36 protein-coding genes, 1 tRNA gene and 17 pseudogenes (1 of these 54 running past the window's edge) are annotated in these 57,671 nt (G+C 43.6%); 21 read left to right on the forward strand and 33 right to left on the reverse strand.

The window, feature by feature from the left end:
- Positions 1 to 55: 55 nt before the first annotated feature.
- Positions 56 to 558: pseudogene (locus tag TT12_RS17225) on the forward strand (IclR family transcriptional regulator).
- 79 nt (positions 559 to 637) lie between these two features.
- Here TT12_RS17225 and mmsB read toward each other — a convergent pair.
- From mmsB to TT12_RS09420, 10 genes and pseudogenes are all read right to left on the reverse strand, one after another.
- The gene (mmsB, locus tag TT12_RS09385) at positions 638 to 1,582 is read right to left on the reverse strand and encodes a 3-hydroxyisobutyrate dehydrogenase (protein ID WP_045454265.1); all 945 of its coding nucleotides are present in this window, start codon (positions 1,580 to 1,582) and stop codon (positions 638 to 640) included.
- Positions 1,583 to 1,705: 123 nt separating this feature from the next.
- Positions 1,706 to 2,961: pseudogene (locus tag TT12_RS09390) on the reverse strand (enoyl-CoA hydratase/isomerase family protein).
- Positions 2,962 to 3,008: 47 nt separating this feature from the next.
- A complete protein-coding gene (locus TT12_RS18410; protein WP_279378855.1) occupies positions 3,009 to 3,311 on the reverse strand; it encodes an enoyl-CoA hydratase-related protein in 303 nt (100 codons plus the stop codon).
- Positions 3,308 to 3,514, reverse strand: a complete 207-nt coding sequence (locus tag TT12_RS18415; protein ID WP_279378856.1) for an enoyl-CoA hydratase-related protein — start codon at positions 3,512 to 3,514, stop codon at positions 3,308 to 3,310. The genes TT12_RS18410 and TT12_RS18415 overlap by 4 nt, the downstream gene beginning before the upstream one ends.
- Positions 3,493 to 3,789 carry an enoyl-CoA hydratase/isomerase family protein gene (locus TT12_RS18420; protein WP_279378857.1) on the reverse strand — a complete coding sequence of 99 codons (297 nt, stop codon included), beginning with the start codon at positions 3,787 to 3,789 and terminating at the stop codon, positions 3,493 to 3,495. Before TT12_RS18420 ends, TT12_RS18415 begins: the two co-directional genes overlap by 22 nt.
- Positions 3,790 to 3,834: 45 nt before the next feature.
- A pseudogene (locus tag TT12_RS09400) lies at positions 3,835 to 4,994 on the reverse strand (acyl-CoA dehydrogenase family protein).
- A gap of 63 nt (positions 4,995 to 5,057) precedes the next feature.
- Positions 5,058 to 6,540 (reverse strand): annotated as a pseudogene (locus TT12_RS09405) (CoA-acylating methylmalonate-semialdehyde dehydrogenase).
- A gap of 360 nt (positions 6,541 to 6,900) precedes the next feature.
- Positions 6,901 to 8,955, reverse strand: a complete 2,055-nt coding sequence (locus tag TT12_RS09410; protein WP_045454267.1) for a propionate--CoA ligase — start codon at positions 8,953 to 8,955, stop codon at positions 6,901 to 6,903.
- 218 nt (positions 8,956 to 9,173) lie between these two features.
- Positions 9,174 to 10,844, reverse strand: a complete 1,671-nt coding sequence (locus TT12_RS09415; protein ID WP_045454270.1) for a fatty acid--CoA ligase — start codon at positions 10,842 to 10,844, stop codon at positions 9,174 to 9,176.
- Between the two features lie 268 nt (positions 10,845 to 11,112).
- Positions 11,113 to 12,312, reverse strand: coding sequence for an MFS transporter (locus TT12_RS09420; RefSeq protein ID WP_045454390.1), 1,200 nt, complete (start codon positions 12,310 to 12,312; stop codon positions 11,113 to 11,115).
- A 406-nt stretch (positions 12,313 to 12,718) separates the two neighbouring features.
- Here TT12_RS09420 and TT12_RS09425 point away from each other — a divergent pair, with 406 nt between their 5' ends.
- Entirely contained in the window at positions 12,719 to 13,780 is a 1,062-nt protein-coding gene (locus TT12_RS09425; protein WP_207804037.1) for a dienelactone hydrolase family protein, read from the forward strand.
- A 63-nt stretch (positions 13,781 to 13,843) separates the two neighbouring features.
- Here the strand turns inward: TT12_RS09425 and TT12_RS15555 are convergent, their stop codons facing one another.
- Both TT12_RS15555 and TT12_RS15560 read right to left on the reverse strand, forming a co-directional pair.
- Positions 13,844 to 14,254: an ankyrin repeat domain-containing protein gene (locus tag TT12_RS15555; RefSeq protein ID WP_207804038.1), complete on the reverse strand. Its 411-nt coding sequence runs from the start codon at positions 14,252 to 14,254 to the stop codon at positions 13,844 to 13,846.
- On the reverse strand, positions 14,239 to 14,634 hold the full coding sequence (locus tag TT12_RS15560; RefSeq protein WP_207804039.1) for an ankyrin repeat domain-containing protein: 396 nt from the start codon (positions 14,632 to 14,634) through the stop codon (positions 14,239 to 14,241). The genes TT12_RS15555 and TT12_RS15560 overlap by 16 nt, the downstream gene beginning before the upstream one ends.
- Positions 14,635 to 14,935: 301 nt before the next feature.
- On the opposite strand from TT12_RS15560, the pseudogene TT12_RS09435 reads away from it, so the two are divergent.
- Positions 14,936 to 15,681, forward strand: a pseudogene (locus TT12_RS09435) (hypothetical protein).
- Positions 15,682 to 15,775: 94 nt separating this feature from the next.
- Here the strand turns inward: TT12_RS09435 and TT12_RS09440 are convergent.
- From TT12_RS09440 to TT12_RS09450, 3 genes are all read right to left on the reverse strand, one after another.
- Complete coding sequence (locus TT12_RS09440; RefSeq protein WP_045454273.1) at positions 15,776 to 16,294, reverse strand: Rrf2 family transcriptional regulator; 519 nt, start codon at positions 16,292 to 16,294, stop codon at positions 15,776 to 15,778.
- A 300-nt stretch (positions 16,295 to 16,594) separates the two neighbouring features.
- Positions 16,595 to 17,836, reverse strand: coding sequence for an NnrS family protein (locus tag TT12_RS09445; RefSeq protein ID WP_045454276.1), 1,242 nt, complete (start codon positions 17,834 to 17,836; stop codon positions 16,595 to 16,597).
- 198 nt (positions 17,837 to 18,034) lie between these two features.
- Entirely contained in the window at positions 18,035 to 19,447 is a 1,413-nt protein-coding gene (locus TT12_RS09450; protein ID WP_045454279.1) for a DASH family cryptochrome, read from the reverse strand.
- A gap of 200 nt (positions 19,448 to 19,647) precedes the next feature.
- On the opposite strand from TT12_RS09450, the gene TT12_RS09455 reads away from it, so the two are divergent.
- Positions 19,648 to 19,878 (forward strand): hypothetical protein, encoded by a 231-nt coding sequence (locus TT12_RS09455; protein WP_045454282.1) that lies wholly within the window; start codon positions 19,648 to 19,650, stop codon positions 19,876 to 19,878.
- A 93-nt stretch (positions 19,879 to 19,971) separates the two neighbouring features.
- On the opposite strand, the pseudogene TT12_RS09460 reads toward TT12_RS09455, so the two are convergent.
- Positions 19,972 to 21,460 (reverse strand): annotated as a pseudogene (locus TT12_RS09460) (aldehyde dehydrogenase family protein).
- Positions 21,461 to 21,866: 406 nt separating this feature from the next.
- On the opposite strand from TT12_RS09460, the gene TT12_RS09465 reads away from it, so the two are divergent.
- The 8 genes and pseudogenes from TT12_RS09465 (at position 21,867) to TT12_RS17235 (ending at position 30,191) form a co-directional block, all read left to right on the forward strand.
- Positions 21,867 to 22,469 carry a TetR/AcrR family transcriptional regulator gene (locus TT12_RS09465; RefSeq protein WP_045454283.1) on the forward strand — a complete coding sequence of 201 codons (603 nt, stop codon included), beginning with the start codon at positions 21,867 to 21,869 and terminating at the stop codon, positions 22,467 to 22,469.
- A 208-nt stretch (positions 22,470 to 22,677) separates the two neighbouring features.
- Positions 22,678 to 23,897: pseudogene (locus TT12_RS09470) on the forward strand (iron-containing alcohol dehydrogenase).
- Between the two features lie 156 nt (positions 23,898 to 24,053).
- Entirely contained in the window at positions 24,054 to 25,103 is a 1,050-nt protein-coding gene (curA, locus tag TT12_RS09475) for an NADPH-dependent curcumin/dihydrocurcumin reductase (RefSeq protein WP_045454287.1), read from the forward strand.
- 219 nt (positions 25,104 to 25,322) lie between these two features.
- Positions 25,323 to 25,999, forward strand: a pseudogene (locus tag TT12_RS09480) (type 1 glutamine amidotransferase domain-containing protein).
- 47 nt (positions 26,000 to 26,046) lie between these two features.
- Positions 26,047 to 26,676: a glutathione S-transferase family protein gene (locus tag TT12_RS09485; protein WP_045454290.1), complete on the forward strand. Its 630-nt coding sequence runs from the start codon at positions 26,047 to 26,049 to the stop codon at positions 26,674 to 26,676.
- 502 nt (positions 26,677 to 27,178) lie between these two features.
- The gene (locus tag TT12_RS09490) at positions 27,179 to 28,795 is read left to right on the forward strand and encodes an efflux MFS transporter permease (RefSeq protein WP_045454293.1); all 1,617 of its coding nucleotides are present in this window, start codon (positions 27,179 to 27,181) and stop codon (positions 28,793 to 28,795) included.
- A gap of 107 nt (positions 28,796 to 28,902) precedes the next feature.
- On the forward strand, positions 28,903 to 29,784 hold the full coding sequence (locus TT12_RS09495) for an HlyD family secretion protein (protein WP_243443552.1): 882 nt from the start codon (positions 28,903 to 28,905) through the stop codon (positions 29,782 to 29,784).
- A gap of 89 nt (positions 29,785 to 29,873) precedes the next feature.
- On the forward strand, positions 29,874 to 30,191 hold the full coding sequence (locus TT12_RS17235) for a hypothetical protein (RefSeq protein ID WP_502685177.1): 318 nt from the start codon (positions 29,874 to 29,876) through the stop codon (positions 30,189 to 30,191).
- A gap of 148 nt (positions 30,192 to 30,339) precedes the next feature.
- Here the strand turns inward: TT12_RS17235 and pdxH are convergent.
- The 8 genes and pseudogenes from pdxH to cysS form a co-directional block, all read right to left on the reverse strand.
- Positions 30,340 to 30,983: pseudogene (gene pdxH, locus TT12_RS09500) on the reverse strand (pyridoxamine 5'-phosphate oxidase).
- Between the two features lie 43 nt (positions 30,984 to 31,026).
- Positions 31,027 to 32,396 (reverse strand): annotated as a pseudogene (glmM, locus tag TT12_RS09505) (phosphoglucosamine mutase).
- A gap of 213 nt (positions 32,397 to 32,609) precedes the next feature.
- Complete coding sequence (gene guaB, locus TT12_RS09510) at positions 32,610 to 34,082, reverse strand: IMP dehydrogenase (RefSeq protein WP_045454296.1); 1,473 nt, start codon at positions 34,080 to 34,082, stop codon at positions 32,610 to 32,612.
- Between the two features lie 402 nt (positions 34,083 to 34,484).
- The gene (locus tag TT12_RS18870; protein WP_306304338.1) at positions 34,485 to 35,513 is read right to left on the reverse strand and encodes a mechanosensitive ion channel family protein; all 1,029 of its coding nucleotides are present in this window, start codon (positions 35,511 to 35,513) and stop codon (positions 34,485 to 34,487) included.
- 65 nt (positions 35,514 to 35,578) lie between these two features.
- Positions 35,579 to 36,118, reverse strand: a complete 540-nt coding sequence (locus TT12_RS17245; protein ID WP_243443553.1) for a hypothetical protein — start codon at positions 36,116 to 36,118, stop codon at positions 35,579 to 35,581.
- A 14-nt stretch (positions 36,119 to 36,132) separates the two neighbouring features.
- Positions 36,133 to 36,348 (reverse strand): hypothetical protein, encoded by a 216-nt coding sequence (locus TT12_RS17250; protein WP_243443554.1) that lies wholly within the window; start codon positions 36,346 to 36,348, stop codon positions 36,133 to 36,135.
- A 14-nt stretch (positions 36,349 to 36,362) separates the two neighbouring features.
- Positions 36,363 to 36,494: a hypothetical protein gene (locus TT12_RS18430; protein ID WP_279378860.1), complete on the reverse strand. Its 132-nt coding sequence runs from the start codon at positions 36,492 to 36,494 to the stop codon at positions 36,363 to 36,365.
- A gap of 238 nt (positions 36,495 to 36,732) precedes the next feature.
- Positions 36,733 to 38,192 (reverse strand): annotated as a pseudogene (gene cysS, locus TT12_RS09520) (cysteine--tRNA ligase).
- A 218-nt stretch (positions 38,193 to 38,410) separates the two neighbouring features.
- Between cysS and TT12_RS09525 the strand changes: the two are divergent.
- Positions 38,411 to 39,006, forward strand: a pseudogene (locus tag TT12_RS09525) (cob(I)yrinic acid a,c-diamide adenosyltransferase).
- A 182-nt stretch (positions 39,007 to 39,188) separates the two neighbouring features.
- On the opposite strand, the gene TT12_RS17255 reads toward TT12_RS09525, so the two are convergent.
- Positions 39,189 to 39,740 carry a hypothetical protein gene (locus tag TT12_RS17255; RefSeq protein ID WP_243443555.1) on the reverse strand — a complete coding sequence of 184 codons (552 nt, stop codon included), beginning with the start codon at positions 39,738 to 39,740 and terminating at the stop codon, positions 39,189 to 39,191.
- Positions 39,641 to 40,123 carry a hypothetical protein gene (locus TT12_RS17260; RefSeq protein WP_243443556.1) on the reverse strand — a complete coding sequence of 161 codons (483 nt, stop codon included), beginning with the start codon at positions 40,121 to 40,123 and terminating at the stop codon, positions 39,641 to 39,643. The genes TT12_RS17255 and TT12_RS17260 overlap by 100 nt, the downstream gene beginning before the upstream one ends.
- A gap of 438 nt (positions 40,124 to 40,561) precedes the next feature.
- Here TT12_RS17260 and TT12_RS17265 point away from each other — a divergent pair, with 438 nt between their 5' ends.
- The 8 genes and pseudogenes from TT12_RS17265 to TT12_RS09565 all read left to right on the forward strand — a co-directional run bounded on the left by TT12_RS17265 (position 40,562) and on the right by TT12_RS09565 (position 49,129).
- On the forward strand, positions 40,562 to 40,846 hold the full coding sequence (locus TT12_RS17265; RefSeq protein ID WP_243443557.1) for a glycerophosphodiester phosphodiesterase: 285 nt from the start codon (positions 40,562 to 40,564) through the stop codon (positions 40,844 to 40,846).
- Positions 40,846 to 41,289: a glycerophosphodiester phosphodiesterase gene (locus TT12_RS17270; RefSeq protein ID WP_243443558.1), complete on the forward strand. Its 444-nt coding sequence runs from the start codon at positions 40,846 to 40,848 to the stop codon at positions 41,287 to 41,289. The genes TT12_RS17265 and TT12_RS17270 overlap by 1 nt, the downstream gene beginning before the upstream one ends.
- Before the next feature lie 449 nt (positions 41,290 to 41,738).
- Entirely contained in the window at positions 41,739 to 42,917 is a 1,179-nt protein-coding gene (locus tag TT12_RS09540; protein ID WP_201604763.1) for an acyl-CoA desaturase, read from the forward strand.
- A gap of 322 nt (positions 42,918 to 43,239) precedes the next feature.
- Positions 43,240 to 44,705, forward strand: a pseudogene (locus tag TT12_RS09545) (protein adenylyltransferase SelO).
- 347 nt (positions 44,706 to 45,052) lie between these two features.
- Positions 45,053 to 47,385, forward strand: a pseudogene (locus TT12_RS09550) (NADP-dependent malic enzyme).
- Positions 47,386 to 47,591: 206 nt separating this feature from the next.
- Positions 47,592 to 48,779, forward strand: a complete 1,188-nt coding sequence (locus TT12_RS09555) for a tRNA nucleotidyltransferase/poly(A) polymerase-related protein (RefSeq protein WP_045454302.1) — start codon at positions 47,592 to 47,594, stop codon at positions 48,777 to 48,779.
- Entirely contained in the window at positions 48,773 to 48,958 is a 186-nt protein-coding gene (locus tag TT12_RS09560) for an SDR family oxidoreductase (RefSeq protein ID WP_045454305.1), read from the forward strand. The genes TT12_RS09555 and TT12_RS09560 overlap by 7 nt, the downstream gene beginning before the upstream one ends.
- A gap of 94 nt (positions 48,959 to 49,052) precedes the next feature.
- Positions 49,053 to 49,129, forward strand: a tRNA-Ile gene (locus TT12_RS09565).
- Positions 49,130 to 49,372: 243 nt separating this feature from the next.
- Here TT12_RS09565 and TT12_RS09570 read toward each other — a convergent pair.
- The 7 genes and pseudogenes from TT12_RS09570 to TT12_RS09605 all read right to left on the reverse strand — a co-directional run.
- A pseudogene (locus TT12_RS09570) lies at positions 49,373 to 51,054 on the reverse strand (NAD-dependent malic enzyme).
- 465 nt (positions 51,055 to 51,519) lie between these two features.
- The gene (locus TT12_RS09575; protein ID WP_045454396.1) at positions 51,520 to 52,227 is read right to left on the reverse strand and encodes an ABC transporter ATP-binding protein; all 708 of its coding nucleotides are present in this window, start codon (positions 52,225 to 52,227) and stop codon (positions 51,520 to 51,522) included.
- Positions 52,228 to 52,315: 88 nt separating this feature from the next.
- Positions 52,316 to 53,590 (reverse strand): ABC transporter permease, encoded by a 1,275-nt coding sequence (locus TT12_RS09580; RefSeq protein WP_227678953.1) that lies wholly within the window; start codon positions 53,588 to 53,590, stop codon positions 52,316 to 52,318.
- Positions 53,587 to 54,828 carry an efflux RND transporter periplasmic adaptor subunit gene (locus tag TT12_RS09585; RefSeq protein WP_045454308.1) on the reverse strand — a complete coding sequence of 414 codons (1,242 nt, stop codon included), beginning with the start codon at positions 54,826 to 54,828 and terminating at the stop codon, positions 53,587 to 53,589. Before TT12_RS09585 ends, TT12_RS09580 begins: the two co-directional genes overlap by 4 nt.
- Before the next feature lie 330 nt (positions 54,829 to 55,158).
- A pseudogene (locus tag TT12_RS19125) lies at positions 55,159 to 55,970 on the reverse strand (ABC transporter ATP-binding protein).
- A 15-nt stretch (positions 55,971 to 55,985) separates the two neighbouring features.
- Positions 55,986 to 56,983, reverse strand: a pseudogene (locus TT12_RS09600) (FecCD family ABC transporter permease).
- Between the two features lie 35 nt (positions 56,984 to 57,018).
- Positions 57,019 to 57,671: the 3' portion of a heme/hemin ABC transporter substrate-binding protein gene (locus tag TT12_RS09605; protein ID WP_243443559.1), read on the reverse strand. The gene runs 205 nt beyond the window's last position; 653 of the gene's 858 nt are visible here — the last part of the coding sequence; the start codon falls outside the window, past its right edge; its stop codon occupies positions 57,019 to 57,021.

Genomic DNA, 57,671 nt, shown 5'->3' on the forward strand with positions numbered 1-57,671 from the left:
ACGCAACTTGGGTGTTGAACTTTGGCAACAGCGATTGTTCTTTAATGAGCGACAAATGATTTTGCAAAAGCTGGTTGATGAGCTAAAAGAGACCTGCGGGATCGGTGTGCCTTATCAGATGAACATGATCTATACCAACCGTGCAAATACGACATTGCCGATACAGATTTATTTGCCAGTGGGCGCAAAATCACCAATGTGGTGTACTGCGACTGGCAAGCTGTATTTAAGCCAGTTGCCGCGCACAAGCCGCGAAAAAATACTACAAAACCTGTCATTGGATAAGTTTACCAAAATACGATCACCGATATCGATGCGCTAAACGCTGAGCTTGATCGTATCGCTGAAACAGGTATCGGTATCGATAATGAAGAGTTTATCTCTGAGATGGTGGCAATCGCCGTACCGATACGGGATAGAAAGTCGCGCTACCTTGCTTCGCTATATCTGCATGCACCGACCATACGAGTGTCTTTAGATGATCTCTTAACCCATGTCCCACGACTGCAAAAAGCAGCGAAAGATATTCAGTCTCTCGTCTATGACCTACCCAGCTAGATGATGCAATATAATTAAAAAAAGGTCTGCATTAAGATAATAATGCAGACCTTTTTTTAGTTATGCTTTTTTTAATATCTTAAGTCAATACTGAGCTGTCATGTCGCGCCATAATGCTCGAAAAATCTCTATCGCCGTTCTCGATTGCATGCGCTTCATATAGCTCTGTCGCTTTAGCGCCCATCGGTGTCTCTACCTGAGTATCTTCAGCGGTCTGCATGGCAAGGTTAAGATCCTTTTGCATGAGCTTACTCATAAATCCGCCTTGATAGCCATTACTAGAAGGGACATTTTCCATCACTTGCGGATAAGGGTTGTATACCTCTAACGTCCAGTTACGACCTGAGCTTTGCAGCATAATATCTGATAGCACTTTAGGGTCCAGACCGTTTTTGACGCCCAGATTAATTGCTTCTGCCGTTCCTGCCATGAGAATGCCTAACAGCATGTTATTACAGATTTTTGCGACTTGTCCGGCACCATGCTCGCCTGCATGAAAGATATTTTTGCCCATTACAGCCAGTATCGGCTCAGCTTTGACAAAGGCATCAGTGCTGCCACCGACGATAAAGGTTAACGTACCAGCGATAGCACCACCCGTACCACCAGAGACTGGGGCATCTAAGAAGTCTATGCCAAGCTTACTTGCCGCCTCTGCGACCTTCCTTGCATCAGCTGCTGCTATGGTACTGCTATCAATCACCAAAGTACCTTTTGGTAAGTCCGAAAGTAGACCGTCAGAGCCACCTTCTCCTAGATAGACAGAATGCACATGCTTGCCAGCAGGCAACATACTGATAATCACTTGGGCGTTTTGGACAGCATCTTTAGGGCTATCAGCTACATTGGCGCCCGCTTTTTGCAAACGCGCCGTTGCCTCTGCAGATAAATCATAAACCGATAGCGTATAACCTGCCTTTAACAAGTTTTCTGCCATTGGACCGCCCATGTTACCTAGCCCAATAAAGGCAATATTTGGCTTAGTAGTATCGTTATCGGTGGCATTTATATCCTTTGTATTCATCTCATCATTCCTTGATGGTTAGTATTAATCATGCGCGCAGGCGTTGCTACACATATAGCTGTAAACTATTTAATTGAGCGTAATTTTAATTTGATGTCTATATTGAATTGATAAATTCAATTTTTAACGCACAGACTGACTGCCTAAAGCCTCATCACCCAACCAATCGCCTAACGGATGCTCATCTTTAGCATAAGGATTCACAAAGTGCTGCTGTATGTACGCCTGCCCTTCGCTACTCAAGCAGTCTGCTAGTGAGCGTGACCACTGTGGATTACGATCTTTATCAATCAGTAGCGCACGTACGCCTTCTTTAAAGTCAGGATTGGCGGCACAATGTACAGCGACATTGGCTTCTAAATACAGAACTTGCTCTAGCGATAAGTCAGTGACTTTATAATAAAGCGCATAAGTTAAAGCAGTAGTAACTGGACAGCCATGTCGATAAGTTGCTACAGCCTCTGTGACCAGCTGTCGGCAGCAAAATCTGCATCAAGTTGTGCAAGCGCCTCATCGCTTTGTAATAGCGCATCAATATCACCCAAACCGCCACTGTTCATCAGCTGCTGGATAGCACGCCAATGCTGCGCCAACTTACTAGCAGGTATCTCAGCAACAGGCTGCGCCGCTAATGCTCGGCTCACGATACTATGGGCGCTGTTATTATTTTCTTTATAGCTTTCTTTATTGTCTGCATTAGCTGCCGGTTGCCAGTCACTTTGCTTCAGACGTTGCATGATGGCATCATAATCAGAGCTGGCAACTGCATATTCTGCTAAGTTGGCTAATAATGCATCACTGCCATTACACATCGCACCCGTTAATCCTAAGAATAAACCAGTTTTGGCCGGCATACGCTGCAAGAACCAACTGCCGGAAGCATCGGGGAATAAGCCAATGGTAATTTCAGGCATGGCAAAACGGGTACGCTCAGTGACTAGACGATGGCTACAGCCTGCCATCAAACCCATACCGCCGCCCATAATGATGCCGTCACCCCATAAGATTAATGGCTTAGGGTAAAAATGCATTTGGCGATAAAGACTATATTCATGACCAAAAAAATCTGTCGCATAAGGATTTGGCATAGGCGCTGTTGCTGACATACTGTCATATAACCTACGAATATCACCGCCTGCACAAAACGCTTTGTCGCCTGCGCCTTTTAATAGCAATGCCACCACTTGCTCATCACCTTCCCACTGCTCTAGTTGTTGCGATAACAACTGACACATCTCAACGCTCAAGGCATTAAGAGACTTTGGCATATTTAACGTCATTATCCCAATAAGGTGACCACAATCTGTCGGTTCAGTGCGGAATAATACCGATGCGTCTGCTGTGCTTTTTTCTACTGCGCCTTCTATAGCTGTTGTCATAAAAGTGACCTACAAAATGAAAAAGTGAAATAATATTTACGCTAAGGTTATTTATTTTGCCAAACGGGCTTACGCTTCTCTAAAAATGCTTGTACACCTTCGCGCTGATCTTCAGTATCGAACAATTTAACAAAGGCTTCACGCTCATGGATAAGGTTTTGCGCAGGTGGCGTCTCTCTTGCCGCTTGAATAAGCGTTTTAGAGTAACTGACCGCAACCGGTGATTGTTTAGCAACTTTTTGCGCTAGTGCTTGTGCTGCTAATAAACCGTCACCTTTTGCAGTGACTTCTTCGACTAAGCCAATGCGTAGTGCAGTCTGGGAATCGACGCGCTCGCCGCACAATATCATGCGCTTTGCCCAACCTCGCCTACCAAAGCCGTTAGATTTTGCGTACCACCGGCACACGGCAACAATCCCACACCCGTCTCGGGTAATGCCATCTGCGCATGTGCTTCTGCGATACGGATATCACAAGCAAGTGCGCACTCAAGACCACCGCCCATCGCATAGCCATTGATAACCGCGATGCTCACGCCGCGATAGGCTGACAACGCTTCAAATGCTTCACCAAAGCTATCGCCATACTAATCGCACGACCTTTATCGCCATCTGCAAAATTATTTAAATCGGCGCCTGCTGAAAAGAACTTCTCGCCATCACCATGAACGATTAACGCATACACCTCATCATTGGTATTGAGATCAGAGACCAATTGCTTAAGCGCATTGAGACTGTCCATCGTCCACGTATGAGCAGGTGGGTTATTTAAGGTTAGCGTTGCAGTATGACCATCAATCGATAGTTTTAAGTTGGTATAATCCGTCATGATCAAACATCCTTATCATAAAATCATTTTATTCATATAAATAGGTTAGCGCAGTTGGCTCAATGCATCGTCTTGTAAGAGCTGACGCGAGACAATCACGCGCATAATCTCATTGGTGCCTTCCAAAATCTGATGTACGCGCAAATCTCGCACATGACGCTCAAGCGGATACTCATTGAGATAGCCATAGCCACCATGTAATTGTAGAGCTTCGTTGGCGACATCAAAACAAAGATCAGTCGATAAACGCTTTGCCATTGCGCAATAAGTAGAGGCCTGCGCATCGTTATTATCGACTTTATTCGCCGCTAAATAGAGCATTTGCCGTGCGGTAATGGTTTGAGTCAACATATCAGCAAGCTTAAACTGTACTGACTGTAAGCTGGCAATCGGGCTACCAAACTGACTACGCTCTTGCACGTAATTGGTCGCTGTCTCAAGCGCCGCTTGCGCTGTCCCTACTGCACAGATACCAATATTAATCCGGCCACCATCAAGCCCCTTCATCGCGATACGAAAGCCTTGACCTTCCTCGCCAATGAGATTCTCTACTGGAACTTTGACATCTTTAAAGCTAATCGTCCGTGTTGGCTGTGCTTTCCAGCCCATTTTATGCTCGTTTTTGCCGTATTCAATACCAGCACTATCGGCATCGACAACGAATGCTGAAATCCCCTTTGGGCCTGCAGCACCCGTACGCGCCATCACCACCAATACATCAGTTGAACCTGCGCCTGAAATAAAGGTTTTTTCGCCGGTCAGTATATAATACTCACCTTGCTTATCGGCTTTGGTACGCAGTGATGCGGCATCAGAACCGGCATTAGGTTCCGTTAGACAATAGCTGCCCAGCCATTCACCACTAACCATATTTGGCAAATATTTTTTGCACAGCGCATCGCTACCAAATTCGCCAATCATCCAGCCTGCCATATTATGAATACTCATATAAGCCGCCACAGAGGTATCACCCCATGCTAGCTCTTCAAAAACCATGGCAGAATCTAAACGCGGTAGGCCTAAGCATCATATTCTGGATTAGTATATAACCCTAAAAACCCAAGCTCGCCTGATTTTTTAATCACATCGACTGGGAAGTGCGAGGTGCGATCCCATTCAGCGGCATTAGGCTTTAGCTCTTTTTGGGCAAACTGTCTGGCAGTTTGGCGAAAGGCAATTTGGTCATCGGTCAATGAAAAATCCATGGGGTCATCCTTGTGCTGAATAGGGTGTATTAAAGCGTCAATGCAAATATAGGTGATTCGGCGTTAAATTGAAATAGTCGTATTGACGCCGCGACTTGCTTCATCATCAAACCAGCGCGCCGTAACCGTCTTGGTTTGGGTATAAAATTGCACCGCCTGCTTACCATAAGGACCCAAATCACCAAGCTTACTAGCGCGTGAGCCTGAAAACGAGAACATTGGTAGTGGCACAGGAATCGGCAAGTTAATACCAATTTGACCGACTTGGATATCTTGTTGGAATTTATGCGCCGCAGCCCCTGATTGAGTAAAGATAGCCGTACCATTACCATGCGGATTGGCATTGAGTAGCTCAATCGCTTCATCTAAGCTGTTGGCACGCATGATACACAGGACTGGTCCAAAGATTTCTTCTTTATAGATTTGCATATCCGCAGTAACATTATCAAAGATAGTCGGTCCTACGAAGTTACCCTTTTCATAACCTTCGACCATAATGCCACGACCATCAAGTATCAAGCTCGCCCCTTCTTCTACCCCTGTGCCAATCAAATGCTCAACACGCGCTTTTGCGGCAGGAGAAATCAGCGGACCTAAATCTTTATCATGCTTACCAGCTGAGACGATTAAACCCTCAGCTTTGGCTTTGATATCATCAATCCACTCACCGGCAGCACCGACAAGGACAACGACAGACAGCGCCATACAACGTTGACCAGCAGCACCAAAGGCAGCACCTGCTAGCTGATTAAGCGTCTGCTCTTTATTAGCATCCGGCAAGATAACGCCATGGTTTTTCGCGCCCATCATACACTGTGCGCGTTTGCCTGATTGACTGGCACGCTCATAAACGTGTTTTCCGACGTTGGTCGAACCCACAAAAGAAACTGCTTTGATATCAGGATGATCACAAATAGCATCGACAGTAGCTTTGCCGCCATGTACGACATTTAGCACGCCTTCAGGTACGCCCGCTTCAACAGCAAGCTCTACCAGACGCATCGTGACCATTGGGTCTTGTTCAGATGGTTTTAGGATAAAAGTGTTGCCCGTGGCAATCGCCATTGGGAACATCCACAGAGGAATCATCGCTGGGAAGTTAAATGGCGTGATACCCGCACAGACGCCTAATGCTGCCAAATACTATAAGTATCCACGCCTGATGCAACGTTTTCAACAAAGTCGCCTATTTGCAAATTGGCAATACCAGCAGCATGCTCAACCACTTCTAAACCACGGAACACATCGCCACGCGCATCAGCAATGGTTTTGCCTGCTCTGCCGTCAGTATTTCTGCCAGCTCATCCATGTGGTCGCGTATCAATGCTTGATACTTTAAAAAGATACGGGCACGTGTGGTAATGGGCGTTTTGCGCCACGTTTGAAACGCTGCTTGAGCAGCAGCGACCGCTTGATTTATTTCATCGTCAGTAGTTTGCGGAACTTTAGCGATGACTTCTTGCGTGGCAGGATCGGTGATATCAATCCATTCACTGGTATTAGAATCAACAAATTGACCATTGATGAGCTGCTTGACGTGGTGCATAAGATATCCTTATCTTGTTTGCGAGACTACCCTTTAGCGGTGTCTTAATATTTAAAAAGAGAAAAAAAATGATGAGCTTTTATCGATCAAACATAATTTATAAAATGATTTATTTCGTATCGTTATTGACTATACCAATAAACCATTTTTAGGGTCAAGCGCTTTGTCAAAATTTTATCTGAGTTTATGTTAACGAAAAAAACTTTATATAAGGTATATTTTCAGTTTGAGCGAAAGCGACTAAGTAGTGATAAAAATGAGGAGACGCCTTAAATTAAAAACAAAAAAGCCCATGATTGTGCATGAGCTTTTTTTCAATATTAACGTTAGATGGCTTTTTTCAATTAATACGCCATCGTATTAGTAGTCTTTCATAGACTGCTTAATCGCCTCAATCGCTGTTGGATTATCAAGCGTTGACATATCTCCTGTTTCGTTGCCTTCTGCTAAAGCACGAATGGCTCGACGTAAGATTTTGCCAGAGCGCGTTTTTGGTAGCGCTTGCGGAAAATAAATTGCCGCTGGCCTTGCGATACCGCCAAGGGATTTGACCACAGCACCGATGACCTGCTGCTCAATACGGAAACGATTTTCGGTGGTCGTGACTTGTTCATGATCTCTCAGCACACAAAAGGCTATCGGCAACTCTCCTTTCAATTCATCATGAATACCCACAACCGCACACTCTGCCATCTCTGGATGCGTGCTAATCGCCTCTTCAATTTCTTGCGTGCCAATACGATGACCGGCGACGTTAATCACATCGTCAGTGCGCCCTAAGATATAAAAATAACCCTCCTCATCAGTCACGGCATAGTCTGAGGTTGAATATTGCTTGCCATCAAACAGACCAAAATAACTGCTAATAAAGCGTTCATCATTTCGCCATACCGTGGTCAGACAACCGGGCGGCAATGGTGCACGAATCGCGAGCAGTCCTTTTTCGCCAGCTTTACAAGGTTCGCCTGTTTCTTCATTAATAACATGCGCATCATAACCATACATGGGATAACCGGGTGAGCCTTGCTTGTGCGGCTTGTGATTGAATTTGGGCGTGTTACTTAGAATGGGCCAGCCAGATTCTGTTTGCCAATAATGATCTAAAATTGGCACACCTAAATGCTTAGTCAGCCAATTGGCTGTCGATTCATCCAGTGGTTCACCTGCCAAAAAGAAGGATTTTACGCTGGAGACATCATAGCGTGTCATCCATGTCTCATCTTGTTTTTTCAGCATACGGACACCCGTCGGTGCCGTGAATAAAATATTGACCTTGTTTGCTTCGACAATTCGCCACCAAATACCGGGGTTTGGGCGATGCGGCAGACCTTCATACATCACACTCGTCATGCCAGCCAGCAATGGTGCGTAAATGGTGTAAGAATGCCCGACCGCCCAGCCGATATCTGATATCGCCCAAAATGTCTCACCCGCCTTGCCATCGTAGATATAATCCATCGACGTCGTTAGCGCAACCGCGTGACCACCGGTATCACGTTGCACGCCTTTTGGCGTACCCGTAGTGCCTGAGGTATAAAGTAAATATGATGGCGTATTTGACTCAAGCCAAACTGGCTCGACAATCGCATTGGCTTCACAGCTGATACGGCGCTGGGTTGCATAATCAACATCAATATTTTTTGGCTCAAATAGTAAAATGCCACGATTGATGACCAATACATGTTCGGGCTTAACCGTTGCTTGCTCGACCCCTTGATTGACAAGATTTTTATAATTAATAACTTTACCACCGCGCAAACCTGCATCTACTGTGATGACCATTTTTGCTTCGGCATCATCCATACGAATGGCTAAGTTATGCGCCGCAAATCCACCAAATACCACAGAATGTACGGCACCGATACGAGCGCAAGCCAACATGGCATAAGCGGCTTCTAGAATCATCGGCATGTAAATGACAACGCGATCGCCCTTGCCAATACCATGACGCTGTAGCACATCGGCAAAATAATTGACTTCTTTATATAGGTCATTATAGGTCAGCCGACGCTTGGTATAGTCCGTATAAAGCTCAACGTTATTATCCAAATCTCTAAACGCATCGACGACTTTAGGAAAGGTTTCTATTAACTCTTGGTTAATCTCAGAGGATAACCAGATAAAAGCATCCTGTTCTGCGCGCTCTGCAAGATGGCGATCCACACAGTTATAGCAAAGATTGGTCTCGCCACCGACATACCACTGCGCAAATGGCAGATTGCTGTCATCAAGAATTTGTTCAGGCTCTTTATGCCAATAGATACGCTTTGCTTGCTCTGCCCAGAACTCTTCTTTATTTTCAATAGAAGAGTGATAAATTTCAGCAAAAGTTTGAGTGGTATTAGATAACGCTTGAGAAGTCTGAGCTTGCTCTGACGATTGGTTGGTCACTGAAGTGGCGGTTTGCTCGCTCATAATAGCTGTCCTTAGCATAAATGATGGGTAATACGATGTAATATTGTCTAATAATGTCATAGTAAAGATTGGCTATCCCTGCCAGCTATCTCTAATAGAACAAAAAACCGATACACTACGTATCGATTTAGTAGGTATCGGTTTAAAATGTAGCAGAGCTAACAATAAAGGTCAACTACTAAGCCAGTTATCTGCTCAATAGTTAAGCCACTTTAAGCCTATACCTCAGTTTGATCAGCATACATCTCACGCATCACTTTTTTGTCATGTTTACCAACAGAAGTCTTTGGTAGCTCATTGACGAACTTAAATTGACTTGGCACACCATATTTCGGAATAATACCCCGCTCTACGGCTTTCTCGGCGATGGCTTTGATATCATCAACGCTCGTGTCTTGAGCATTAGGTTTTAACACAATCAAGGCCAATGGACGCTCACCCCATTGCTTATCACGTACCCCAATCACAGATACGTCAGCGACCGCTGGATGTAACGACAAAATCGTCTCAATCTCTAATGACGATATCCACTCGCCGCCTGACTTAATGACGTCTTTTAAGCGATCAGTAATTCTAATATAACCATCAGGACGTATATAAGCAATGTCTTGGGTGTGCATATAGCCGTTTTCCCACAGCTCTTTGCCTGCATCGTCATTTTTTAGATAGCTTTGCGTTAACCAAGGTGCACGTAATACCAACTCACCAGTATTGTCTTGACCGGTACCAACCGACTCATTATTGGTACTCCATATTTGAGCATCCACCATCAGTACGGGCTTACCAGTCATACAACGGCGAGCGATATCTTCATCTTCACTCATTTCAGGCTCGTCGAGACTAAATTCTGTCAAGCTAATAAGGGGCGCTGTCTCTGACATACCATAACCAGTATATACTTCGATGCCTTGTGCCATGGCTGTTTTTGCCAAGCCTTCAGTCAATCTTGAACCACCGATGATCATTTTTAAGCCATTGAAACTGGCATCGCGATCTTGTGCTTCTTTGAGCACCATTTGCAAAATCGTTGGGACACAATGGGTAATACTGACTTTTTCATTAATAATCAAATCCATTAACACATCTGGTGCATAGCGTCCCGGATACACTTGCTTCAGACCAGCCATGGTCGCGGTAAATGGAAAGCCCCACGCATGAACGTGGAACATCGGCGTCATCGGCATATAGACATCACCGTAACTGACGCCTTGCTTGTCGGGCAGCATACCTAATGTCGCCGCTTCGGTGAGGGTATGCAATACTAACTGGCGGTGGCTAAAGAACACGCCTTTTGGATCGCCCGTCGTGCCTGAGGTATAAAACGTTGTGGCAATGGTGTTTTCATCAAAATCTGGGAAGTCAAACTCACTATCGGCAGCTTGTAATAATTCTTCATACTCACCTACTACGCGGTTTTGGTTACCACCGAAGACTCCTTCAGATGTCACGCCATCATCATCTAGCCAAATAATGTGCTCAATACTAGAGTTTTCAAACTGATAGCTTTTGACCAATGGCGCAAACTCAGAATTAAGCAGCAGCACTTTTGGCTTAGCATGATTGATGGTATAAAGAATTTTTTCTGGCGATAGGCGGATATTAACGGTTTGTAAAATATACTCTGACATCGGTACAGCGAAATACGACTCCAGATAACGATGGCTGTCCCAATCCATCACCGCCACTATATCACCTGCATCTAGATTTAAACCTGCTAAGACATTGGCCAAGCGATTGATACGATTGAATAAATCTTTATAGGTAAGGCGTTTTTTATCAGCATAAACGATTTCTTGCTCTAGCGACACCGTTTTGGCACGGTTCAATAGTTGCTTAACTAATAAGGGATAATCGTAAGCAGAAGGGGCGCTGTGGTAAATATTTGACATAGATATGACGTCCTTGTTGGTCATGCGGATAAGTTATTATGCGGGTGAATCATGAATAATTGATGGCACGCAGTTCTAGTTATTTTAGCTTTTACTTATAAAAAATTGGCTGTTTAAAAATTGATAGTGGCTAACAGTATTAATAGAATTATTAGGGTGTATTGAACAGGCTATATCGATAGTAAGAAAAAATAGATGCTATGTAAAGCAACCTTACGTAAACATCCTAAGAGGCAATAGCTTAATGAAAATTGCTCAAAAATAGCCATCAAGCCGCGCGTGATTTTGTTTTTATCATGCCAAAACTGGCAACCAGTAATGCCAAAATCTGTACGAATAAGAGCAGCCATACTGTGAGCGACCACTGCCCGCGCGCATAAGCCATGCCGCATAACCACGCACCCATCGTACCGCCAGCATAATACCCCATGTAATATAAACCAGACGCCAATGAGCGCCCTTTTTTAACATTGACGGCGATATAACTGATGGTGGCAGCTTGGGTGATAAAGACACCTGAGGACATAATAGCAAGACCAATAATAATGCCCCATAACGGCGTCACTAGCGTTAACAGCACCCCAATCATAGAAACGAAAACAGCCACGCGTACTGTGCGCGCTGAACCAAAGCGACGTAGCAAGGTCGTCGACAATGGCGTGATGACAACGCCTATTAAATAAACGGCAAAAATATTGGCAAGCGCACCCGTACTCAACTCATATGGCGTCTTAGCAAGATGTAGATTGATAAAGGTAAAACAACCCACGAGTGAGAATAAGACACACGCCCCTAACAGACAAGCCGTCACCACATAACGATTGGTTAAATGCTCACCGAGCGTCTGCATCGCGGAACGAAAATTCGGATTGGCCACAAACTGCTGTGATGATGGCAGCATCTTGCCGACCCACAGCGCACCAATAAGGGTCATCGCTGCCATCACATAATAGCCTGCACGCCAGCCGATAAGCTCGTGCAAATGCCCAAGCAAAAATCGCCCCATGAAGCCGCCAAGTACCGAGCCTGAGACATAGAACGACATCAGTTCCGTGACAGCGCGTCCCTCAAACTCTTCACCGATATAAGCAATCGTCACCACGGTAATGCCCGGTACAGACAACCCTTGCATAAACCGCCACATGCCCATCCAACCAATACTCGGACTTTGGGCAATTAAAGCAGTTGGTATCGCTAAAAATAATAACGCGCCAACGATAAAGGATTTACGCCCCACAGCGTCAGACAGCATGCCCAAGAATGGCGACATAATAGCAATCGCCATCACCGTTGCACCGACGATCATGCCAGCTTGTACCTCAGTTGCAGACAGGTCTACCATTAATACGGGCAAAATGGCCTGAATAGAATACACTTGCAAAAAAGCAAACATCCCAATCAAACCAATGGTGAGCTTTAAGACCCACGATGTTGCATTATTGATTGGTGTAGATAGAGGTTCTGGCATATTATTTTGGGGTTTACTGATGGTATTTTTCACAGGAATACAGGCTATGTTGGACGCGGATGATCTGGCGTGAGTAATAGAAATAGGACGATAATAGCTGAAATAATGACAAAAACAATAATAATGGCTAATGCTAGGGATAGGTGTCATGTATGATTTTAGCACACCAAATACCAGACTCTGGTTTCGGTGTGTTATCGGTATTGCTTTATTGATGCTTAGGGTCTGTTGAACACTAAAAACTGCTGATTTATATACTGCGTAGGTGACGTATATTTTTGACAGCAAGCAGATTACTGTCTACTATTATTTTGATCTATTATATATAAATGCGATTCACAAAAACTTATATCCACAAAATATAACCTGCGACAAAATCCAACTCACCTATAACAGATTCTCTATCATGCCCAAATACCCTTTTTATTCGCAATGGATTGTCGCTATAGGTGCACTGGTTTTTTCTATAAATGCGTCGGCAGTTACGTTAGACGAAGTAGCCGCAACGAACAAGCTCACAATTAAAGAGCAATCGACCAAAATAGTATCAACCCCAATAGCGTCAGCGGTTGCAATAACATCGCCTGTATCAACACCAGCCGTGCCGTCAAACTGTATCGCCGACAGTATTATTACAGCGGCTAATCTGTCAGATACGCGTGATAAGGGGCCTTTTTCGGTGGCTAAGAAAGCTGTTCCTCGTCAGTTAGCCAACGGCTTTGGTGGCGGAACCATTTATTATCCAACCAACGCAGGCGGCTGTGGTCTGTTAGGCGGAATCGCAGTGATACCCGGTTATGTGTCCTACGAATCTTCTATTAAATGGTGGGGGCCACGTTTGGCATCTTGGGGATTTGTGGTTATTACCATCGATACCAACTCCATTTATGATGACCCAGATAGCCGTGCGGCGCAGTTAAGTGCGGCGCTTGATCATATGCTTCGTGACAATACGGTAGGCGCTCAGATAGATAGTACGCGCTTGGGCGCTATTGGCTGGTCAATGGGCGGCGGCGGCGCTCTCCAGCTAGCGACAAAACGTCAGACGGTTCGAGCGATTATTCCGCAAACGCCCTATCACGATAAAGACTATGGCGAAATGAACACGCCTGCTTTATTCATTACTTGCCAGAATGACCGTATTGCCTCAAATAAAAAATACAGCAGTCGTTTTTATGATAAAGCTACAGGCGCAAAAATGAAGATTGAGATAAAGAACGGTAGCCATTTTTGTCCAAGTTATCGTTTTAATGAAATATTACTGAGCAAGCCCGGTATTGCTTGGATGCATCGCTATATTAATGGCGATACCCGATTCGATCAGTTTTTATGTAGTAACGACAACTATGGCAACAATCCTCGTATATCCGCTTACGACTATAAAACTGCTCATAAACAAGGCACTCATGAGAAAAGCACTTATAAACTAGGTACTGATAAACAATCTGCTGGTCAATCTCTGACTTAGGAGCGCTTAGCATAGAAAAAGGCTACCGAAATGGCAGCCTTTTTTGTAAAGTCATTAACACAATTATTCACAGCTCGCTTTGCCAGTGCGATGATTCACAGCACCATTGGCGGCTAATAGCTTTTGCATATCAACCAAATCTCGCGAACACGCATATGAATAGGCACCTTGATTATACGAGCCCATTTTTTTGTCTTTGGTCGTTGCCACTAGATTTGGATTAGCACCTTGCGCCAATAAATATTTGACAGTTTCAAGGCGATTATTACTAGCTGCAACCATAATCAAGGTTTCACCATCACTTTCTACCGTCTGATCATTTAAGTCCACAGGCGCTTTTTCATTCAATAACGTATGTACTTTTTTGACAATATTGGTATTTTTTCCCAGTACAGCAGATTTCATGACGTTATACACATCACCGTCATCTTTAGCATAGATATCAGCGCCTTTACTGACTAAGTAATCGACCATATCTTCATAGCCGATAAAGCAGCCCAGCCTAACGCCGTTTGGTTAAGGCTACCTGTGTCCTTAACTTCTAAGTCTTGACCATTGTTAACCATGTATTTGACCGTGGCTAGATCACCATGTTTTACGGCGTCAAACCAAGTAGCATCTGCACCTATAGAGGGTTTGTCATAAAACACACGCCAAGAAAGTTTGTTTTGATTGGCAAGATCAAAATTCTCAGTAGTGCTGAAACGAAAACCCACTTGTGGGACTGGTGCGGTTTGAGCAGCTTGGATAGTGTCAATTTTAGTGACGCTGTTATCATTGTTTAGGCTTGAGCAACCTGCTAATAACATCGTTACCATAACCGCTGATGCGCTCATTTTTCCAAAAAATCTCATGACTCAACCTTCAAATACAAATTAAATAGTGAGAGATATTATACAGATTCATTAAATAATAATCTATAAATTATAAGCTATGAATGACAATGACCCTCGGTTAATATAGGCTTATATCAGACTTTAACGCTATACACTGAACCTAACAATCAACATCTTTTTTATAACAGACTTTAGGTACATGACTCACCATAATAAGAGGTCATTTATAATAAGTTGTCATCTATTGATGAGAAATATTCATTATTAAAATTGCTAAGACATCAAGAAACTCGAATAAAAACACTAAGGAATAATTTCAATGACCGATAAAATTCATGATTTAGGGGCAGGATTTTGGAATATACGCGGATCTTTTCGCATTGGCGGTGTTCTAAACATTGGTACTCAGTGCTCACTTATACAGTTAAACTCAGGAAAGTTTATATTTTTGGATAGTTATTCATTGACTGGTGACGTACGCGATGAGGTGATGGCATTAACCAATAATGGTCAAGATGTCGAAGCAGTACTGAACGTCCACCCATTCCATACGGTGCACTGTGCACAAATGGCAAAAGACTTCCCGCAGGCGACCTTTTATGGCAGTAGCCGCCACCATAAAAAAGTACCTGAAGTGCAATGGGCAGATGACTTGGTTGAAAGCGATGCGGTCGCCAAGCGTTACCCTGAGCTTAAGTTCTCTATGTCACAAGGTATTCACTATATCTCACCCAATGAGATGATTCACGCAGGCTCACTATTAGCCTATCATCCTGCCAGTCAAAGCTTGCACGTCGATGATACCTTGATGAGTCCACCGATGAAGGTATTAGAGGCGATATTACCTGAGGTCATACTGCACCCAACGACCAAAAAAGCGCTGAAAAACGAACCCGATGCTGGCAAGCGATATTGCGATTGGGCAAGCAATCTGCACATGAATGGCGCGATGTGCGTAATTTCTGCGCCGCACATTCTTATTTAGTGACATTTAATGACGGTGAGTTTGAAGTGGCGCTATTAAAAGCCATTGATAAAGCCCGTCCAAAATTAGAAAAAGCTTAATTGACCGTATAATCTCACATTAGAAGCATAACAAAGGGAGTGACCAAGATGGTCGCTCCCTTTCTTGCAATGACTCCATCAACATTAAAAATCACTAACGGAACAATAAAGACGCTAGCTCATCTTGGTTATTGATAATATCTGCCAAGGTATAGCGCTCAAGGACGTTAATAAATGCCGTCAGCGCTTCAAAGAACACACTTTTTAGTTGGCATGCTGGGCTAATGACACAGCCTCTAGCGTTATTTGTCGTTTCATCAATAAGCGTAATAGGCAAACCAGTCGAACCAGTCTGGCGACCATCACTACTCTTATCATTCGCGGGGGTCGCAAAGCATTCGACCAAATCAAAGTCTGGCTCTATTTGTTTAATTAATACACCCAAATTGATGTCTTTTGGCGCACGAGCCAAACGTATACCGCCATTTTTACCACGCACACTTTCTATATAACCAAGCTGACCCAACTGATGAATAATCTTGGTCAAATGACTTTTAGAAATGCCATAACTGTCGGCAATACCACTGATATTTGCGAGTAATGGCGGCTCTGGTCTCACCGCCAAGTAAATCAATGAGCGCAGTGCATAATCGCTATAATTGGTCAATCGCATTTATTTGCGCTCCTATTTTATATAAATCTCTCAAGTATGTATCAGCTTAAATTTTAGTAATGTAACTATATGAGTTTGAAAATGAGGGTCTTGAAAAATCAGTGTCTCAGATAAACGGTATTTCGGATAAACGGTATTTTGAACAAACTGTATTTTAAACAAACAGTGTCTGGAAAACAAAGGTCTCAAAACCTTATAACATTTGCAAAATAACCTACTTAAAAACGTCAACAATCAGTCGATAGACTTGGATAAATCCCCTATTCTTTTGGCGATAGTATTATAACGGCTCTACAGACTCTAACCAAACAGACCATCAGGTCTAGGACGTGCCAGCATCGGCAAATAACTGATACAAAATAGCACGAAGCAAGCAATCCACGCCCCTTGGGCAATCATGATCCATAGTAGATAGTGACTCATATCGGCAAGCGGCAACAGCACGCGACTGACAAATGCCAATACCATCAGACCATACATGATATTCACCGTCTTGGGCGGCTGATGAATGCTGCGTCCCGTATGGCCAAGCGATACCCGCGTCATCATCGCCACGGTCATCATACCAATGCCTGCAATGGCAAGCCCATGCATCGCAATACTATGAGTATAGCCCAACCATGGTTGCAGCACATACAGCAGAAAACTCAAACACATGCCCAAAAATGCAACATATAATGACCAAAGCAATGGTTTTTGCCAGATACCGCGATGATACCAACCTACCAAACGGACGATATTAACCACTGCTACGCCAAGTGCTGTAATAGTCAGCAGATACTTATTAGGATAAAACAAGTCACTGATAAAAAACGCTAAGAAAAACAATAAACTCGCAATATCCTGTACTTTACTATTGCGCAACTTGATGACTTCCGTCGTTCCAACACTCAGACCACGTTCAATAAAGAATGGCACCACGCGGCGACCAATGGTCAGCACCAAACCGATAATCAAATAAAACCCTAGATAAATACCTATTTTAGTCATACTCATATCGGCATTGATAATACCCCAGTAGCAGATTCCATTGCCAACGGTCAATAAGGCCAATTTCGCTAAAATACCCATTTGCTTATACTGTTTGACCTGCAATACCGCTCGACATATCACAAATGCCATCGAGGCGATAAACAATAAGTCAAATACTGCGGCGACATATAACAACGATATACTGCTACCCGCAACCGTCATACCAAGTCCAAAACCTGCCCAGCTTAAACGTGCCAGTAGCCAACAGCCAAAGATAGCCAGCAGCTTATAACCATGCGGCATCATTACCCCTGTCCACGTCTTCACTGCCGTGAGGAGAAATCCTGCAATGACTGCCAAGGCATAACCATAGACCATCTCATGACCGTGCCAGTACAACGGATTCAGTGCTTGTGCGTCAATATCTGTATGACCAGTAAATACGAAAGACCATAGCAGCATCGTTATCACGGCAAATAGCGCGGCAGCACTAAAAAATATTCGAAAGCTCAAATTCAAAATGGGATGCGGAGAGCTGGGTGGCTTGCTGGGTAAGTTGATCGATTGCATGGCACTCTTCTTAGAAGCATGTGAATAGAGTTTAATATAAAGATTCATTTTAAATAAATGTTATAAGTTATACAATAGTGATAATTTTATAACTCATTATAACGGTTTGCTATTAGCATAAAAAACAACCACTGATAAGACTATTAGCGGTTTAGCACGTGCTATTTAGTATTTGTGCTCTAAAATCCATAAACCGCTTTAACTTACATGACCGCCTTGCCATTTATCAATGAACTCACCATTGGGATCGTATTGCTGGGTTTGCTTGCTAAGATTAAATTGCCGACATCCTCTTGGATCAGCGCCTACGCCCGCTAGATATTGCCAATTCCCCCAATTACTCGCGACATCATAATCGATAAGATGCTGCTCAAAATAGGTTGCACCGTAACGCCAGTCTAAACCCAGCTCATGAATAAAGCAGCTAGCAACGATTTGTCTGCCTCGATTAGACATATACCCTGTTTGCTTTAGCTGATTCATGCAGGCATTGACGATAGGATATGGCGTGCTGCCATTCTGCCATTGCTGCAAACGCTGATCGTCAAAATGAGTAGCTGGTAATTGATGACCAATGCCCTTAAACAAAAATAGATTGCTACCGTGTTCAATCGCATACCAATAAAAATACTCGCGCCACAGTAGCTCAAACCATATCCAATACGTTGACTCATTGGCGATAATCTCACGCTCATAATGACGTAAGCGATTCAACAGTATTTTCACAGACAAGCAACCATTTGCCAGCCAAGGCGAGAATTTAGTGGAATGCGTCCAGTCATCCAATGCATTACGTGTGGTTTTATAAGTGCGCGGCGCAGCAGAATCAAAATAGTGAGTTAAATGAAGCATTGCATTTGTTTCACCACCTTTAAAGCTAAGCGCTTGCTGTGCTTGCTCATCAGATGGTTTTGTTTTAAAAAGATATTTACTATGAGCTATCAACGCATCAGGCATTGGCGGCAGCGACTTTGGTGTAGGAGAAACAGCCACCTCATCGTCAGCATTCAATAAATCATGGCTTGCTTCAACCTTTTTACGAAACTGGGTAAAGCTTTTGGGCAGGTCTTGTGTCGTTAAATCAGCGAATAGCGTATTGGTTGATTGCCTGTGCCATATTATCTGCGGATATTTGCTCTGCAAGGCAGCATAGCCTTTATTTTGATTATAATCTGCCGTGTGGCTGACACAGATATCGGTGACTTGTTGCTGCTCAATGAGCTGGCATAACTGAGTAAAGGTGTTTAAGGCAGACTCCACCTTATCTGGTGACAACTGACTCTTTGATAAATAGCTTGGCGACAGATACAGCAATCGATTACCAAGGCGCTGAAGCGATCGATCCAAATCAGCCAAGCTCTCAGACAAGAACTGCTGACGAGCAGCGCCCATCTCATTAAAGTGGTAAGCTTGACGGCTCTCTTTCGGTTCAATGCAATCAGCCAAAAAATCAGCATAGATGAGCATCAGGTTGCCTTGATTACTTTTAGCCAATGTCGCCGCTTTGACTAACGTTTCATTGTCCTTTATGCGCAAATCGTTATGAAATAAGACCAATACCGCTTTTTTGACTGACTTATTTGATGCGTTGTCTGATTGGTGATTTGACATACTCTCGATTCCCAAGTAGTGAAACGCGCTCACTTGAAGCTGATTCTAAACTATAATATTTTAGAATGTGACACACAGTATAGAGCGTGTTACCCGTTCAACTTAAGTCGCTATCCTCGTTGTTATCTGCGTTATACTAGCCATAAGCATTGACTATCACTGAGCTGACTGCTTAGATGGTTTATAACTAGGAGAATGTCATGACTCAAGAACACGCTTCCCATGAAAAGCGCAAAATCATCGATAAGTTTTTGATGAAACTCACCAAAGAGGAGCCGCAAATGTATTATGCTAGCACCTCTGAGGTCGCTCGTAGTATCCATACTATGATAAAAGAACACACCAATCGCCTGTCGGTAGAAGATCAGGCGCTCGTTAGACATATGACCGTCGAGGAGATACAAGACTTGCTAGGCTTTCACCTTAAATAATCACACTTTCAACGTTCCCATAAAAAAGCCCGCTTATTTGCAGGCTTTTTTATTATTGAAACTTTAATTTAGAGCATTGAAAATATACATCGCTTAAAACGGATACTCACGTGGCTCATGCTGCATAGATATCCAGTGAGTTCTAGTGAACTCTTCTAGCACCCACTCACCGTTAAAACGACCAATACCTGAGTTTTTCTCGCCACCGAATGGTAAGTTACTTTCATCATTGACTGAAATATCATTAATATGGGTCATGCCTGCTCTGATACCGCGAGCAAAGCGCATGCCTTTTGCCATATCTTTTGTAAATACCGCACTCGACAGACCAAACATTGAGTCATTGGCAATCGATAATGCATCATCTTCATCTTTGGCACGGATGATACCGACCAATGGTCCAAACACCTCATTACGTGACAAATCCATCTCGCGCGTCACTTCAGTAAAGATGTGCGGCGGTACAACTTGTCCTTTAATCTCACCACTTAATATCATTTTTGCGCCTTCTTGCTGCGCATTAGCGATTTTCTCTTTCAACGATTCGACTTGTTTTTTGTTAATAATCGGACCAACCGCCGTGTTTTGTTTGCTCGGATCGCCGACATTTAACGTTTTAACGTGCGCCAAGAAACGCTCAACAAAGTCATCATAAATCTCGTCTTCAACGATAATACGATTAATAGCAATACAGATTTGACCTTGATGTAAGAATTTGCCAAAGGCTGCTGCTTTGACTGCTTGCTCAATATCAGCGTCTTTTAGTACCACAAATGGGCTGTTACCACCCAACTCAAGCGCTACTTGTTTAATGTAGTCGCCGCCATTGGCCAACTCGCCAATGCGCTTACCGACTGAAGTAGAACCAGTAAATGATACAAAGCTTGGGGTTTTGTGTTCAACAATCGCATCTCCTATCTCTTTGCCTGAACCAACAACCACGTTGAGCAAGCCTTTTGGTAAACCTGCTTCTTCAAATACTTTTGCTAGCAGCAAACCACCAGTCACTGGGGTATCACTCGCAGGCTTGAGTACCACAGCGTTACCAAGTGCTAAGCTGGTGCAATAGAACGTTGGGTCAAATGTAATGGAAAGTTCCACGGACTAATGACAGCGACGACACCGATGGGCTCACGGTAAACAAAGTTTTCTTTGCCAGGGGTGTTAGATGGACGAATCTCGCCATGTACACGACTGGGGAATGTCGCAGCCTCAAGGGTAATGGCGCGGGTAGCAGCAAACTCAACCATGGCTTTAACACGGTACTGCCCGACTCTTTAATGAGCCAATCGACGATTTCATCTTGGCGCTGATCTAAAATCTCAACCACTTTATATAGCACACCTGCTCGTGTCGCTGGCGTCTGCTGTGCCCACTCTTTTTGTGCCGCACTTGCTGCTTGATACGCTTCATTAAGCTGTGCTTCTGTCGCCTGCTGAATCTTTACAAGTGTATCGCCATTGTAGGGGTTGGTATTGGTATTAACGCTATCATCTTGACCGCTTTGCCATTCCCCTGCAATGTACTGGAGGTGGAAATCATTATAGGCATTGGCTTTGGTATTATCGGTATCAGTTGACATAATTCTTCTCATTTATTTTATGGATGTTATGTTGGTTGTCAATAAAACAGTATGGGTAGCAAATTGAGGCAGATCAAAAATAACCTTTAACACAGTTATTTATATTAAATAGCCTGCGCTCGCGACATTTGATTAAGCACATCAAAACGAAACTTGCTAGACGACTGGTCTAATGCTACCATAGACCTCATATAAATAAGCGTATTTTGTCAGAAAGTATTGTTGAAAAAACGTAACGTGACCATATCAACCTTTACAATAAGCACTCATTATAAGCAACAATAAAAATCTGCATCTACCCATAGAAAGTATCATGAATAATTGTTAATAGCGCGCTAAGTAGCATTATTCGCCATACCTTATCTCTGAAATACATTCATAAAAAATATAGGAGGACATTACCATTATGTCTGCGGCCTCAACCACAATCCCACCAGATACCAAAACGCATCTGTTAGAAACAGGCTATCAACTGATTTCCAAAAAAGGTTTTACTGCCGTCGGTATCAAACAAATACTAGACACAGCCGGTATTCCTAAAGGCTCTTTTTACCATTATTTTGCCTCAAAGGAAGCGTTCGGTGAAGCTATCATCAGTCATTATTTTACTGACTATAAGATACGCTTAGACAACATTGGTCGTCAAAAAGTTAATGCCCAGCAAAAGATTTATGATTACTTTCAAAGCTGGTATGACACCCAACAAAATGGCTGTGATCATGAAAAATGCTTGGTGGTGAAGCTCAGCGCTGAGGTTGCAGATCTGTCTGAACCTATGCGCATCGCACTGAATGCTGGTTATCAGCAGACCATCAGCTGGCTTGCCGAACAAATCAAAGCAGGCTGGGCGGATGACTCTGTACCACAACCTGACAATATCGCGGCCGAGAGCATGGCAAAACGTTGGTATTTTGTTTGGCTTGGTGCCAGTTTAATCGCCAAGATTAGCCAAACCAATACACCGCTTGCAGAAGTATGGCAGATGACTACTTCTCAATTGGGACGCTAATTTCGTGCGTTAAACGCTTTTTAGCCATTTATACTTCCCTATATCTAAAGCAAAAAATTGAGTTATAAGAGAGTTTTGTAAAAATTACTAGACGACTGGTCTATTTAATGTACAATGCCCACAGTTGTAAAAACGAAAGGCTAATTTGCCACTGAGATTTTTGCACCCCATACGCCCAACACAAATATTTAATGATTTTAGGAATACTATGAATAACTTCCAATATTACAATCCAGTACGTATCGTCTTTGGTGAGGGTCAAATCAAACAACTATCGGAATTGGTCCCGACTGATGCCCGTGTGCTTATCACTTATGGTGGCGGTTCGGCACAGCGCACAGGTACGCTAGACGAAGTAAAAGAAGCCTTGGCTGCGAGCGGTACACGTACCGTATTCGAATTTGGTGGTATTGAAGCCAATCCAGAATTCACGACTCTTTTAAAAGCAGCAGACATGGTCAATGAACACAATATTGACTTTTTGCTAGCGGTCGGTGGTGGCTCAGTCATTGATGGTAGTAAATTTGTGGCATTGGTATCATCCCTCACTGAAGAAGATGGCACGACTGTCTCACGCGAACAAGCATGGAATGCACTAACCAGCTATTGCAGAGACATTGATTCTGCCATCGATTTGGGTGCTGTTTTGACCATTCCAGCCACTGGCTCTGAGATGAACTCAGGCGGCGTCATCAATTATAGTGAACGTCAAGCTAAGCTACCATTGGCAACGCACTTGCCTTCCCTAAGTTCTCAATATTAGATCCAATCAAAACACTGACATTACCTGAGCGTCAAGTGATGAATGGTGTGGCTGATGCCTTTGTCCATGTCATGGAACAGTACCTAACGTATACAGTCAATGCAAAAGTGCAAGATGCCTTTGCTGAGAGCTTGCTGAAAATCCTCATTGATGAAGGTCGTATCGTTAAACAAGATCCAGAAAACTTAGAAACTCGTAAGAATATTATGTGGACAGCGACCATGGCACTCAATGGTCTAATCGGTGCAGGCGTACCGCAAGACTGGACGACACATATGATCGGTCATGAGCTAACCTCGTTACACAGTATCGATCATGCCCGCACCCTAACCATTTTATTACCCTCAGTAATGCGTGAGCTAAAAGAAAGCAAAAAAGAGAAACTACTTCAATATGCACATAATGTCTGGAATATTACGCTTGATGATACCCATCAAGACGAAGACGCTGTCATTGAAGCCGCTATTGTCCATACCGAAAACTTCTTCCGCGACCTTGGCTTGCCCGTCAGTTTAGAAGATGCAGAACTTGATGCATCAGCTATTGATCCGATTATCAAGCAGCTTGAAGCACACAACATGGTTCAGTTAGGCGAGCACAGCAACAATGATTTAGAAGTGTCACGCCGTATTCTACAACGTGCTATTAGTAGTAAAGCTGCTTAATAAAAACACCACCGTAATAAGAAACACATATTGTTATGCTATTTATAGTAGTTGCTCAGCACTGAGTAACTACTCCATTCACTATTAAATATCAAAACCAGTAAATATTAAAATCAATAGAATCTTAAAATCAATAAATAGAAAAGGAATCTGATAATGAGCTTTGATAAACAACAAAATCAAAAAACAAACCGTCAAATCAAATTGGCAAGCCGTCCAACAGGTGAGCCAAAAGCTGAAAACTTTGATATGGTAACCAGCGATATCCCATCGCCAAATAACAATGAAATGCTGCTGCGTACCGTTTACTTATCCTTAGATCCATACATGCGTGGACGTATGAGCGATGCGAAAAGCTATGCTGATCCGCTAGAAGTGGGTGACGTCATGATGGGTGGCACGGTTGCCCAAGTCGTTGAATCCAATATCGATAAATTTGCTGTGGGTGACTTAGTGGTCTCAAACTCAGGCTGGCAAGACTATAGCGTCAGTGATGGCGAAGGCGTATTAAAGCTTGACAAAAACATGTCAAATCCCTCTTATGGTTTAGGCGTACTAGGTATGCCAGGCTTTACCGGTTACATGGGTTTGACCGACATCGGTAAGCCGCAAAAAGAGGAAACTTTGGTCGTCGCTGCTGCAACGGGTCCCGTTGGTGCAACGGTAGGTCAAGTTGGCAACCAGTATGGCTTACGTACCGTTGGTGTGGCTGGTGGCAAAGAAAAATGTGACTTTGCTGTCAATGAGCTAGGCTTTGATGTCTGTATTGACCATAAAGCGGATGACTTTGCCGAGCAATTAAAAGCGGCTTGCCCAGATGGCATCGATATCTATTACGAAAACGTCGGTGGCAAGGTGTTTGATGCCGTTATGCCATTATTAAATGCGCATGCACGTATCCCAGTCTGTGGTCTGGTCTCGCAATACAACGCCACCGAGCTGCCTGATGGTAAAGATCGTTTAGGCGTATTAATGGGCAACATTCTAAGCCGTCGTCTCACCATCAAAGGGTTTATTATTTTTGAAGAGTATGGCGATCACTTCCCAGAATTCTTAAAAACCATGAGCAAATGGGTCGAGTCAGGCGATGTTAAAACCAAAGAATATATCGCTGAAGGCTTAGACGATGCACCAAATGCCTTTGTGCGCATGCTAAATGGCGATAACTTTGGTAAAACAGTGGTTAAAGTTTCTGAGGTTGAATAACCGAACCAATGGTTCTCAGTTGGTTGAATCGCAAATAACGACTTAACAACATAATTTGCTAAGACAACCACTGAAAATGACCTCTCAACCATGAATACTGTTCTATGAATACCGCTAGCAGTCATTGCAAATACTCATATTGATTGCAGATGATTAATTAAGCATGACTGCTAACAACCCATGATTTAAGAACAACATCAATAATAAATAAGGACGACTATGAATATTTTAATGGTACTAACCTCACATGATAAGTTGGGCGATACTGGCAAAAAACGGGCTTTTGGCTAGAAGAATTTGCCGCGCCTTATTACGCTTTTATCGATGCGGGCGTCAATGTGACACTTGCTTCTCCTGCTGGCGGGCAGCCACCGCTTGATCCGAGCAGTGACACTGAAGACACGCAAACGAAAGATACCAAGCGTTTTAAAGAAGACAGCGACGCTCAAAAGCATCTTGCCAATACTGAAAAACTCGCTGATATGAACGCTGAAGATTTTGATTCAGTCTTTTATCCAGGCGGTCATGGTCCACTATGGGACTTGGCAGTCGATAAAAATTCGATTAATTTGATTGAGACGTTTGTCAAACAAGACAAACCTGTCGCCTTTGTTTGTCATTCTCCAGCCGCTCTTAAAAATGTCAAAATTGACGGTGAGTATTTAGTCAAAGGCAAAACAGTGACTGGCTTTACTAATTCAGAAGAAGACGCCGTTGGTCTAACAGATGTCGTGCCATTCTTAGTAGAAGATGCACTAAAAGCCAATGGTGGTAACTATGAAAAAGCCGCTGATTGGGAATCATTTGTGGTCGAAGATGGCTTGCTGATTACTGGACAAAACCCAGCTTCATCAGAGGAAGCTGCCAAGCGCTTAATCACTAAGCTGAAAGGTTAATATTTTTTTAACGTTAATATAATAGACCATGCAAAAAGGCCACTATCATGATTCGCTTACATCATCTCAACCAGTCTCGCTCATTACGTATTTTATGGCTTTTAGAAGAGCTGGGCGTGCCTTATGAGATCATTAGTCATCAACGCGATCCTAATACTCATTTGGCACCAGACAGTTTAAAGGCGGTACATCCACTCGGTAAATCTCCGGTTATCGAGATGGATGGTCAACTTTATGCCGAGTCGGGTGCAATCACTGAGTTATTGATTGAGCGATTTGCGCCAGAGCGCTTACGTCCTACGACTGATAGCGTAGACTATGGACATTATCTGCAATGGATTAACTTTGCTGAAAGCTCGCTCATGTTGCCGTTATTACTGGAGCTATTTACCAAAAAAGCCGGTATCGTCGATAACGAGTTTTTAGATGGTTATATCAGTCAAGAAAAACACAGACTGTTGAGCTATCTAAACGAGGAAGTTGCAGATAAGCCATTTATCGTTGGTCATAAGCTAAGCGGCGCTGACTTTATGCTGTCTTTTGACTTAATCATGCTGGCTAAGCGTGAAGCGTTAGATGATTATCCGCATATCAAGCAGTATGCTTTACAACTCGCCAGTCTTGATAGCTATCAGCGCAGCATGCGTTTAGAGGCGAATTATGATTACTCTATTTAGTACCATGGTCTAACTGTTTATCGACTATTTAATGTATAAAAAAACAGCTCTTTATAGAGCTGTTTTTATGGGTGAAAATGACCTGAGTCGTAGCTATGTGACATATAGTCAAGGAATTTTAGAATCGCTACAAGGCGACCGACCGCAGATAGTACACTGAGTACATCTATGGCGGGTAAAGCCGTAGCAGTTTAAAAGTGCTCTGACTATAGCACTGTGTTTCTTATCGTCTATCATTGACAGACAGCTGCATCTATCTTTTAACTTGATTTTCAATGTGTTAGTTATGCGTGATAAATGCTCAACAAAAATTATGATAAAATATTCAAAACAGGGTTTAGAATACTTTTTTGGTTTTATCAGCCTACTAAATGACTTTCTGTTAAATGACTTTTTATTAAATGACTTTGAACGTCTTGAGCTTCATGACTATCCGACGAGCGCGATGCTTGTTTAACAACGGCTATACACCATTTTATCCCTCTACGCAGATTATCCATCCATGAGTACTGAATACCAGTTTAAGCCCCATGAACGACCATTCATGCTTGGCTCGCCTGCCACCCCTGATCACCCTGTGCGCCGTAAAGTATTTTATTTACTGATTGGTATTTTTATCGGCTTAACTGCCAGCTTTCAGAACGGTCTATTGGTCGCGAATCTCACTCAAATCCAAGGCGAAATGGGTTTAACGCCCGTAGAAGGTGGCTGGATATCAGTCGCCTACAATATGACCAATGCTTGTGTCACGGTGCTGCTGTACAAAATTCGCCAGCAATTTGGCATGTCGTTATTTAGCAAAATCACTTTGTTCTTTTTATTGGCAGCCACCAGTATGCAGTGGTTGGTCAGTAGCAATCTACTCAGTACGACGATTGGGGTTAGCATTGAGCCTTATTATTTAGAACTGCTCGCCCGTGGCTTTAGTGGTGTGGTGGCTAGTGCGATGACGGTATTGTCTATTTTTTATTGTCTACAAGGCATGCCAACTGCTCGGCGTATCAGCGGACTTATTTTGGGCTTTGGCTTGGTGCAGTTTGGCATTCCACTGTCACGGATTATCTCGCCTTATTTAGCCGTTGATGGTCAGCTTGAAGGTTTATTTTTATTTCAAGTGGGACTATCGCTGATTTGCTTTGGGCTTATTAATATTCTTGAGCTACCACCGGGCAACACGGAAAAGGTCTTTGAAAAACTTGATTTGGTGAGTTTTGGCTTTTTTGCCAGTGGTCTTGCCGCCCTATCGGTATTTTTAGTACAAGGTAGAATTCAATGGTGGACAATGCCTTGGCTTAGCTATCCATTGATCATTGCCGTCGTGACTATCTCGATTGCTTTATGGATTGAGACGCACCGCAAAAACCCAATGCTACAAGTGCGCTGGATGCGTAGTCGCACCATTATTGCCTTTATGATTACTGGTGCCGTCATGCGTATTTTGCTGTCTGAGCAAAGTGTGGGCGCCGCAGGATTATTAGCAAACCTTGGTTATGGTAATGACCAGCTGATTGTTTTTTATGCGATCATCTTGGTGGCTAGCATACTGGCATTAGTGATTAGCATTTTTACCACCAAGGCGACGGATCTGCGCCGACCCGTGATTTTTGCGGTTGCCTTGATTGCGATTGGTGCATGGGTAGATACGGGTGTGTCGCTAAACTCTGCCCCTTATATGTTCTATTTCAGTCAGTTTATAATCGCTTTTGCTGCCGTTTATTTCATGGGACCAATGGTATTTGAAGGTATGTTTCGCGCCATTGCTAACGGACCTGCCTACATTATTAGCTTTTCGGTGATTTTTGGTATCTCACAAACGATCGGCGGTTTGGCAGGCGCGGCAGGTATTCAAGCATTTACTACCATTCGTACTCAGATGCATTATACCGATATGGTCAGTTCAATGAATACCACTGATCCTGCTACGATGACCCAAATGCTACAGAGTGTGCAACGTCAAGCAACGGTCGCCGCTTATGACGATTTATTCTTTTTGATGGCGGTGAGCGCCACTATCACTGCGTTATATTTATTGATGGTTTATTTTTACTACCTTTATCATAAACGCAATCCACTTGGTAAAGAACTTGCCGCATTGGCAGAAATGATGGGCAAAAAATAACAGGTGATAATTATATCGATTTGTTGCTGTTACCTTTTCTTCTTATGCTAATTACTATATTTTAAAAAGTTATCCACTATGTTTACTAATCTCATTAGGAGCGCGTCATGAGCGAAGACAAATTAAATGATCTTGATGACCATAATCAAGACACCGCTCAAGATGCCACCCAAAACGCTGCTGGAAACAATCAGATACCATCCGATGCAACCACCATAGAGGGGCCTCTAAAGCAATCGAAAAATGATGATACTGTAACCGTACCGAAAAAAGAAGACCCGGTAGTGACGTCAGTTGCTGATGCTGATGAAACGCCAATGCCGCCAAAAGAACCTATTCCTGACGCTACAGGTTGGTCGCCTAAAAAGAAATCCTACTTCAACCTAGGTTTATTGATTGTCTTAATTATTATTGGTGTGCTTTTGATTCTTTATGCGTGGAAGCTACCGCCCTTTACGCCTACGGTTCAGCAGACTAACAATGCTTTTATTAAGGGTCGAACGACGATTATCAGCCCGCAAGTTTCTGGTTATGTTACCGAAGTAGCAGTACAAGATTTTAAAAATGTACAAGCCGGTGATTTGTTGGTTAAGATAGACGACCGCGCCTTTCAGCAGCAGCTCGAACAAGCACAAGCCAATATCGAAGTCGCTATGACCGACCGCTCAAGCAATGCGCAAGATACTGGCACTAGTCAAGCACAAATCGAAGCACGTAAAGCGGACTTATATAGCGCCAAAGTCAGCGTCGATAGTGCACGCGAGGATGTCAAGCGCTATCAAGGACTTGATGCTATTGGTGCTGTGTCGAAAGCAGAAGTTGCTCATGCCCAAGCTCAGCTCGCACAAGCACAAGCTGGCGTTCAGCAGGCAGAAGCCAATTTACAAGTTGCCCTTGAGGCCAGCAAAAAACCAGTGGCAGTCGCTCATCACTCGATGCCAATATTAAAAATGCAGAAGCAGTTGCCAAACAAGCCCAGATTAATTTAGACAATACGATTATTACTGCCCCTGAATCAGGACAACTGAGTCAAGTCAGCGTCAAAGCTGGGCAATATGTCAGCGCGGGCACACAGCTCATGTATGTGGTTCCAGATGGTGTATGGATTATTGCCAACTTTAAAGAGACTCAAGTAGCAAATATGACTGTCGGTGAGCCTGCGACTATTCACGTCGATGCGCTGAGCGGCATTAAATTTCGTGGTCATGTCAGTAATATTTCACCAGCGACTGGCAGTGAATTTAGCGCTGGCGCATCAAATCCTGCAACTGGCAATTATATTAAAATCGCTCAGCGTATTCCGGTACGGATAGACTTAGACCAAGGGCAACCTGAGCTTGCTAAATTGCGCCCCGGTATGTCTGTTTCAGTAGATGTCGATACTAAAACGAATTAGGCTTGTTGAACATTCACCTATAGGCACTGCTGGGCGCTAACCCTGCCCCGAGAAGACACAAAATAAAAAGCCAGTCCAGATGTCATAAACACTATGACGCCTAGACTGGCTTTTCTACTTATATAATAATATAAGTAGAGCGCTTGGGTTAAGGTAGAAGGCGTTTGGTAATCCAGCTTCGTTATTGTCTTTGGTATAGATAATCCGGTCATGCATGCGATTGGCACGACCTTGCCAAAACTCAATCTCATGAATGGTAATCTCGTAACCACCCCAAAATTCTGGTGTTGGCACTTGGCTATCTTTTGGATATTGGTTTTGTAGCTCATCAAACTTGGCTTGCATTACCTCACGATTAGCAACTTCACCACTTTGAGGTTGGCTGACCCACGCACCCACCTGACTGTCGTGGGGACGCTTTTGAAAGTAAGCAGCTGACTTATTAGCATCGATTTTAGCAATACTGCCACTAATACGTACTTGGCGCTCCAACTCATGCCAAAAAAACAGCACTTCAGCATTCGGGTTTTCGGCAATGTCTTGACCTTTAGCACTTTCATAATTCGTGTAAAAAATCACACCATTCTCGGTAATCTCACGCATGAGAACAATACGTACACTTGGTTTATTATCAGCACCGCACGTTGCAAGACTCATGGCATAAGGCTCTTGGACTTTTTGCGCTATCGCCTCATTCATCCATTCTTTTAGTAGCTCAAATGGAGAGTCTGGGACGGACTGTTGATCAAGCTCACCTTTTTCGTATGACAAACGCTGATCGGTAAAATCCATGCTCATAAAATCTTCCTTATTTTAATATAACTATATTATGACGTTAGCCCAATACTGCTTTGATATGGTCAGCCAAATCATTTGCCAACACGTCACATTCTATTTCATCATCCGACTCAACCATCACACGTATCATAGGTTCTGTACCTGATTGGCGAATGAGCAGACGACCGCGACCCTCTAAAGTGGCCTGTGCTTTTGCAAAAGCAGCAACCAGCTCTTCATGCTCAAACGGATCTTGCATTTTACTTAAGCGCACATTGACCAGTTTTTGTGGCAATTTTTCAAAGCCTTCGGTCAAATCACTGAGCGCTTTACCACGTGCTTCCATCACCGCAAGCACTTGCAAGCCGGCGATAATGGCATCACCCGTACGACTCTTATCTAAACATAGAATATGACCCGATGGTTCGCCGCCCAGTATCCAGCCATTTGCTTCAAGCTCATGCATCACATAACGATCGCCTACTTTTGCACGTGTAAATTTAATATCTGCCGCTTTGAGTGCCAACTCTAAGCCCATGTTACTCATGAGCGTACCAACACACCTTTCGCCTTAGTCTGACCTTGGGTAGCAAGTACGTATAAAATGCCATCGCCGTCGACCAGATTACCAGCCTCATCAACCATCACAATACGATCGCCATCACCGTCTAGTGCGATACCAACATCTGCCTCGTGCTCAATCACTGCTTTCTGTAAGCCTTCAGGATGGGTAGAGCCGCAGTCGGCATTGATATTGATGCCATCAGGCGTATTGTTAATAGCAATCACATTGGCACCCAACTCACGCATGACTCTTGGTGCCACGCTATAGCCTGCACCATTGGCACAATCTACGACGACAGTCAGATGACTCAAGTCGTACTGATAAGGAAAACTACCTTTACAGAATTCGATATAGCGACCTTTGGCATCATTGATTCGATTATTTTTCCCCAATTGTGCTGGATCAAGAATAGGCATGATCACGTTATTGTCCGCCTCAGAGGCACTCATAATCGCTTTTAGCTTGTCATTAATAGAGTTTTGCATCTCATCAGTCAGCTTTTTGCCATCTCCTGAAAACAGCTTGATACCGTTATCATAGTAAGGATTGTGCGACGCTGAAATAACTACCCCAGCATCTGCATTGAAACTACGGGTCAAATGCGCAATCGCTGGTGTGGGTAATGGTCCAAGCATATGCACATCAACACCAGCGGCATTAAACCCCGCTTGCAATGCGCCTTCAATCACATAACCTGACAGCCGCGTATCCTTACCGATGACCACGCTTGGCTTGCGCGCAGGATTGTCATTATTCTCTATCAGCACACGTCCCGTCACATAGCCCAATTTTAAAATAAAGTCTGGTGTGATCGGCGACTCACCGAATTTTCCGCGAATACCATCGGTGCCAAAGTAGCTCATTATGTATGCTCCCAAATCTAAGAGTGAAAACCAGACGAATACGCAAACAATAACGTATAAACAGTCTAAGTAGTTATTATTATAATCCGCTTGTGTATTTTACAAAAAAAACAGCCAACAATAACAAGGCATTGTTGGCTGTTTGTATCTTAAAGTCACTGCAGCCCTGCAAAATAGCTATCGTTGACATAATGCAGGATTATAAAACACCTTTTAGTTCACACGATAGTTCGGTGCTTCTTTAGTGATTTGAACATCATGGACATGCGACTCTTTCATACCCGCCGATGTCACTTTAATGAACTGTGGATTGGTACGCATATCTTCGATGGTCGCAGAGCCAGTATAACCCATTGATGAGCGCAAACCGCCAACCAACTGATTAACAATACCAGCAACTGGACCTTTATAAGGAACTCGGCCTTCGATACCTTCTGGTACTAATTTTTCTACACCATCTTTGGCATCTTGGAAGTAACGGTCTGATGAACCATTTGAGCCTGACATCGCACCAAGGCTACCCATACCGCGGTAAGCTTTGTAGTAACGACCTTGGAACAGCTCAACTTCACCCGGCGCTTCTTCAGTGCCAGCCATCAATGAGCCTACCATGATGCACGAAGCACCAGCGGCAATAGCTTTTGCCATATCACCTGAATAGCGAATACCACCATCAGCAATTAGTGGAATACTGTCTTTTAATGCGCTAGCGACGTTATCGATGGCTGAGATTTGCGGCACACCGATACCAGCGATGATACGCGTAGTACAGATAGAACCAGGGCCAATACCGACTTTCACCGCATCAGCGCCTGCATCACGTAGTGCAAGTGCAGCATCCCCTGTTGCGATATTGCCACCGATGACTTGTACGTGTGGATAGTGCTTTTTAATCCAAGACACCTTATCAATCACGCCTTTTGAATGACCATGTGCGGTATCAACCACGATGATATCGACGTCAGCAGCGATTAACGCTTCAACGCGCGCTTGGGTATCTGCACCAGTACCAACAGCAGCACCAACACGCAGACGACCTTGCTCATCTTTACAAGCATTTGGATTGTTTTCAGCTTTTGCAAAATCATTAACCGTAATCAAACCACGTAAGCGGAAATGATCGTCGATAACGATGACTTTTTCAATGCGGTGTTCATGTAGCAGACGCTTGATGTTTTCGTTGCTTTCACCTTCATGTACTGTCACCAACTGATCTTTTGGCGTCATGATTTTACTAACTGGCAAAGACAGATTGGTTTCAAAGCGCCAATCTCTGTGAGTCACAATACCCACGACATTATCAGTGCCTCTTTCTACCACAGGTACGCCTGAGATATTATTGTCTTGCGTCAGCTGTAGCAGATCACCAATCGTCATCTCTGGATGCACAGTAATCGGATCTACAACCGTACCTGCTTCAAATTTTTTGACGCGGCGTACTTGTGTCGCTTGCTTGGCGATATCCATGCTCTTGTGCAAGATACCCATACCACCTAGTTGTGCCATCGTAATGGCCATTTCAGATTCGGTCACGGTATCCATCGCGGCAGAAATCAGCGGTAGATTCAGCGTGATATTTTTGGTCAAACGGGTAGTCAGATCGGCAGTTTTTGGCAAGACTTCAGAATAAGCTGGCAACAATAAAACGTCATCAAAGGTTAAGGCTTCATCGACAATTCGCAACATACAGACCCCTAGTGGTGGTTATTTTGATGGGTGGGATATTTTTGGCATTAAGACAATCAACCAAAATCACCGATATGACTTTATGAAGCTAAAGTCTTAAAATTAAAGACCTCGTATCACAAAGTTTTAGATAATCAGCAATGAGCCAGCCGGTGTTTGTGATTAAACAAACAGAGACACTCGAAAATTGCAATTGATTGATGCTAATAAGTTTGCACAAATATAGCACGCCCCTACTCTTAATCGCTCATTTATCCCTTAAAAATAACGCCATATTATAACAAATAATCAGACAAATCGCATGCTATATTTGTCAGCTTATTTTGCTAGCGCTTGTCTATCGATATCGACGTCTGTAAAGCTCAGCTATTTAAAAGCATAGAAAGTATACTCAATCGTCGGTTACTGGTCTTTACCCTTCAATATCAAACGTTCAGCAGGCAGATAAGCTTTTTGTTTGCTATATAAATAATTTAGCATCTGCTCACGTATCTCACAGGCCAGTGTCCATGCTTCTATGGGACCTACCGCTGAAACAGCGCCGCGCAAGTGAATAATGTTGGCAGTCACCTCAACGACAAACATTTCAGGCTCAGTTTTGTTATCCCAAAGCTTATTGTCTTTAACCGCCGATATAAATTGCTGGCGAATGGCATCAATATCTGCACCATAATCGACATATAAAAACACAGGACAGGTCTGATGTACTTCGGTATGTGACCAGTTTTCTACCGTTTCGGTGATCAGTTCACGCATCGGCACGATCAATCGACGTTCATCCCATGTTTTGAGTACCGCATACGTATAACGCAGGTCTTCAACGGTACTAAAGTTGCCATCCATTATCACACTATCACCAATCCGTACTGGCTGGGTCACGGCCACCTGTACCCCAGCAATGATGTTACCCAGTATCGGCTGCGCGGCAATTCCGATGACCACGCCTGCGATACCAGCCGAGGTCAATAGCGTCTTACCAAGGCCTTCCATGTTGGCAAATTCACTGAGACCAATCCAAATACTGCCCAAAATCATGACAAAAATAAAGACGCGGCGAAATATCGATACATAAGTACGGCGACGGCGCTCTTTATCAAAGTGCTCTTCAGCCAGATTTTCAATTTGTAGGCTTTGATAGCGATTAGCAAAAAAGTTAATAACTCGAATGCCAAGCCATAAGGTACTAAACACTAGCCCAATCCAGATAAGCGGACGAGTCGATGAAGCTACCGCATCCAAATAAGGAAAGCCCCCTGACACCAAAGTAAAGACGAGCAAAAAACTGATGGTAAAAGTCAACGGCACGGTCAGCTTATTAACCAAATCTGCCACGCCATTCGTACTACCAACATAATTGCTGTATTTTTCATCGTCGATATAACGGCTGATGATTTTTTCCGTGCCTTTACTGAGTAACCACCCTACTCCCATGGTCACTAAGAAAAACAGTGCTAATGCCAAAAACTCCCATAGTGCGATACTAAAAATCTTAAGTTTTAACCACCCAGGTAAATAACGCTCAAATTCCGCTGGATGATATTGCTCATAGAGATTGTCGATATTATCAACTGTCTGTGCAGAAAACACCCAAATAGGCGCAGCTTCACCAACCCGTACTCGTTGCAAATAGATGGGAACACGGCGCTCACGATAGTCGATATAGCTAGCTGAATCGAACGTCTAGGGATACCCATGATACTACTGGTATTGCCAAGTGGCGGCTCGATTAAACCATCTGGGCGATCTGGCAGGTCATCAAAAACGTAAAGCTCTTTTTCCGTTAACAAAAAATCCAACCGTTTTGATAACTCAAGCGCGTGGTTACGCTGAATTTTCTGATCGATTAAATTCATGTTGAGTGCATAAGCAGCCAAGTCGTATTGTTGCTTCATGACCGCCGATTGAAAAAATTCTAAAGTCGCTAGTGGCGTGGTTAAATTTGGCGGCTCCGATAATGGCGGCAAGCCTACATTGAGCTTGTCTAGCAAATAATAACCTTCATTGTATTCACCCGTCAGTCCAGAATCTCCCTGCAAATTACCCGCTTGCTCTACTGCATTGCGCTCGGTAGGATCAAATATTTCTTCTGCAACACCAGAGATGCTGAGGCTTTCGCTTTAATTGTATTGATTTTCTGAGTGGCATATTCAGCCAGATTATCGGGCTTGCTGATTGAAGTTGATGATGAGCTAGACTGCTCATCCGCAGCTTGTTCGCTGTCGCTTTGCATATCACTAGTGCTTGCGGCATTAGCGGATGCAAACACAGCACTCATGCTGACTATAAAAAAAACAATAGTAATGACAAAGTACTGGCGCGCACATTCCAACGCTGGGGGTTAGGATAGTGGTCACTGTCGGTATCAATTGCTATACGATGACAGCCAACAATGCTTTTTTTGAGAATATTCATATTTTAAAAGCCATTAATTCACTTGATGTTTGCATCTCTTGAAGTTTGCCTACAAAGCTTATTCTTACATATATTGCATAGCCAATTTAGCTTCATCTTTCTTGTTTGACTGCAATTTATCTTGTTTTTAGCACCATTTTTAGAATGATGATATACCCTAGTTTAGCCTATAAAAAAGCCAGCTCAAAGCTGACTTAGTTTATGACTATCTATATGAGTGTTCTGTAACATGATTGCCTTAAGCGCGGCGCCATGTTGTGCCAGCACGGCTGTCTTCAAGCTCAATACCAGCATCTTTTAGTTGCTCACGTATCTCATCAGCACGCGCAAAGTTTTTGTTGGTTTTGGCGTCCGCACGCTCAATAATTAAACCATCGATAGTGTCATCGGTTAAACCATCATCCGCCTTGTCACCAATCACTGCTTGCAAAAACTGTTGAACTGGCTGCTGTAAAATATTGAGTACCTGTGCCAACGTTTTGAGCTGCTCTGCTAATTGCCATGCGGTGTCTACGTCTTCGGCTTTAATAGCTTTATTAATATCACGCGCCAGCCCAAACAATACGCTAATCGCCGTTGAACTATTAAAGTCATCGTTCATGCTTTGATGAAATCTTGCCCAGCACTGCTGCTATAAGCATCATTTATCAGCGTATCACTGACTACGAGCGTCTGCCCTTTTTGTTGTTCGGCCAATTTTAACACATTATATAATCTGCTTAGGCTATTATGTGCTTCATCCAATGCGTTATCAGAAAAATTGACTTGGCTGCGATAATGGCTTGATAGTAAGAAAAAGCGCACCGTTTCAGGTAGGTATTTTGCTATCACATCGCGAATGGTTGAAAAGTTCGCTAATGACTTAGACATTTTTTCGCCATCGACATTAATGAAACCGACATGCATCCAGTTACGCGCGTATTCACAGCCAGTCGCGGCTTCAGACTGCGCTATCTCGTTTTCGTGATGCGGAAACTGTAAGTCGTGACCACCGCCATGAATATCAAAGGTACTACCCAAGCACTTGGTCGACATCGCTGAGCATTCGATATGCCAACCTGGACGCCCTTGACCCCATGGTGACGCCCATTGTGGCTCATTAGGTTTTGCTGCCTTCCATAAGACAAAATCAAACGGATTGCGTTTGTCATTTTCGACATCGACACGTGAACCTGCTTGCATCTCATCGAGATTACGCTTAGATAATTTACCATAATCTGCAAAATTATCGACGGCATAGTAGACATCACCATTGTCGCCTGTGTACGCATAATTACCTGTAACCAGCGTCTCAATCATGTGTTGCATGTCATCAATATGGTCAGTCGCCCGCGGCTCAGCATCAGGTGCCAAGCAACCAAGTGCTGCGAAATCTTCGTGCATGGCTTCAATAAAACGCTGCGTTAACGTACCAATCTCTTCGCCATTCTCGGCGGCGCGCGCGATGATTTTGTCATCAATATCGGTGATATTGCGCACATAATTAACGTCATAACCCAATTGCGTAAGCCAACGTACCACCATATCAAACCCAATCATCATTCGAGCATGCCCAATATGACAATAATCATAAACGGTCATACCGCACACATACATGCCTACTTGCCCTGATTTGAGTGGTACAAACTGACGTTTTCCGCCAGTCAGTGAGTCATAAATAGCAAGCTGAGACATCGCATCGGCAAGTGGTGTGGTCATGGTTAAAAAGCCTTTTAATATAAATGGAATAGATAAAATAAAAACAAAGATATAATCAATGTTTGGATATTAAACAGTACTGACTATAGTCGTTATAACTGTAAAAGTAGCGGCAACATAAAACCTAACCCATTATCTTAGCGAAAACAGCCATAAAATACTACAATGAGCCCGCAACTAACATCATTCAATCATAAAAAACTGTTAAGGATTTAGATATGGGCAATCGTTTAAGCAAAATATATACGCGTACTGGAGATGACGGTAGCACTGGCATGGCAGACGGCAGCCGCGTCAGCAAAGCAGACAATCTATTTAGCGTAATGGGTGATATCGACGAGCTTAACTCACACATTGGTCTGGTACGCGCTCAATTACAGCATAATAAAGGGCAATCTATAGAGAAAGAGTTTTCTCAAGCGTTAGTCATCATTCAGCATTTATTGTTTAATATCGGTGGTGAGCTGGCTATGCCAGAATATGAAGCGTCAATGCCACTCACATTACATGGCTAGAACAGCAAATTGATGCGATGAATACGACCTTGCCGCCGCTGAAAGATTTTATCTTGCCCACAGGTTCGGTATTGGTCAGCCAACTGCACGTTGCGCGTACAGTCTGTCGCCGTGCTGAGCGCCAAGCAGTGCTATTACAACAAGAGCGACCACAAGCGATTCGCAGTACGGCCGTGAGCTTTATCAATCGCTTATCGGATTGGTTGTTTGTCGCTGCTCGCTTTTGTACAGATCCCAACAAAGTCTCTGAAGTCTTATGGGACAGTCAGGTATTACAAAAATTCGCTGATAAAAAATAATTGCGCAGGACTACTTCAGTGGACTAAAACGCTAAAATAACACCCTAGAATCAAGCCCTAGAATTAAGCCCTAGAATAAAATATGAAAAAGCCCGCAACCTTAACACTGCGGGCTTTTTATTGACTAATCGATACTATTCAATCACGACAATATTATTCGAAAACAGCTTAAATCTTACTAATTAGTAAGTAGCGCTGTCATCTTCAATAATGACCATATCGATACTTTCATCTTTAGGTACTGATTTCGGTACGGCTGGTGTGGCTGGGGTTTTAACCTCAGGGGTGGCTGACGCGCTGCTATCCGTATTACTACTGCTTGGATTGTTAATAGTCGGCGGCGTGGCAGGCTGAGTAGGACGAATCGGCTCAACTGGCTTGACTACTTGAGGCTGACGAACGGGTGCTGACTGACTGTCATCGTTTTGTGCTGCACGGCGCTCATTGCTACGTTGGGCGCGCTGCTCATCCATCGCTGATTTAAATACAGAACCTGCCATCACATCGGCGACCACAGTAATCAATGCTGGCTGCCCAGCAATACGTGTGCGTACTTGACCGCCTTGAGTACCAACGACATAAGTAAAGGCATCATCAACCAACATGTTATTGTTGATACGAATGTTATTTTGCGCTAAACGTGATTGTAGCTCGGTAGATTGTTGGCTGCTTGTACTTGACTGGCTTGATACAAATCTTCGCTTGGTAACGTCATGCTCACGCTTGCCTGACAAGTCGTCATACCATTGTCATTGGCTGCTTGTAAGACTGCAGCATTTTGTACATCAATCACAATGCCGTTGGTTTTATTAGTGATAGCGCCGCTAGCGAGACTGATCTCTGCATCATTTGCGTAGTTGGCAGCCAGCGTTTGTGCTTGTTGATTGAGCGTGTTTTTTAGAGCCGTTTTGAGACGATCTTGTACCATTGGGTCATCACAGCTCACCGCAGTAGCTGCGGTGTTTTCAGTAGACGCAGACTCTTGCTCTGTGAGCTCTGCCGTCTCGGTGGTATCTTCCTTCTCTGAGCGATCACAGCCAGCAAGCGCTAAACCACATACCATGCCAATACCAGCCACTTTATACCACTTGCTCACGTTTTTATTTGCTACGCTCATATTTCTTTTGCTCCCAATTTACTAATACGTACCGCCACTGATGGACAGTGATTGATGTTCAAACCGCAACCCTAGCTGCCCTAGGTTTGAAAACCAGATTATTATACGGTGTTTAAATAAAATGTTCATTAGTGTAGCCCATGGATATACAAATAACGTCCCTCATTATAGGTAAAACCTGTATTTAGTTGCAAAAACATAACAAATACATACTTATGAATTCGCTGTAAATACGCTTTTAGACTACCGCGATCAACTAGGGTCTGTTGAATGTTTGACAGACAGTAAACATATTCTAAGATTTCGCTCAGCTCATATCTATAAGGTTTTTGGATAAAAGGAACCACATAGTAATATTGCTCTATCGAGCAAATTTTATTAGACGCTGTTGTTTTAGCACTATATGATTGCGCGTATCACTAACCAACCATATAAATTATGATAAATTTTGAAAACACGCTTTTATTGGGTCATCGCGGTGCGCGCGGCGAAGCATTAGAAAATACCTTTTCAGGCTTTGAGTACGCTCAACGTCTCAACACTCAGGGTTTAGCAGGGGTTGAGTTTGATGTACAACTGAGTGCGGATGGTCATTTAATCGTGTTCCATGATGACACGCTGCAACGCATGTGTGGTCAGCAAGCACGTGTTGATCAGTTAAATCTTGCTGAGATTCAACGCCATTCGCAGTTTGGTCATCAGATTATGACATTAGGCAGGTAGTGCCGTTGCTAAAGGGCTTTACTGATATTGAACTGGAGATTAAAACGCATGACCGTACTGATTATGCTAAATTGGTAAAAGCATTGACACACAACCTCATCGATAGCCCACTTGCCAAACTACCCATTGTGCTGACCAGTTTCGATGTAGAGCTACATGTTCGCTTACAACGTCATCCATTACTAAAGCCTATCTCTCGCGGCTTGCTCATTCGCACACCTGAAGTCTTAATGACTGCACCGAATACCGCCTTGCAACTTGGCTGTATTCAGCTAGGTATCCACTATCCGCTGATTAGTCGAGCAGTCATTAAACATAGCCACTGTCATGGCTTGCCAGTGAGTGCGTGGACGGTCAATGATATTGACACGATTAAACAGCTGATCGCATGGCAAGCTGACGTTATCATCACTGATTATCCAAGTCATTTACTGCTGGGTTAATAAGCATCGCCTTTATTTGATTTATTTAAAATCATCTACATATCTACGGTGTTACTTACACTTCTCCTCAATGCCTGATAAGTCATCCATTATTTTCGTTAATACATTCCATAATCGATACAAGTTATTGTTATTTAGCAATATTTTTACAGTGTATAACTGTTCACTTTATTGATTTTTTAAGGTATCATATAGGCTTAAATTAATACCGCTAGGGATATTATATGATTGCAAAAAAAGCACTTGGCTTACCGCTTAAAGGCTTACGTTTCGCTATCAAATCTGGTGATACGCTTATCAAAGCCGCCAGCACTCAAGCCACACGTTTTAAGACACGTTTTGACGAGAGTAAAACTGCAAGCTCGCTTAATGAGCAGCCTGTTGCCAAACGCAACTACGCTCATGTTGCGGGAGAGCAAGATGTCTCTACTAAAGAAGACAGCATTGATATGCGCGAGTTTGAGTTTACAAAAGCGCCGATCAACTGGATTCCAGCGACTATTCTAGTAGCCACACCTATTGCTGCTGCGATCATTACACCATGGTATTTGTTTACTCATGATGTTAGCGCGCCAGTTTGGGGCGTATTTGGTGCCTTTATGGTATGGACAGGCATTAGTATTACCGCTGGTTACCATCGCCTGCTATCGCATCGTGCTTATAAAGCGCATCCAATCGTCAAAAACTTTTTATTGCTAGGTTCTACCTTTGCCGTACAAGGTTCAGCGTTTGATTGGGTTTCTGGTCACCGTACGCATCATCGTCATGTCGATGACCGCTTAGAAGACCCGTACTCAGCAAAGCGTGGCTTTTTCTTTAGTCATATGGGCTGGATGCTACGCAATTATCCTAGTGGTAAATTTGACTATAAAAATATCCCTGACCTAACCAAAGATAGAACGCTGCAAATTCAGCATAAATATTACGGTTTATGGGTTGCGGCATTGAACATCGGTGTGGTCGCTGCGATTGGTTGGTTATTGGGTGATGTTTGGGGTACTTTGGTCATCGTAGGCTTACTACGTCTGGTACTGACGCACCACTTTACCTTCTTTATTAACTCGCTATGTCATATGTTTGGCACGCGTCCTTATACGGATACCAATACTGCTCGCGATAACTTCTTCTTAGCTATCTTTACGTGGGGTGAGGGTTATCATAACTACCATCACTTCTTCCAATACGATTATCGTAACGGTGTAAAATGGTGGCAGTATGATCCTACTAAATGGTTGATTGCTGGCCTATCAAAGCTGGGCTTAACCAGTGAGCTACGTACCGTTGATGACACCACTATCAAGCATGCAGAAGTACAAATGCAATTTAAAGCGGCTCAGCAGCAAATCGATACAGCAGCAGTAAGCGGCATTGATCTTCCTCATGCGATGAAGAGCTTCCAAGACCGTATTAAGTTTGAATATGATGCCTTTATGCAGACTGTTGAAGAATGGCAAGCACTCAAAGCCAAAACGATTGAGCTGAAAAAGACAGAATATGCCGATCGCTTGCATGAAGTGGAAGATGAGCTAAAGCATGACTATGCCAAAATTGAACAGAAAATCCTTGAGCATAACAGCAACTTAAAAACCGCGTTTCGCTCTATCGGAATCAGTAAAAAAGCGGCATAATCGCTGATTATTAAACTGTATTTTATTACCTTTGTGATGAACGATAATTGTAAAGCTTCTCCTTCCCTCTATCTGCTACAGATAGAGGGATTTTTTGCTCATCTTTTATAGATCGTGTCGAACATTGATTTATAGAAATCAAAAGGACAAGTGGAAGCAATATCTTTGTTTGATAGGCTAAATGCATTCAATATTACTCATGGTTTTTGGGTGTGCTATTACAAGAGATGGACAGAGTGAAATGATGTAATATCAAGGCTATGCTATAGTGCTTTTATTGCCCCTACACTTTACTTATACTTCAAAAGCAGGAACGGCTTGTATGCGCTATCAAAATACCTATGTCAATCTAGACACTCGCCTTTATCATGAGCAACCGCCGACGCCGCTGGACAATCCACGTGCTGGACACTTCAACATGCACGTTGCACAGCAGTTAGGCTGGACAGATGATAAAGATCTGATGATACATTGGGTAGAGATACTTGGTGGTCAATACGTGCCAGCGGATTTTAAGCCATTGGCCATGGTTTATGCGGGTCACCAGTTTGGACAATGGGCAGGTCAATTGGGTGATGGGCGCGGCTTGCTGATGGCACAAGTGCTCGATAACAATAATCAATTGCAAGACTTGCACCTTAAGGGTATTGGTCTGACGCCTTATTCGCGGATGGGTGATGGGCGTGCTGTCTTGCGCAGCACTATTCGCGAGTATTTATGTGGTCATGCCCTTACACAATTAGGTGTTTCTTCCTCTAATGCTTTGGGGTTTGTTGTCTCCGATACGAGGGTGCGCCGTGAGCGTATAGAGGCTGGCGCAGCATTGATGCGCGTGGCTGACAGCCATATTCGCTTAGGTCATATCGAGTGGATTGCCAGCTTTGCGCCCGATTTGCTCGCTGAGTTCACCGATTATATGATCGACACTTATTATCCAGAGTGCCGTGATAGTGACGCTCCGATACTGACATTTTTAACCACGGTGTCGAACGAACTGCACGAATGATCGCTGACTGGCAACTGATTGGCTTTGCTCATGGGGTAATGAATACCGATAACCTCTCTATCACTGGTAGCACCTTAGACTTTGGTCCATTTGGTTTTATGGAGCGTTTTAATCCTGCTTGGATCAACAACCACTCTGATCATACTGGTCGCTACGCTTATCAGAATCAACCTGCTATTGGTCACTGGAATCTCAATGCTTGGCTGCCACATTTTATGCGCTTAGAGGGCGTAACACGTGAGGCGTTAGCAGATTGTCTAGCGCCTTATGAAGCCACATTTATGCAGCACTATCAGCAAGGGCTTTGTCGTAGACTTGGGCTGCCGCATGCAAAAGAGAGTCTAACCTTGGCTTTCGAATGGCTAACCTTGTTAGAAGACAACTTGCTGGACTATACCAATAGCTTCCGTGCGTTACTCGGTTTGGTCGCGCCGAATGAGCACCATTATGAAGAGCAGCTATTGTCAACCATGACGAATGAGCTTAGCGATGATGCCAAACAAGTCTGGCAAGATTGGTCGACTCGTTATATGGCGCAAATACAGCAGCAGCCACTTGAGCAAGTTATCGATGATATGCAGCACAACAATCCTGTTTATGTACTGCGCAATAGTATGGCGCAGCGTGCCATTACGGCAGCAGAACAAGGACAGTTCGAAGAAGTGAGTCGAATATTCGATTTACTGGCTAATCCTTATCAGGTACAAGCAATCGCTACCCTTCTCGATACGATGCCGCCTACCCCACATGCGCCGCAAATGCCGATTAGTTGCTCGTCTTAATGATATGTTATTAAAATGCTATTCTGTAATATTTTGAAACATTATGAGATTAAAGTTGATATTTAACCCTATTTTTTGGCATTATTAATTGGCTAAATAATGAATATCATTTTACTATATTATTCTCGCCGTTCACGGCAGCTGACTAGGCAGTGAATTGGCAATAGTGCTAGAATAACTATTCCACTAGATTACTTTTTTGGCTCAATGCTTAATCGCTAATCCTGACACTTTGAATTATTAACTGTTTAGCGTCACGTTACCCTTAGAGGATTATTATTCCATGATTTTTTGAGGGTAAAACGTTATTTTTATCTCCATTTACTTTATTCCAATTTATTCTAACCATGGCAATTATTATGAATGACGATACCACTTTGAATACGGATAACCTTAGTACAGAAAAAGAGCAGTTTGAACAAGCTGCCTTACATTATCATGAGTTCCCACGTCCAGGCAAAATCTCTGTCACCCCTATTAAGCAGTTGGCAAACCAACGTGACTTAGCACTTGCCTATTCACCAGGTGTGGCAGTTCCTTGTCTTGAGATTCAAAGAGATCCGACGTTAGCGGCTAAATATACCGCCCGTAGCAACTTGGTTGGTGTTATCACCAACGGTACAGCGGTACTGGGTCTAGGTAATATCGGGCCATTGGCATCGAAGCCTGTGATGGAAGGTAAAGGAGTTCTATTCAAAAAATTCGCAGGTATCGACGTTTTTGATATTGAAATTGCACAAAATGATCCAGACAAATTCATCGAGGCAGTTGCTTCTCTTGAGCCTACTTTCGGTGGCATCAATCTAGAAGACATCAAAGCACCAGAATGTTTCAAAATTGAGCGTGAATTACGTAAGCGCATGAACATTCCAGTATTTCACGATGACCAACATGGTACGTCAATCATTGTTGCAGCAGCGATGCTCAACGCGCTATTGATTACTGGCAAAAAAATCGAAGAGATTAAAATCGTCTGTTCAGGTGCTGGTGCCGCCGCCATTTCTTGTTTAGATATTATTTGCGCACTTGGGTGAACAAAAATAATATCTTTGTTTCAGATTCACGCGGTATCATCACCACCATCCGTGAAAATCTTGACGAAACCAAACAGCGCTATGCCCGTGAGACGACTGCGACCACTATCGACGAAGTGATGGATGATGTCGATATGTTCCTTGGTCTATCGATGCCTGGTACGTTATCTGAAGATATGGTTCGCCGTATGGCAAAAGACCCTATCGTCTTTGCACTTGCTAACCCAACGCCTGAGATCATGCCAGAATTGGCGCACGCCGTACGTCCAGATGTCATCATGGCAACGGGTCGCTCAGACTATCCAAACCAAGTAAACAACGCTTTATGCTTCCCTTATATCTTCCGCGGCGCATTAGATGTTGGTGCCACGACTGTTAACGAAGAGATGAAAGTCGCTTGTGTCAGAGCTATCGCTGCGATGGCACACGTTGAAGCAACACCGACCACCAGCGCTAGAAACATTGAAAAAATGCAAAGTTTCGGTCGTGATTACCTGATTCCAGGACCTTTAGAGCCAAACCTAATCATCGAGATCGCGTCTGCGGTCGCTCAAGCTGCAATGGACTCAGGCGTTGCAACCTTACCTATCGCTGATATGCAAGCTTATCGTCAGCGTCTGTCTGAGTTTGTCTATAACTCTGCATTCGTGATGAAACCAATCTTTGCTCGCGCTAAAGCCGATCCAAAGCGTATCGTTTACTGTGAAGGTGAAGACAATAATATCTTACTTGCTGTGCAAGTGGTCGTTGATGAAAAGCTAGCCCAACCTATTTTAATTGGTCGTCCTTCAGTCATCGAAGCCAATATCGAAAAACTAGGGTTACGTCTAAAAGATGGTGTGAACATCTCTATCGTCAATATCGATGACGATCCTCGTTATAAAGACTACTGGCAGGGTTACTACGAGAAGAACAAACGTCTTGGTGTGAGTATTGAACTTGCTCGTCGTGATGTTCGTCGTAAGACCACATTGATCGGCTCACTATTGGTCGAAAATGGCGCTGCAGATGGCATGGTATGTGGTACGTTTAGCCATTATCAGTTGCACTTAAAATATGTACAAAGCGTTATTGGCAAAAAAGAAGGTGTGAACGACTTCTATGCTATGAATGCGGTACTCATGCAAGATCGTAATATTTTCATCGCCGATACTTATATCCACGAAGATCCAACGGCTGAACAATTGGCTGAAATGACTGTCTTGGCGGTTGATCAATTACGTCGCTTTGGTATTACACCACGTGTCGCGCTAGTTTCTCACTCTAACTTTGGCGCCTCAAATCGCACCAGTGCTGTAAAAATGCGCAAGGTCTATGAACTGCTGACAGATATGAATGTAGACTTTGAATTCGACGGCGAGATGCAAGGTGACGCCGCGTTGAATGAACATATTCGTTTAAACAACATGCCATCAAGTCCGTTGAAAGGTGCTGCAAATCTGCTCATCTTACCAACACTTGACGCCTCAAATATTGCCTTTAACTTACTCAAGACAGCAACTGGTAGCGCCTCTATTGGTCCTATTTTATTAGGTACTAGCAAACCGGTACATATTCTCACACCATCAGCAACTGCACGTGGTATCGTCAATATGACGGCTCTTTCCGTTACTGAAGCTCAAGATTTGGCGAGCGAAAATCAGTAATTCATCCTGCGCTACCTAGTAGTATGTGTTATCAAGATGGTCTCTATTATTCATTTATAGAGACCGTCTGCTATACTAAAACCAGTCAATGCTATTAAATAGCGTTGGCTGGTTTTTTTGCTTGTTATACATTGGCTAAGACGCAACGTAGCCTTATTCAGTAACAGTCATCACTGGCTCAATAAAAATAAAAGATAGAGGCATTTATGCAAATTTACCTTGTCGGCGGCGCGGTACGCGATCAACTGATAGCACGTCCTATTAAAGATAAAGATTTTGTCGTCGTTGGTGCAACTGTTGCAGAAATGCTTGATGCAGGGTTCCAGCAAGTGGGTGCAGATTTCCCTGTATTTTTGCATCCTAGTAGCCATGAAGAATACGCACTGGCACGCACTGAACGCAAAGAAGGCTTGGGGTATAAAGGCTTTAGCGTACATGCCAGTCCTGACGTCAGCTTAAAAGAGGATCTACAACGTCGAGACTTGACGATTAATGCCATGGCGATAGAAGTCACCAGCTTAACTGATGATACGCCTATCAACGGTGACGTCATTGACTATTATGGTGGCATGGCTGATATAGAAAGCAAAACCTTGCGTCATGTCTCCGATGCATTTAGCGAAGACCCTCTACGAGTGCTTCGAACCGCTCGCTTCTATAGCCGTTATTATGACCTAGGTTTTGTCATTGCTGATGAAACTTTGACGTTGATGCGCCAATTGGTTGACTCTGGAGAGCTTGCACATTTAAGTGCAGAGCGTATTTGGCAAGAATCTAGCCGTGCAACCATGCAGCTATCGCCGCAGGTATACTGGCAACAACTGTTTAAGATTGGTGCGCTCATAGAATATTTTGCCCCACTACATGAAGCTTGGACTAATACTCAGATACGTGAAACGGTACAGACGGCGCTATATTTCGCAGGGCAAATGCGATTGAATCTATCACAGCGCTGGGCACTATTAATGGCAAGTCTTAATTCACTTTTATTTGCCTCAGAAAATAAATATGAAAACGTGAATAAAGCAGCCAATATAAAAGGTATCAATGATATAGGCAACGCCGCTAAGGTACCAAAGGCACACACTCAATTTTCGACTCTCTTCGCTCAGCAAGCCATAAAGCTAAGCACAATAAACCATTTAAGCGCGGCTGAAAAAATTGACCTCATACAAACTTGCGGCGCTCATAAAGAGCCTGATAAGTTATCGCAGCTATTAGTGACCAGCCACGTGTTGCAATTGGCAACACAGCACCGTCAGATGATGCTAGCGCTGAATAGCTTTCATGCCATTCGTATGCAGGATATTGACTCAGCGCTAACAGGCTCTGCGATTGGTACGGCATTACGACAAGCCAGAATTGAGCACTTGCAAGTACGAAACCAATGTTAAGAAAATTTAAAAAGGTGCAGCAGCGCGATATCATTGACTCAATTCCTATGCAGCGTATAGGTCGACCTGACGAGATTGCCCATCATGTGTTGTACCTAATACAGGCCAATTATATTACTGCTGAGATTATTACTGTTGATGGTGGTCGCAGCCTGATACTGGCTGGTGGTCATATTTGATAGAAAAGTAGAGCATCATAAAAAATATCTTGATTACTACCTATCTTTTACTTGAAAAATTAAAAAATTCAGGTATCATTGTCCGTCTAGCGTTAGGCCCATAGCTCAGTTGGTTAGAGCAGAGGACTCATAATCCTTTGGTCGTAGGTTCAAGTCCTACTGGGCCCACCAAATTCAAACCCTTACAGTCATTAACTTGTAAGGGTTTTTTATTGTCTAGAATTTAATAGAAAACAATCATTGAACTGTGCTGAAGAATCGGTAAAAGTAAACTTGGTAAACTAATGGATTGAATAGCAGTAAAAAAAGGTTGCCAACACTATATGCAATATAGCGTTAGCAACCTTTTTTCATTTAGTGTTTTACTTAGATAATGTGCTTAATATTAGAATTTGTTATATCTAATTTCTAACATTAGAAAGAAGTACGGCGATAATTACGATATTCAGGTAACCAAAAATTCGCTTTTAATCGACGTTGTAAATTCTCCGCTGTGATAGGTAGTGCTAGCTTATCTTGAGCCGCTTGCAATGCCACTGCATACGCTATTTTTTCACTAATCTCTCTGATAACTTTAATCGGCGGTAGTATGGCACCAGGTGCTTTTTCGTATTCCATTGATATATCTGCAAGGGCTTGGCTTGCCGCCATGAGCATATTATCGCTAATACCCGTCGCCCTTGCTGCTAAAACACCCAGACCAATCCCGGGAAAAATATAGCTGTTATTACACTGAGAAACCTCGAAAGACTGACCTTCAAAAGTGGTATGAGGGAAAGGGCTACCTGTTGCAACAATTGCCTTACCCTTGCTCCAATTAGTCACTTCTTGCGGTGTTGCTTCCACACGAGACGTGGGGTTTGAAAGTGGTAATACAATAGGATGTTCAGTATTAACACACAAGGATTCGATCACCTCTTGGGTGAACAGACCTTTTTGCCCACTGACACCAAACAATACGGTTATTTTTGCTTGTTTAACCACTTGCGCTAAACCGAGTTTCTTACTTTTATCCCAGCTTTCAATAGCGGATTCTTTTTGTACTAACGGTTCTTGGAATTTTTGTAGCTCCGTCATGTTATCAGTAAGTAGGCCATAGCGGTCAACCATAAATACTTGGCTGCGAGCCTGCGCCTCCGTTAACCCTTCACGCTGCATTTGGCGAATGATATGTTCAGCAATACCGCAACCAGCAGACCCTGCGCCTAAAAATGCTATTTTTTGTTGGCTAAGCTTTTGGCCTTATTTAAGCACGCGGCAATCAAGGTACCGACTGAAACCGCAGCAGTACCCTGAATGTCATCATTGAAGCAGCATAATTGGTCACGATATTTATTCAATAATGGTGTCGCATTTTCTTGGGCAAAATCTTCAAATTGTAATAATGCTTCTGGCCAACGACGTTTAACGGCTTGAATGAATAAGTCGACAAACTCATTATACTCATCACCAGAAATGCGTGGGTTTCTCCAACCCATGTACATAGGATCGTCAAGTAGCTGTTGGTTATTGGTACCAACATCCAACAAAATTGGTAGGCAATAAGCTGGGCTAATACCACCACAAGCGGTATACAAAGCCAATTTACCAATGGGAATACCCATACCACCAATGCCTTGATCCCCTAAGCCTAATATACGTTCGCCGTCAGTGACAACGATTACCTTCACGTTTTGCTTGGTGGCATTTTGCAGCATGTCATCGATTTTATGGCGCTCAGGATATGAGATAAACAAACCGCGTTTACGGCGATAAATCTGCGAGAATTTTTCACATGCTTGACCCACGGTTGGGGTATAAATGAGCGGCATGACTTCTTCAATATGCTGCTCAATCAGATGGTGAAATAAGGTTTCATTGGTATCTTGGATGTTACGCAAGTAAATATGCTTATCCATATCATTAGTGAATGAGCGCAGTTGATGATAAGCGCGTAGTGATTGCTCTTCAATTGTCTCAATATTATGAGGTAATAGCCCAGTTAAATTAAAGCTATCACGCTCTTCTGATGAAAAAGCACTGCCTTTATTTAGTAAAGGAGTCTCTAAAAGAGCGGGGCCTGCAACGGGAATATATAAAGGACGCTTGTTTGACATAATGTAATCTTCTTATTAAAGGCATATGAGTGAAAGCCATACTGAGTGAAAGCTATGCTAGTGCTGCATTATACATAGCATCTACTGGTATTTAACAATAGATAACAAAATCATTTTGAATGAACATGGCTCTAAAGGTGATGACACGAATACATTGACCTAGAAATATAGATGTATTTAGCTTTCACCCCAAATTTTTATAAAAAAGGGTTTTTTATTATTGGGTGTTTTCTATGAGATTTCATACAATCAAAGCCGCTACCTTTATTGATGTCACTATAGTCGATTCAATTTAAAAGTAGTACAAGGCAACCGAGTGTAGATGTATATTAAATACTTCAAGCGAGGCTAACGCTGTAATGCTTTTATAGTGGAATGACTATATTGACGGCGGTATTTATAGGAATTCTTGTTAAGCAGATAAGTAATCTGCCAATATGACTTTTATTATCACTACGATATTTTTCAATTATTCAACGTATCACTATCAATACGACCATCAACCAAATTAATCGTTCGATCGCAAGATGCTGATAAGCGTGGATCATGAGTGACCAGCAATACTGCGCAATCACGTTCCTGATTCACTTTGCGGAACAGCTCAAACACCTCCCCTGCCGTCACGGTATCCAGATTACCTGTAGGTTCATCAGCCAATAGCAATGCCGGTTCGGTTATCAAGGCGCGTGCAATAGCGACACGCTGTTGCTGACCACCTGATAGCTCGTTAGGCTTACTGTCAGCAAAGCGCTCTAACCCAACCGCTGCCAGTAGCTCGCGCGCTTTTTGGATAGCACGCTTATTTGGACGACCCCTTGTCAATGTTAGCGGCATTAAGATATTGTCTAATGCGCTAAACGCTTGAATCAGATGATGAAATTGAAAGACAAAGCCAATACTACTACCACGCAAAGCGGTGCGACCGGCATCATTCATAGCACTGGTCGCTTGACCCAACAGATATAGCTCACCGCTGGTTGGCTGATCTAGTAACCCTAGTACATTTAGTAAAGTGCTTTTACCTGAACCAGAAGGACCAATCAGGGCAGCAAAGTCGTTATTGCTGATGGTTAAGTCAATACCGTGCAGCACCTCAATCTCATTAGGTTGACCGATGTTATAAGACTTTTTTAGTGCCTCTAAACGCAGAACTTCGTGAGATTGACTGGACATAGGAGTTGACGTCTTATTAAAAGGATTGGCAGAAACATCTTTAAAGTCACTGTTAAAGTCATTATTAAAAGTGTCGCTAGAATCATGATTAGACATAACGAATAGCCACCACTGGATCAAGTGCTGCTGCGCGCCGCGCTGGAATAGCAGCTGCTATCACACCAGTTAGCGTTGCTAACGACATAGTCACTAAGATCAGGTTTATCGATATGGGAATTGTAAATATGTCGGGCCCAAAAGTATTAAAAGACCAGACCAATATATAACTGACACCACTACCGACAATCGAGCCTAGCAAGCCAAATATAGCCCCTTGAATTAAGAATATTCGTAGGATTTGCTGACGAGTTGCACCCATGGCTCGTAAGATACCAATCTCGCGCGTACGCTGAACCACACTGACCGACAGCACACTGGCAATACCAAAAGCCACCGAGATCGCCACAAAAACAACAATCATATTGCTAGATAAACTTTGAGCCGTGAGACCACTCAGCAGCTGGGCGTTGGTTTGAATCCAGCTTTCTGCTTGCAGTGAGGTCAAACGACCCACTTGTGCAGCGATTTCCTCCGCCTCAAAGATATCTTCAACCGTCAAATCAATGACTGTGATACCGCCCGGTAGGTTGAGTAATGACTGCGCTTGTTTTAGGTCTAGATACACGTAGCGCGCATCAAGCTCTCGTACGCCGAGCTCAAATATACCAGCGATATTGACTACAGCACTGTTGTTATTAAGGTTGCTACCAAGGTTGTTACTCAGATTATTACTGGGACTACTATCTTGACCCGTATCCAAACGTAATTTGCTGCCGACCTCTACACCCAAATCTTTAGCCAGTTCACTACCAATCAATACATTATCTGCGCCCACTCGCAGCTCACCACTGATTAAGTACTCATCAAGTGGGATTATATTCTGATAGCGCGCCAAGTCAGTACCTACTAGTATCACCGACTCTAATGCCTCACCACGCCGGACAAACCCAGGCCCAGACACGTTTGGCGATACAGCAGTTAACAAGGGCAGTTGATCCAGCGTATCAGTGATTTGCTGCCAATTATTAATAGAACGTAGCCGCTGTGGACGCTTGTCTTCTTGTATCAGTTGCAGCGTATCCTCAGCAGACGGCGCTATTAGGTTGACTTCGTCTGGCGCTACTAAGCGAATATGTGCCTGACTGCCGAGGGTGCTTTCAATAAGGTTGGTCTGCAATCCTTGAATGAGTGCGGTGATAAATATAATAACGGCAACACCTATCGCCACTCCCAGAGTAATCATCAACGACTGTACTCGTCCCTCACGCAAAAAACTAATGGCGATATTGGCATCAATCCATAGTCTACCGAAAAAAGCCGTCAATTGACTGTCTCCGCTGCTTGGCTCTTATCACTTGCCGTTGTTATCTTGTCAGCATCAAGAGCGGCAAAAGGTGCTGCTTGAAGCGCAGTTCTCACTCTTTTTCCATCAGCCAGTGAGACTGTCGCATCAACCAATATCTCATCACCTGCGCTCAGTCCTGAGAGCACCTCTGATGCTGATAGCCCGCGTAACCCTAATTTCACTACTTGACGTTGTGTTTTACCATCACGCAATAATAATACTTCGGCGCTGTCTTCTTTAACATTGGCTAGTGCATCATTAGGAATGACTAAGGCTTTTGCGCGTTGATCCGTTTCGATATTCACTGATACCGTCATATCTTGACGCAAAAAATCAGGTACAGGATCGACGGACAATCTCACCTCTACCGTACCGCGTTGCGGATCTATACTTGGTGCAATGAAACTAATACGTACGGGGAACGGTTTATCCGGATAGGCATCAGCAATAGCGACAGCTGGTTGCTGCAAAGCCAATCGAGATAAATTACGTTCATCAAGCGGTACTCTTATTTCAGTTTTACCATCGAGGGCAATAGTAAACAAGCTTTGACCTGGCTGTACCAAATCGCCTACCTCGATATTACGGGTCAGAATAGTACCTGATACTTTGCTACGTACTTGCGCTTTGTTGAGCTGAGCCTGCAATGCTGCGATACGAGCACGTAATAAATCTTCTTCAACACCACCAGAGGAGAGTGCATTCGCTCTCAGGCGTGCATTTTCAAGGTTATTGCGTGCTTGGGCTTGGGCTTGAATCGCCTGCTCCATTTCCTCATCAGAGATGGCCGAGATAGCAGCCAATTCGCGCCTACGCTCGACATTACGGTCAGCTTGCGCCAACGCTACTTCGGCATTGGTCAAGTCCACCACTGCTTGTGGACGAGTGCTACTAATCAATTCCGCCAACTCGGCTTCTGCTTGCCGCACTTGGGCTGCAACGTCATCGGAGCTTAGTACCAACAACAAATCTCCTGCAGCGACTTGTTCGCCTTCTGCTACCCGTCGTTCTAATACGACACCTGATATCTCGCTACCAATGTCAGTATTTGATACGGCAACGACCCGTCCAGTCGCTACGACCGTCTGCACCAAAGGCATCGAAGATATTCTATAGCTTGGTAATAGTGGTCCTTGCCACCAGCGAAAGGCAAAAAATCCCGCAATAATGATGAGCAGTAGTGCGCTAACAATCAGTTTATAAGGAATAGCGCGCAATGAGTTTCTCCCGTTCAGAACAAATACCTAGTGGTTTACAGTTTCTACTAAATCCAATCGTTATGCGAGTTTACTGCAACATTTTTTAGGTTTAAAATCATTTATTAACTGAAAATCATCCTGTTAGTATGGTTATATTTTGCATGGTTATATTAAGAGCATTTGCTTCTCTACAATAGTTAAGATGTAAAAAACCTTCATGCTATTATTTATATAGCATGAAGGGTTTTTTATTACCGAATAAATCAGTGCGATAGATACAGATTAAAAAGCCAAGTTAATCATCAAATACCTATCGTAAAGTCAAAATAATAACTCAAGTGCTCAGAATCATACAAACACCAAACCATCTTCAGTTTGATGCACCTTAATATCAACATCATAAACATCGCTTAATTGCGGGCGTGTCATCACTTCACTGGGCGTTCCTTGTGCAACAATTTGTCCACCGCTTAATAGCACCACTTCATCAGTATAGCGATGCGCATGGGTCAAATCATGCAACACAACCAAGATACTTTTGCGCTGCTGTCGTACCAAATTATGCAAATAATGCAGTAAAAAACGCTGATGGCGGATATCGAGATGATTGGTCGGTTCATCAAACATCATGATTTTAGTATCTTGCATTAGCGCCCTTACGATAGCCAAGCGCTGCTTTTCACCGCCTGATAAGGTTTGCACGCGGGCACTGACCAAACTTGATAACTCAAAGTCTTGTAGTAAACGTTGCGCGCGCTCAACATGATGGCTATTTGGGCGCTGATACCATGCAAGATTTGGCGAGACTCCTAACAGCGCATAATCCAGTACCGTTAACGGCAGCTCAAAACGCTCATGTTGTCCAACCCAAGCGAAATGTGACCATCCGTTTTAAGCGCGGTTCCTGTGTGTTGACCTAAAACCGTATGCAGCAACGTACTTTTACCCGCGCCATTTGGTCCGATAAATGCGACCAACTTTTGACTTGGTACGGTTAGTTTGTCTATCTTTAACAATGTTTTATGACCATGCGAGATATGAATATCTTGCATCGACAACAGCTCGCCTGCATCACTACTCTTGATATCACTACTATTTATACGACTGTCTAGACTCGCTGGTGATGTCTTTGATATAGCCGTAAAAAATGAATGAAACATAAATACTCTCTCCAATTAGCGGCGGCTACTACGCACAAACAGCCAAATAAAGAATGGACCGCCAAGCAACGCTAAAACGATGCCAACGGGCACATCCACTGGATAAGCAACATGCCGCGCAGCGCCATCAATGACGAGTAATAATATCGCCCCAAGCCAGCCAGACCAAATCATGAGACGCATACGTCCGCCGCCAAACAGAATAGCCAGCAGGTTTGGCACCATCATGCCAATAAAACCAATGACGCCTGCCAGAGACACCGCTGCCCCTGTCAGTAATGCCGAGGCAATCACGACCAAACAACGAACCATACCCACTTTGATACCCAAGGACTTAGCGGCTGCCTCACCAAGCATCAGCCGTCCAACTGGCGACCTAATGGCAATAAAATCGCTAAGCCTAAAACCATAGAAATAATTGAATATCGCAGCGGTACAAAGCCCGCTTCTGCCATACTGCCTGACAGCCAATTGGTCGCGGAACGCAGCACCATGTCATCAGACATGAATAAAATCAGGCTGACCACCGCGGCACAAAAAGCACTGATGACAAACCCCAATATCAGCAAGCCCATCTGCCCACCGCCCAAAAATCGATGACAAGCGAGAATAAATAAACAGACCAATACGCTTCCGGTAAACGCAGCAAGCGGTATCCCAATGCCCCCAAACCCCAATGCCAGAACCAAAACAACACCAAGCGCTGCGCCACCTGACGTACCGATTAAGCTAGGGTCCGCTAAAGGATTCTCAAATAAAGCCTGTAATGCTGCACCACTAACTGACAACGCCATACCAACCAGTAATGCCGTCACCACACGCGGATAACGCAGCTGCCAGATGGTGTCATCAAGATGATTGGGAATTGACCATTCGCCAAAGCCAATACCAAGCGCCAACCAAATTAGCAACAAAGATATGACTGCGGCTGTAATATAGTAGATGCTAAGTTTGTGTTTTCCAGTTTGTATAGGGATAGAAGCAGAAATCATATTTGCCATGTGAGATGTCATTTTGTTGAATATAAGATAAATTATTTTTACTTAGGCTATTTTGCTACAGCGTTCAGCTTTTTTAAGACGTCAGGCGAATGCAAGCCGTAACGCAGAAAATCATCAGCTGGCCAAAAGTGTACGCCGCCCTTCTTGCCTGCGACACTTGCTGCAATCTCTGGACGTTTACTAAATTTACTGACCCCGCCAACCACTGCCTGATTATGATCGGCAATAATAATCACATCGGGCTTGGCTGCCAGCCAGCCTTCACGTGACATGGGTTTTAACCCAGATACATTGGCAGCATTTATCCCACCCGCACGGCGAATCAACTCATCCCCTACCGTACCCTTACCTGCAACGATACGACCATCGTAACTTAATAAATAACGCTTACCCGTCTTTGCCATTGGACTCATCCCTGTATTCCAACGCTTCGCAAGCTGCGACCCTTCAGATTTTTTATCCACGTAACTGCCAATTGTTTTAATACTATTGGCAAAGGTATTTACTTCTTCTTTAGGCGCGACATTGATGGCTTTAACTTTTAAGCCGTTTAAGCGCTGATAAATACTCGCAGGCTGCACCATATAACTGCCGAGCACCAAATCAGGCTTGACCGACAACACTGACTCGGCGGTGATATTACGGTGCATACCCACGGCTGGCACGCTCTTTAACGCTGGATTATGATTGGTTGCATCTT

The organism is Psychrobacter sp. JCM 18903 (genome assembly GCF_000586475.1).
In the GTDB taxonomy this organism is placed as follows: Bacteria; Pseudomonadota; Gammaproteobacteria; order Pseudomonadales; family Moraxellaceae; genus Psychrobacter.

What these genes read in the sequence shown, in the direction of transcription:
- mmsB (WP_045454265.1), bottom strand. Translation starts at nt 1,582, where the DNA reads ATGAATACAAAGGATATAAATGCCACCGATAACGATACTACTAAGCCA.
- TT12_RS18410 (WP_279378855.1), bottom strand. Translation starts at nt 3,311, where the DNA reads ATGATATTGTGCGGCGAGCGCGTCGATTCCCAGACTGCACTACGCATT.
- TT12_RS18420 (WP_279378857.1), bottom strand. Translation starts at nt 3,789, where the DNA reads ATGACGGATTATACCAACTTAAAACTATCGATTGATGGTCATACTGCA.
- TT12_RS09410 (WP_045454267.1), bottom strand. Translation starts at nt 8,955, where the DNA reads ATGAGCGAGCAAACCGCCACTTCAGTGACCAACCAATCGTCAGAGCAA.
- TT12_RS09415 (WP_045454270.1), bottom strand. Translation starts at nt 10,844, where the DNA reads ATGTCAAATATTTACCACAGCGCCCCTTCTGCTTACGATTATCCCTTA.
- TT12_RS09420 (WP_045454390.1), bottom strand. Translation starts at nt 12,312, where the DNA reads ATGCCAGAACCTCTATCTACACCAATCAATAATGCAACATCGTGGGTC.
- TT12_RS09425 (WP_207804037.1), top strand. Translation starts at nt 12,719, where the DNA reads ATGCCCAAATACCCTTTTTATTCGCAATGGATTGTCGCTATAGGTGCA.
- TT12_RS15555 (WP_207804038.1), bottom strand. Translation starts at nt 14,254, where the DNA reads ATGGTCGATTACTTAGTCAGTAAAGGCGCTGATATCTATGCTAAAGAT.
- TT12_RS15560 (WP_207804039.1), bottom strand. Translation starts at nt 14,634, where the DNA reads ATGAGATTTTTTGGAAAAATGAGCGCATCAGCGGTTATGGTAACGATG.
- TT12_RS09440 (WP_045454273.1), bottom strand. Translation starts at nt 16,294, where the DNA reads ATGCGATTGACCAATTATAGCGATTATGCACTGCGCTCATTGATTTAC.
- TT12_RS09445 (WP_045454276.1), bottom strand. Translation starts at nt 17,836, where the DNA reads ATGCAATCGATCAACTTACCCAGCAAGCCACCCAGCTCTCCGCATCCC.
- TT12_RS09450 (WP_045454279.1), bottom strand. Translation starts at nt 19,447, where the DNA reads ATGTCAAATCACCAATCAGACAACGCATCAAATAAGTCAGTCAAAAAA.
- TT12_RS09455 (WP_045454282.1), top strand. Translation starts at nt 19,648, where the DNA reads ATGACTCAAGAACACGCTTCCCATGAAAAGCGCAAAATCATCGATAAG.
- TT12_RS09465 (WP_045454283.1), top strand. Translation starts at nt 21,867, where the DNA reads ATGTCTGCGGCCTCAACCACAATCCCACCAGATACCAAAACGCATCTG.
- curA (WP_045454287.1), top strand. Translation starts at nt 24,054, where the DNA reads ATGAGCTTTGATAAACAACAAAATCAAAAAACAAACCGTCAAATCAAA.
- TT12_RS09485 (WP_045454290.1), top strand. Translation starts at nt 26,047, where the DNA reads ATGATTCGCTTACATCATCTCAACCAGTCTCGCTCATTACGTATTTTA.
- TT12_RS09490 (WP_045454293.1), top strand. Translation starts at nt 27,179, where the DNA reads ATGAGTACTGAATACCAGTTTAAGCCCCATGAACGACCATTCATGCTT.
- TT12_RS09495 (WP_243443552.1), top strand. Translation starts at nt 28,903, where the DNA reads ATGAGCGAAGACAAATTAAATGATCTTGATGACCATAATCAAGACACC.
- TT12_RS17235 (WP_502685177.1), top strand. Translation starts at nt 29,874, where the DNA reads ATGTATGTGGTTCCAGATGGTGTATGGATTATTGCCAACTTTAAAGAG.
- guaB (WP_045454296.1), bottom strand. Translation starts at nt 34,082, where the DNA reads ATGTTGCGAATTGTCGATGAAGCCTTAACCTTTGATGACGTTTTATTG.
- TT12_RS18870 (WP_306304338.1), bottom strand. Translation starts at nt 35,513, where the DNA reads ATGGGAGTAGGGTGGTTACTCAGTAAAGGCACGGAAAAAATCATCAGC.
- TT12_RS18430 (WP_279378860.1), bottom strand. Translation starts at nt 36,494, where the DNA reads ATGAATATTCTCAAAAAAAGCATTGTTGGCTGTCATCGTATAGCAATT.
- TT12_RS17260 (WP_243443556.1), bottom strand. Translation starts at nt 40,123, where the DNA reads ATGAGCGTAGCAAATAAAAACGTGAGCAAGTGGTATAAAGTGGCTGGT.
- TT12_RS17265 (WP_243443557.1), top strand. Translation starts at nt 40,562, where the DNA reads ATGATAAATTTTGAAAACACGCTTTTATTGGGTCATCGCGGTGCGCGC.
- TT12_RS09540 (WP_201604763.1), top strand. Translation starts at nt 41,739, where the DNA reads ATGCGCGAGTTTGAGTTTACAAAAGCGCCGATCAACTGGATTCCAGCG.
- TT12_RS09555 (WP_045454302.1), top strand. Translation starts at nt 47,592, where the DNA reads ATGCAAATTTACCTTGTCGGCGGCGCGGTACGCGATCAACTGATAGCA.
- TT12_RS09560 (WP_045454305.1), top strand. Translation starts at nt 48,773, where the DNA reads ATGTTAAGAAAATTTAAAAAGGTGCAGCAGCGCGATATCATTGACTCA.
- TT12_RS09575 (WP_045454396.1), bottom strand. Translation starts at nt 52,227, where the DNA reads ATGTCCAGTCAATCTCACGAAGTTCTGCGTTTAGAGGCACTAAAAAAG.